Genomic DNA, 56,106 nt, shown 5'->3' on the forward strand with positions numbered 1-56,106 from the left:
GAGCGCCCAGCCGGGCCCTACCCGACGGTCGCCCGTCGTGGGCGCCTCCAACGGGGCCGACTCCCGGGCCTCGGCCGGGGTCGACACCGAGCACGACCTGGCCGCCCGGGCCGCCGGGAACGCGCCTCAGCCCTTCTTGAGGGTGACGTCCTGCTGCTGGACGGCGTGGAACGAGGGCAGCGGCAGGCCGCCCTGGGGGCGCAGTTCCATGATCGTGGCCTCGACATGGGCCGCACCGGTCTTCAGCTTCTCCGAGGTCACCTTGCCGGTGTTCTCCCAGTGGTGCTTGGCGCCGTCGCACACGGCCATGGTGCCGCCGATGCCGTGGCGGTAGTTCGGCGAGTCCTGGCTGACCGACGAGCTGACGAACACCGGGCCCGTGGCGTCGGTGCAGGTGTAGGTACCGGAGAGGGTGACCGTGCCGTCGTCGGCAAGACGGCCGGTGGGATCGACGGTCACGGACTCTGATGGGGCGGCGGGGGCGGCGGTCGCGGGGGCGGCGGCAGCGCAGAGCAGGGCTGCGGAGCCGAGGGCCGCGGAGAGGGCGGGGCGTAGGGACATGACATCCTTCCCAGGTCGTGGGGTGGGGCATGCCCTGGATACCGGGCGCCCGGCCCGGGAAGCGTGACCGTCACTCCTTCGGTGGCGCGTCCCGCCACGCCGAAGACGCCGGTCGCGTCGCGGACGTGCGGCGGTCGTCGTGGGAGCGTCCGGGAGTTGTCCGTGTGTTGTCACAGGTCGCGGCAGGAGGTTCCGCGGCGTTCACGACGGGAGCATGGTCTGGTCATGCCGGTCGGCGACCGTGCCGGAGGCAGACCCGTGGAGGTGCGCCATGTGTTCCCACCAGTTCCCGAGCGCGACGGCCGACCGCGGCCTCCCGCACATCGTCGCCGCCCACCCCGAGCAGGGCTGGACCCTGTTGTGCGACGGGGCGATCGTCTTCGACGACACGGGCGAGCTGCACCCCGACGGCAGCGTGACCGAGCCGCACCGCGGCCCGGCCGGCCGGCTCGCCGTCGCCGCCTGAACCCGGCGCGGACGGGGCCCGCATCGCTCATCGGCGGCGCCGCGGAGGCCCCGCAGGCCCCCTCCCCCGGCCCCTTCGACACGCCTCCCGGAATCCTGACTCACATTCAGGCGCGTACCTGAGGTGACCAGCAGCGATGCCGGGGACCTAAAATGATCAACGTGTCCGAGCAACACGCCCCGAGGTCCCTCATCGTCACGCTCTACGGCGCGTACGGTCGCTTCCTGCCCGGCCCGGTGCCCGTCGCCGAGCTGATCCGGCTGCTGGCCGCCGTCGGCGTGGACGCGCCCTCCGTACGGTCGTCGGTGTCCCGGCTGAAACGCCGCGGTCTGCTGGCCCCGGCCCGCACCGCACAGGGCGCCGCCGGCTATGAACTCTCCGCCGAGGCCCGCCAGTTGCTGGACGACGGCGACCGCCGGGTGTACGCGGCGGCGCCGCCGGAGGACGCGGGCTGGGTGCTCGCGGTGTTCTCGGTGCCCGAGTCGGAACGGCAGAAGCGGCACGTGCTGCGGTCCCGGCTCGCCGGACTCGGCTTCGGCACGGCCGCCCCCGGGGTGTGGATCGCCCCGGCCCGGCTGTTCGAGGAGACCCGGCACACCCTGCACCGGCTCGGCCTCGATCCGTACGTGGACTTCTTCCGCGGCGACCATCTCGGGTTCGCGCCCACCACCGAGGCGGTCGCCCGTTGGTGGGATCTGACAGCGATCGCCAAGGCCCACGAGCAGTTCCTCGACGACCACGAGCCGGTGCTGCGCGACTGGGAGCACCGGACGGACACCCCGCCCGAGGACGCCTACCACGACTATCTCCTCGCCCTGGACTCCTGGCGCCATCTGCCGTACACCGACCCCGGACTGCCGACGAGCCTGCTGCCCGCCGACTGGCCGGGCACCCGTTCGGCCGCCGTCTTCCGGGCGTTGCACCAGCGGCTGCGGGACCCGGGCGGCGCCTTCGCCGGCCTGTGAACGGACCGGTGAGCAGATCGCCGATTGTGAAATGTTCATTGCACGGCCCCGTGACCTCTTGCGTACCAAGAGTCACTCAGCTAAACCTCAGCTTCCTTAACCACTCCTCTCAGACTTCTTACCTACTCTTCGACGGGTCGTACGCGAGTTTGAGTAGGTAGGGAAGAGGTCTGTTGCGCATGACCACCACGCCAAGGGCTCAGGGGGCCACGGTCTGGCTGACGGGGTTGCCGAGCGCGGGCAAGACGACGATCGCCCGGCTCCTGGGCGATCGGCTCAAAGCCCAGGGACACCGCGTGGAGGTCCTCGACGGCGACGAGATACGCCGCTTCCTCTCGGCCGGCCTCGGCTTCTCCCGGGCGGACCGCAACACCAACGTGCAGCGCATCGGGCTGGTCTCCGAGGTACTGGCCCGCAACGGCGTGCTCTCCGTCGTCCCGGTCATCGCCCCCTACGCCGACAGCCGCGAGGCGGTCCGCAACCGGCACGAGAAGAGCGGCACGCCGTACCTGGAGGTGCATGTCGCGACCCCGGTCGAGGTGTGCAGCGAGCGGGACGTGAAGGGCCTGTACGCCAGGCAGGCCGCGGGCGAGATGACCGGGCTGACCGGTGTCGACGACCCGTACGAGCCGCCCGCCGACCCGGCGCTGGTGCTGCTCACCCAGAACCAGACCCCGCAGGAGTCGGCGGACGCGGTGCACGCGCTGCTGGTGGAGCGGGGGCTGGCATGAGCACCTTCACCCTGTCCCACCTGGACGCGCTGGAGTCCGAGGCGGTCCACATCTTCCGCGAGGTGGCGGGCGAGTTCGAACGGCCGGTGATCCTGTTCTCCGGCGGCAAGGACTCCATCGTCATGCTGCATCTGGCGCTCAAGGCGTTCGCGCCCGCGCCGGTCCCCTTCTCCCTGCTGCACGTGGACACCGGACACAACTTCTCCGAGGTCCTTGAGTACCGGGACCGTGTGGTGGCCGCACATGGGCTGCGCCTCCATGTGGCCTCCGTACAGGACTACATCGACCGGGGTGTGCTCAAGGAGCGCCTGGACGGCACCCGTAACCCGCTGCAGACGCTACCGCTGACGGAGAAGATCCAGAGCGAGAAGTTCGACGCGGTGTTCGGCGGCGGCCGCCGGGACGAGGAGAAGGCCCGCGCCAAGGAGCGGGTGTTCTCGCTGCGGGACGAGTTCTCGCAGTGGGACCCACGCCGCCAGCGCCCCGAGCTGTGGAACCTCTACAACGGGCGGCACGCCCCCGGCGAGCACGTCCGGGTCTTCCCGCTCTCCAACTGGACCGAGCTGGACGTCTGGCAGTACATCGCCCGCGAGGGCATCGAGCTGCCGCAGATCTACTTCGCGCACGAGCGCGAGGTGTTCCGGCGGGGCGGGATGTGGCTGACGGCGGGTGAGTGGGGCGGCCCCCGCGAGAACGAGACCGTCGAGAAGCGCCGGGTGCGCTACCGGACCGTCGGCGACATGTCCTGCACGGGCGCGGTGGACTCCGACGCCGACGGCATCGAGAAGGTGATCGCCGAGATCGCCGCCTCGCGGCTCACCGAGCGCGGCGCCACCCGGGCCGACGACAAGCTCTCCGAGGCCGCGATGGAAGACCGCAAGCGCGAGGGGTACTTCTAGGCATGACCAGCACGAGCACCGGCATGGCCGGCCCGACCATCGACACCCTGCGTTTCGCGACCGCCGGCTCGGTCGACGACGGCAAGTCCACCCTCGTCGGACGGCTGCTGCACGACTCCAAGTCGGTCCTCACCGACCAGCTGGAAGCCGTGGAGCAGGCCTCGCTCAGCCGCGGCAAGGACGCCCCCGACCTGGCCCTCCTCACCGACGGGCTGCGCGCCGAGCGCGAGCAGGGCATCACCATCGACGTGGCCTACCGCTACTTCGCCACCCCGAAGCGCCGGTTCATCCTGGCCGACACCCCGGGGCATGTGCAGTACACCCGGAACATGGTCACCGGCGCCTCCACCGCCGAGCTGGCGATCATCCTGGTCGACGCCCGCAACGGGGTCCTCGAGCAGACCCGCCGGCACGCGGCCGTGGCCGCCCTGCTCCGGGTCCCGCATGTCGTCCTCGCGGTCAACAAGATGGACCTGGTCGGCTACGAGCGGGCCGAGTTCGAGCGGATCGTCGCCGACTTCACCGCGCAGACCGCCGAGCTGGGCCTTCCGGAGGTCACCGCGATCCCGGTCTCCGCGCTGGTCGGCGACAACGTCGTCGACCGGTCCGCGGTCATGGACTGGTACGGCGGCCCGGCCCTGCTGGAGTTCCTGGAGAGCGTCCCGGTCGCCGCGGACGCGGCCGACGCCCCGGCCCGGTTCCCGGTCCAGTATGTGATCCGGCACGGTGACATCCGTCACTACGCGGGCCAGCTGGTCTCCGGTTCGCTGCGGGTCGGCGACCGGGTCACCGTCCACCCGTCCGGGGAGACCTCCGAGATCGCCGCGATCGACGTGCTCGGCACCGCGGTCGGGGCCGCGCACGCCCCGCAGTCGGTCGGGGTGCGCCTGGCCGACCAGCGCGATGTGTCCCGCGGCGACATGATCACCGCCGGCCCTGAGGTGCCCGTGCTCACCCAGGACGTCACGGCGGCCGTGTGCCATCTGGCCGACCGGCCGCTCAGGGTCGGCGACCGGGTGCTGCTCAAGCACACCACCCGGACCGTCAAGGCGATCGTCCGGGAGCTGGCGGGCGCGGCCGAGCTCACCGCCAACGACCTGGGCCGGATCACCCTGCGCAGCGCCGAGCCGCTGCCGCTGGACGCGTACGCGGTCTCCCGGCGCACCGGCGCGTTCATCCTGATCGATCCGGCGGACGGCGCGACGCTGACCGCGGGAATGGTCGACTTCGTCTGATCCCCTCTTCGGTCGCAGAGCCCCCGGCGGGTGCCGGGGGCTCTGCGCGTTCGGGACGGTCACAAGGTCACGGCGTGTCAATAAGGCGGTAACAGAGCGGGCGGCCGTGAAAGACGGCCCGCCGGCCGGGGTAAGCAGCCTGTTGTCGGGACGAAGGTCCCGCCCGGGGCCCGCCGAAGGGCGTCGGGACGGGACCCGTACCATTCCTACAGTTGAAAGCAGGACAAGCAGTGATCGCCTGCTCCATGAACGGAATCGCCGTGTACGAACCACCTTCCGCCGCCGCCTCCTGGCGCATCGCGCTGCCGCACACCGTCGCGGCCGTGCCGGTCGCCCGTGCCCTGGTGCGTTCGGCGATGGAGAAGGCGGGCCACGCGGCCGACCCCGACACCGCCGAGCTGCTCACCGCGGAACTGGTCGCCAACGCCGTCGAGCACACCGCCGGCAAGGGGCCGATAGAGCTGGTCGTCGAGCTGATGCCGGGCGGCTGCAAGGTCGAGGTGCACGACCCGGACCCGGCGCCGCCCGGCCATCTCACCCGTCCGGTGATCGAGGAGCCCGATCCCATGGAGGAGGGCGGGCGGGGTCTGCTGCTGATCCGCGCCCTCAGCGCGTCCTGCGGGCACCGCCCCACCGAGTCCGGCAAGGCGGTGTGGTTCAGGCTTCCTGCAGTACCGCGTCAGTGGCGTCCGGCGTGATCACCTCGGCGCGCGCCAGCGTGGAGCGCCGGCGCCCGTAGCCGACGTAGACCAGCAGGCCCACCACCAGGAAGACGGCGAACTGGATCCAGGTCGTCCACCCGGTCTCGTAGATCAGATACAGGCAGAACCCGACGCCCAGCAGCGGCACGACCGGGTAGAGCGGCACCCGGAAGGTGCGGGCGAGGGCCGGTTCGCGGCGGCGCAGGGCGATCACCGCGATGTTCACCACGGCCATGATCGCGAGGGTGCCGATGGTGCACAGGTTCATCACCGCGTCCAGCGACGCGAAGGCCGCCGGCAGCGCGAAGACGACCGCGACGATGAGGGTGCCCGCGACCGGGGTGGCGGTCTTCGGGGAGACCTTCTCGAAGACGCGCGGGATCAGCCCGTCCCGGGACATGGACATGAGGATGCGGGTCTGGCCGTACATCACCGCGAGGACGACGGAGGCGATGGCGACGACCGCGCCGAAGGCGATCACACCGCCGCCGATCGTGGACCCGGTGACCTGGTTGACGACGTAGGAGAGGGCCGCGGGACGCCCCGCCACCTGGTCGCCGCCGATGGCACCGGTCGCGGCCAGCGCGACCGCGCAGTAGAGCAGCGTGACCACGCCCATGCAGACCAGGATCGCGACCGGGATGTCCCGGCGCGGGTTCTTGGCCTCCTCGCCGGCCGTGGTGATCGCGTCGAAGCCGATGTACGAGAAGAACGCGGCGGTGGTGCCCGCGCCGATGCCGCCGAGCCCGGCCGGGGAGAACGGCACCAGGTTGCCGTCCTTGAACGCGCTGAAGCCGATCACGCAGAAGGCGAGCAGGATGACGAGCTTCACGGCCGCCATCGCGGCGGTCGCCCGGGCGCTCTCCCGGACCCCGCGGACCAGCAGCACGGCGGCCATCGCGATGACGATCACGGCGGGCAGGTTCACGATCCCGCCGTCGCCGGGGCCCGCGGACAGGGCGTGCGGGAGCTGGAGGCCGGTGAGGCTGTGCAGCAGTTCGTTGACGTACTGGCTCCAGCCGACGGCGACGGCCGAGATGGAGATGCCGTACTCCAGGAGCAGGCACCAGCCGACCAGGAAGGCCGTGGACTCGCCGAGACCGGCGTAGGCGAAGGAGTACGACGACCCGGAGACCGGGATCGCGCCGCCCAGCTCGGCGAAGGAGAGGGCGGTGAAGACGCAGGTGACCGCGGCGAGGACGAACGAGATCACGACGGCCGGGCCGGCCTGGGCCACCGAGTCGGAGAGCCCGACGAAGATGCCGGTGCCGACGATCGCGCCGATGCCGAAGCAGATCAGCTGGAAGAGGCCCATGGTGCGGCGGAGGCCGTGGCCCGCGCGGTCGGCGCCGGATTCGGCGACCAGCAGGTGCGGGGACTTGATGCGGGGCATGCGGGTGGTGCTCGTTTCTGGTGGTGCGGGTGCGATCCGGGTCGGTCGCCGTGGCGGCCGCGGCAGGGGTGGCGCCGGGCCGCCGGACAGAATAAGGCCTGGTGAGAGCGGAGTGATACGGCGGCGGTCAGCCGAGCGTGGCCACCAGTACCGCCTTGATGGTGTGCATCCGGTTCTCGGCCTCGTCGAAGACGACCGAGTGCTCGGACTCGAACACCTCGTCGGTGACCTCCAGCTCGGTCAGTCCATGGCGCTCGTAGATCTCCCGGCCGACGTCGGTGCCCAGGTCGTGGAAGGCCGGGAGGCAGTGCAGGAACTTGACGTCGGCGTTGCCGCTGGCTCGCAGCACGTCCATGGTCACGGCGTAGGGGCCGAGCAGCGCGATCCGCTCGTCCCAGACCTCCTTGGGCTCGCCCATCGACACCCAGACGTCGGTGGCGATGAAGTCGGCGCCCCGCACGCCCTCCTTCACGTCCTCGGTGAGTGTGATCCGGGCGCCGGACGCGTCGGCGAGCCGCTGGGCCAGCTCGACGATCGTGTCGTCCGGCCACAGCAGCCGGGGCGCCACGATCCGCACGTCCATGCCGAGCAGGGCGCCGGTGACGAGGTAGGAGTTGCCCATGTTGTAGCGGGCGTCGCCGAGGTAGGCGAAGGCCATGCCGGTGAGCGGCTTGTCGCTGTGCTCGGTCATGGTGAGCACGTCGGCGAGCATCTGGGTGGGGTGCCACTCGTCGGTGAGCCCGTTGTAGACGGGCACCCCGGCGAACGCGGCCAGCTCCTCGACCACGCCCTGACTGTGCCCGCGGTACTCGATCGCGTCGAACATCCGGCCGAGGACCCGGGCGGTGTCCTTCACCGACTCCTTGTGCCCGATCTGCGAGCCCGCCGGGTCCAGGTACGTGGTGTGCGCGCCCTGGTCGGCGGCGGCGACCTCGAAGGCGCAGCGGGTGCGGGTGGAGGTCTTCTCGAAGACCAGCGCGATGTTCCTGCCGCGCAGGTACTGCGTCTCGGCCCCGGCCTTCTTGGCCGCCTTCAGCTCGGCGGCCAGCTCGACCAGCCCGCGGAACTCCTCCTGGGTGAAGTCCAGCTCCTTGAGGAAGTGGCGGCCGGTGAGGGCGGTCGGGACTGTCGCCATGGGGGCGCTCCAGCAGTAGAGATCGACGCGAGACTTTTGGAAGTCTATACGATGTTCCACATTTCTATACAGGCAGCTCCGGCTTCGGTCCTCCACGGCTCCGGTCTCACACGGCGTCCCGCTCCACCGGGCAGCTCATACAGCGCGGACCGCCCCGCCCCCGGCCCAGCTCGCTGCCCGGGATCTCGATCACCTCGATGCCCTGTTTGCGCAGATGGGTGTTGGTGGTGGAGTTGCGCTCGTAGGCGACGACCACACCGGGTTCGACGGCGAGGACGTTGCAGCCGTCGTCCCACTGCTCGCGCTCGGCCGCGTGCACGTCCTGGGTGGCGGTGAGGACCCGGATCTCGCTGAGGCCGAGGGCGGCGGCGATCGCGCGATGCATGTGCTCCGGCGGATGGTCGGTGACCTTGAGCTCCTTCTCGCCGGTGCCCGGTTCGATGGTGTACGAGCGGAGCATGCCGAGCCCGGCGTACTGGGTGAAGGTGTCGCCGTCGACCATCGTCATCACGGTGTCGAGGTGCATGAAGGCGCGCCGCTTCGGCATGTCCAGGGCCACGATCGTCTGCGCCGAGCCCGCCTCGAACAGCTTGTGCGCGAGCATCTCCACGGCCTGCGGGGTGGTGCGCTCGCTCATCCCGATCAGGACCGCGCCGCTGCCGATCACCAGGACGTCGCCGCCCTCGATGGTGGAGGGGTAGGCGGCCTGCCCCTCCGACCAGACGTGGAACGTTTCGCCACGGAAGAGCGGGTGGTGCCGGTAGATCGCCTCGAAGTGCACGGTCTCGCGCTGCCGGGCCGGCCAGCGCATGGCGTTGATGGAGACGCCGTCGTAGACCCAGGCGGAGGTGTCCCGGGTGAAGAGGTGGTTGGGGAGCGGCTCCAGGAGGAAGTCGTCGAGGTCCATGACGTGGAAGCGGACCGAGGTGGGCTCCGCGTGCCCGTCCAGGAACTCCCGCTTGGTCATGCCGCCGACCAGCGCCTCGGCCAGCTGGGACGCGGGCAGGTCCTCGAAGGCCGCGCGCAGGTGGCCGGTGGCGAGCGGGCCGTACTCCTTCTCGTCGAAGACCCGGTCCAGGACGAGGGTGCGAGCCGCCGGGATGGCCAGCGTCTCGGTGAGCAGGTCGCCGAAGAGATGGACGGCGACCCCGCGGTCCCGGAGCACGTCCGCGAAACCGTCGTGCTCGGCCCTGGCCCGGCGCACCCAGAGGAGGTCGTCGAAGAGAAGGGCGTCCTTGTTGCTGGGGGTGAGCCTTTTGAGCTCCAGATCCGGCCGGTGCAGGATGACGCGGCGCAGCCGCCCGGCTTCGGAGTCGACATGGAATCCCATGACTCCATCCTGACCATCGCGGACCGGGTTCACCCCCAGGTCGACCGTTTCTTGTTCTCGTCCCCTTGACGACAAGCGGAACGGGCGCGATTATTGTCATGCTGACTCTAAATCACGTGGGGGACTTCATGGCCGACATCACCCGGCGGCTGGGCCGGCGCCATCTGCGCGGAGCCCCGACGGCGCACATCAGACACCACCGGGGCGGCAGGCTGCTGCACGACGGGCCGGGCATCAGCTTCTGGTTCCGCGCGCTCACCGCGGCGATCTCCGAGATACCGGTCGACGACCGCGAACTGGCGATGACCTTCCACGCCCGTACGGCCGACTTCCAGGACGTGTCGGTGCAGGCGACGGTCACCTACCGCGTCGGCGACCCGGCGCTGGCGGCCGCCCGCCTCGACTTCTCGATCGACCCCGACACCGGAGTCTGGCGCGGCACCCCGCTGGAACAGCTGGGCACCCTGCTCACGGAGACGGCCCAGCAGCACGCGCTGGCCGTGCTGGCCCGCACCCCGCTGGCGGCGGCGCTGGTCGACGGGGTGACGGCGGTCCGGGAGCGGATCGCCGAGGGGCTGGGCACGGAGCCCCGACTTCCGGCCACCGGGATCGAGGTGGTGGCCGTGCGGGTGATGGCGCTGCGGCCGGAGCCGGAGGTGGAGCGGGCGCTGCGCACCCCGGCCCGCGAGCAGATCCAGCAGGAGGCCGACCGGGCCACCTACGAGCGGCGGGCGGTGGCCGTCGAGCGGGAGCGGGCGATCGCCGAGAACGAGCTGGCCAGCCAGATCGAACTGGCCCGCCGCGAGGAGCAGTTGGTCGAGCAGCGGGGCACCAACACGCGGCGCGAGGCGGAGGAGCACGCGGCGGCCGACGCGGTGCGCGCGGAGGCGGAGGCCGCGAGGTCGGTGAAGCTGGCGGAGGCGGAAGCCGCCAGGTCCGTGAAGCTGGCGGAGGCCGAGGCGGCCCGGGCGGTCACGCTCGCGCGGGCCGAGGCCGAGGGGGCCCGGGAGGTCGGCGAGGCCCGGGCCGCGGCGCAGGCGGCCTGGCTGCGGGTGCACGGCGAGGTGGACGTGGCCACGCTGCACGCCCTCACGGGCACGCGGCTCGCCGAGAACCTGCCGCGCATCGACAGCGTGACCGTGTCGCCGGACGTGCTGACGGGGTTGCTGGCGAAGCTGGGCTCGGCGGAGGGGGCGTGACCGCGGCCCGCAGGTCCCCGGCGGGGGACGGCACGGGGGGCGCGGCCGCCCGGAGGGCCGCTGACTCGGCGGCGCCCCGGCCCACCGTCCCGCTCGGGCGGCCCCCGGAGGCGGCGTCATGAGCCTCGCGCCCCGGGTGGTCCTCGTGCACCGCACCAGCGAGTACGACGAGTTGGTGGCCCACCACGGAACCCACGGGCAGGCGGCCTTCTTCCTCTCCTCCCGGGGGCGGGACATCGAGGAGGTCGCCGAGCGGCACCGCCGGACCGGGCGGGCCCTGGCCGAGGTGGCCGCGGCGATTCCGCTGGCCTGGCGCCAGGCCCGGGTCGAACGGGCCGACCTGGACCGCTTCCTGTTCGCGCCCGAGGACGTGGTCCTGGTGGTCGGCCAGGACGGGCTGGTGGCGAACGTCGCCAAGTACCTGGACGGCCAGCCGGTGATCGGCATCGACACCGACCCCGGCCGCAACCCCGGTGTGCTGGTACGGCACCGGCCGGAGCACACGGCCCTGCTGCTGGCCTCGTTCGAGGCCACCCGCGCCGACGAGCTGACGATGGTCGAGGCGGTGGCCGACGACACCCAGCGGCTCGTGGCGCTCAACGAGATCTATCTGGGAACCGCCGGTCATCAGACCGCCCGATACCGCCTGGGCCTCGAGGACGACGGGGGTGTCGTCGAGGCCCAGGCCTCCTCCGGGGTGCTGGTGGGCACCGGCACGGGGGCCACCGGCTGGCTGCGCTCGCTGTGGCAGGAGCGCGGCGCCCGGCTGGCGCTGCCCTCCCCGACCGAGGACCGCCTGCTGTGGTTCGTCCGGGAGGCCTGGCCCTCGCCGGCGACCGGGACCTCCCTGGTCGCCGGCGAGCTGACCGCGTCGGCGGCCCTGACCCTCACGGTCGAGTCGGACCGTCTGATCGTCTTCGGCGACGGCATCGAGACCGACGCCCTGGAGCTCACCTGGGGGCAGACGGTCCGGGTCGGAGCCTGCGCCCACCGGCTCCGGCTGGTCGGCTGACCCCGGCGCCGGCCCGCCTCACAGCCGGGGGTCGACCGGCTCCGACTCCAGGGCCAGGACGCCGAACACCGCCTCGTGGATCCGCCACAGCGGCTCGCCGTCCGCGAGGCGGTCCAGGGCCTCCAGACCCAGGGCGTACTCGCGGATCGCCAGGGACCGCTTGTGGTTGAGGAACCGGTTGCGCAGGCGGGCCAGGTTGTCGGGACGGGTGTACTCGGGGCCGTAGATGATCCGCAGGTACTCGCGGCCCCGGCACTTGATGCCGGGCTGGACCAGCCGGCCCTTCGGGTCGCGCACCACCGCGCCGAGCGGCTTGACGACCATGCCCTCGCCGCCCCGGCCGGTCATCTCCAGCCACCAGTCGACACCGGTCCGCACCGACTCCGGGTCCCCGGTGTCGACGTACCGGCGCCGGGTGGTCCGGAGCAGGCCGGTCGGGTCGTTCTCCACCAGCCGGTCCAGGAGGGCGAGCTGCTCGTCGTGCGGGAGCGCGGCGAGGCTGCGGCCCTGCACCGCGAGGATCTGGAAGGGGGCGAGGTGCACCCCGTCCAGGCCCTCGGTGGTCCAGCAGTACTGGCGGTAGGCGTCGGTGAACGCGGCGGCGTCGGCGGCGCGTTCACGCTGCCGGGTGAGCAGCCCGGCGACGTCCACGCCGCGCGCCGACGCGCCCGCCAGGGCGGCCAGCGCACCCGGGAACACCGCGCCGGAGGCGGCGCCCACCGCCGCGTACTGGGTGCGCAGCAGGCCGCCGGCCTTGAGCGACCAGGGCAGCAGCTCGGCGTCCAACAGGAGCCAGTCGGTGGCGAGTTCGTCCCAGAGTCCGGCCGCGTCGACCGCGGCGCGGATCCGGCCGAGGATCTCCTCGGTCACCGACTCGTCGTCGAGGAACGGGCGTCCGGTGCGGGTGTAGAGGGAGCCGGTGGGGCCGGACGCGACGCCGAAGCGCTTGTGGGCCACCTCCGCGTCCCGGCAGACCAGGGCCACCGCCCGCGAGCCCATGTGCTTCTCCTCGCACACGACCCGGGCGACCCCGTCCTCCGCGTACTGCGCGAAAGCCTCGGCCGGGTGCTCCAGATAGCCGTCCATGTGACTCGTGGCCGTGGGAGCCATCGTCGGCGGCAGGTACGGCAGCAGGCGCGGGTCGATCGCGAAGCGGCTCATCACCTCCAGGGCGGCCGCCGCGTTCTCCTCACGGACCGCGATCCGGCCCTGGTGCCGGGTCTCCACGACCCGCCGGCCGTGCACGTCCGCCAGGTCGAGCGGGCGTCCGTCCTGGCCGCCGGGCGCCTCGGAGCGCAGCGGCCGGGCCGGCTCGTACCAGACCCGCTCGGCCGGTACGTCGACCAGCTCCCGCTCCGGCCAGCGCAGCGCGGTCAGCTTGCCGCCGAAGACGGCGCCGGTGTCCAGGCAGATGGTGTTGTTCAGCCAGCTCGCCTCCGGGACGGGCGTGTGGCCGTAGACGACGGCGGCGCGGCCCCGGTAGTCCTCGGCCCACGGGTAGCGCACCGGCAGGCCGAACTCGTCGGTCTCGCCGGTGGTGTCGCCGTACAGCGCGTGCGAGCGGACCCGGCCGGAGGTGCGGCCGTGGTACTTCTCGGGCAGGCCCGCGTGGCAGACGACCAGCTTCCCGCCGTCGAGGACGTAGTGGCTGACCAGCCCGTCGATGAACTCCCGTACCTGCCGGGTGAACTCCTCGCTCTCGCCCTCCATCTGCTCGATGGTCTCGGCGAGTCCGTGGGTGTGCTGGACCTTGCGGCCCTTGAGATACCGCCCGTACTTGTTCTCGTGGTTGCCGGGCACGCACAGGGCGTTGCCCGACCTCACCATCGACATCACCCGGCGCAGCACGCCCGGGCTGTCCGGGCCGCGGTCGACGAGGTCGCCGACGAACACGGCGGTACGGCCGTCGGGGTGCACGCCGTCGGCGTAACCCAGCTTGCCGAGCAGCGACTCCAGTTCCGAGGCGCAGCCGTGGATGTCGCCGACGATGTCGAAGGGGCCGGTGAGGTGGGTCAGGTCGTTGAAGCGCTTCTCGGTGACGACGGTCGCCGACTCGGCCTCCTCGACACCGCGCAGGACGTGCACCTTGCGGAAGCCCTCGCGCTCCAAATGCCTGAGAGAGCGCCGGAGTTCGCGGATGTGGCGCTGGATGACCCGACGCGGCATGTCGGCGCGGTCGGCGCGGGCCGCGTTGCGCTCGGCGCACACCTCCTCGGGCATGTCCAGGACGATGGCGATGGGCAGCACGTCGTACTTCCCGGCCAGGTCGATCAGCCGGCGCCGGGACTCCTGCTGCACGCTGGTCGCGTCGACGACCGTACGGCGGCCGGCCGCCAGCCGCTTGCCCGCGATGTAGTGCAGCACGTCGAAGGCGTCCTCGGTGGCGCCCTGGTCGTTCTCGTCGTCGCAGACCAGTCCCCGGCAGAAGTCGGAGGAGATCACCTCGGTCGGCTTGAAGTGGCGGCGCGCGAAGGTGGACTTGCCGGAGCCTGAGGCGCCGACGAGGACGACCAGGGAGAGGTCGGTGACGGGAAGGACCCGTCCAGTTGTCTGCTCGGTCATGCTGCCTTCGCCTCCTTCGCGGCGGGAGTGGTGGCGCCCACGTCGGCTGTGCTCGTGTCGGCTGTGCTCATCTCGAAGACAGCCATCTGGGTGGGCGGGCCGACCTCGGGGTCGTCCGGGCCCACGGGGATGAACTCGACGTGGTAGCCGTGGAGTTCGGCGACCCGGGCGGCCCAGGCCCGGAACTCCTCGCGGGTCCACTCGAAGCGGTGGTCGCCGTGCCGGACGTGTCCGGCGGGGAGGGTCTCCCAGCGGACGTTGTACTCGACGTTCGGCGTGGTCACCAGGACCGTGCGCGGGCGGGCGGCGCCGAACACGGCGTACTCCAGGGCGGGCAGCCGGGGCAGGTCGAGGTGCTCGATGACCTCGCTGAGCACGGCGGCGTCGTATCCCTTGAGCCGCTGGTCGGTGTAGGCCAGCGAGCCCTGGAAGAGCTTGACGCGGGACGCCTGCCGCTCGCCCATGCGGTCCAGCTTGAGCCGGCGCGCGGCGATGGTGAGCGCCCGCACCGACACGTCGACGCCGACGATCTCGGTGTACGACGGGTCCTTCAGCAGTGCCTGCACCAACTGGCCCTGTCCGCAGCCGAGGTCGAGGACCCGGGCGGCACCGGCCCGGCGCAGCGCCTCGATGATCGCCTCCCGGCGCTGCACCGCGAGCGGCGCCGGCCTCTCCTCCGCCTCCGTCTCCTCCTCGACCGCGTTGTCGATCTCCTCGACCTCGCTGTCGTCGGTCTCGGCGAGCCGCACCAGCTCCAGCCGCTCCATCGCCTGCCGGGTCAGCGACCAGCGGCGGGAGAGGTAGCGGGTGGTGATGAGCTTCTGCTCGGGGTGGCCGGGCAGCCAGCCCTCGCCCGCGCGCAGCAGCTTGTCGACCTCCTCGGCGGACACCCAGTAGTGCTTGGCGTCGTCGAGGACGGGGAGCAGGACGTAGAGGTGACGCAGCGCCTCGGCGAGGGTCAGCGCCTCTGACTCCAGGACGAGACCGACGTACCGCGAGTCCCCCCACTCCGGGAACGCGGTGTCCAGGGCGACCGGTTCGGCGGTCACCGTCCAGCCGAGCGGCTCGAAGAGGTGTCGTACCAGGTCGGGGCCGCCCCGTGCGGGCAGCGCGGGCACCTCGATGCGCAACGGCCTCGGCTGCTCCGGGGCTTCAGGACGGGCCCGGCACACTCCGCGCATCGCGCTGGAGAAGACGTTGCCGATCGCCACGGCGAGCAGCGAGGAGGCCGCGTACGGGCGGTCGTTGACGTACTGCGCGAGCGCCGCGTCGGGTGCGCCGCCGCGTCCCTTGCCCTTGCCGCGCCGGACCAGCGCCACCGCGTCGACCTCCAGGAGCAGCGCCGCCGTGCAGCGCCCGGCATCCGCCTCGGGGTAGAAGACGTGCGCGATGCCGTAGGAGGTCGAGAAGGTCTGCGCGTTGTCGGGGTGCTTGTGCAGCAGGAACCCGAGGTCGGTCGCGGGACGTTCCGGGGTGCCGGTGGTGGTGATCGTCAGGAACACGGTGGGTCGCCTCGAAAAGGGTCCGGAAACAGTGCGAAAGCGCTGGTCGTGCGCTTGTGCGCGGTTCCAACGTACAGAGGGTCGCCGTACGGGGCCGCCGAATTTCTCCCGCGTTACCGGTCGGCCCGCTGCCACGCGCCGACGCCGAGCTTCCCCGTGGTCCCGAGATCCAGGCCCGGGGTGACCGTGACGGGCGCGGCGCCCGGCTTCGCCAGGACCCGGACGTAGGGCACGTTCACCGCCGTGCCCGCCAGTGTCGTGTTGCGCCAGATCAGGCCGGAGAGGGCGGTCTCACCGGGTTTCAGGACGAGGGGGACGGGCGGCTCGTCGAAGCCGGTTCCGGATGCGATGGCGGCGCCGCCGTGCAGGATGCGAATGCCGTCGACGGGCTCGCGGTTGTCGTCCAGGAGGCTCAGCCGCGGATAGCCGTCGAGCGAGTAGTCCCGCTTTCCGCAGTTCTCCAGGTGGAGCCCGACGACGCGCAGGCCCATCGCGGCGTCCCCGTCGTCGGCCCACAGCCGCACTCCCGAGGCGGGGCAGGCACCCGTCTCGGCGGGTGCCTCGTCGGCGGGCACCTTGGTGACCTTGGCGACCTTCACCCTGGTCACCGGTGAGGCGCCGGGGACGAGCACGCCCAGGTCGACGGTTCCGCTGGTGCTGCGGCCGGGCTGGACCCCGGCCACGGTCACCTCCTTGTTGTCCATGACCGCGCCGGTGTCCGTCGTGAAGTCGAAGAGCACGGTGTAGGTCATGGCTTCGTCGCCGTCGTTGCTGACCTGGTAGGCGGCGGAGATGCCGGAGTCACCGGGCACGGTCAGCGGGTCCGCGTGCACCCGGCCCAGGGTGGCGGACGGGGTCGGGCTCGGGGAGGCCGCGGGGATGGTGACCGAGGTGATCCGGACGCCGTCCACCGGCGGGTCGGTGACGGTGGCGCGGGGTGCCGGGACGTCCGCGCCGGCACCGCGGCCGGTGTCCGCGTGCTCCGCGCCGCACGCCGTGGCCAGGAGAAGGGCGGCGGCGGGGGCGAGGAGACGGGAGGAGTGGGGTCTGCGCATCCGGCCACCTCATCAGGGCGAACCCCGAACGCCTGTGGTGGAAGCCATAGTTCCGGTCACAGCACCGTCACAGCCGGCCGGACGCGCGGACACGGCTCCTCGGAGGGCGCTAATGACCAGATGTACATTAGGGCCCGTGACCACCACGACGTCCGGCGGCAGGCCGCCCGCCCGGAAGCGGGTGCGGGCGCCCGAGGCGCATCGCGAGGCGATCCTCGAAGCGGCGCGCGCCGCGTTCGCCGAGCGGGGATACGCGCGCGCCACCATCCGGGAGATCGCGGGCCGGGCCGGGGTCACCCACGGCCTGGTGATGCGGCACTTCGGCTCGAAGGAGCGGCTGTTCCTGGCCGCCGTGCCCGGCACCCGGGACCTGCCGGAGCTGGTGCCCGGGCCGCCCGGGACCCTGCCGGACCGGATCGCGCGGGCGTTCGTCGAGCGCATGGAGCGCGCCGACGGCGGCGATCCGTTCCTCGCGCTGATCCGCAGCGCCGCCTCCGACGAGAGCGCGGCGACCGCCCTGTACACGGCGATGCGGCAGAGCAGTACGGAGGCCTACCGGACAGTGCTGACCGGGCCCGATGCCGACGAGCGCATCGACCTGCTCGGCGCGCATCTCATCGGGGTCGCCTTCAGCCGGTACGTGCTGCGCAGCGGGCCGGTGGCCGAGATGGCGCCGGAGCGGCTGGTGCGCTACCTGGCGCGGACCCTGCGCCGCGCACTGGAGCCGCTCGACGAAGCCGAATCCGAAACCATAGCCGAAGCCGTAGCCGTAGCCGTAGCCGTAGCCGAGGAAGGGAACTCCCCGTCATGACGTCCACGCTGCCGCCGGTCCCGCCGTCCCTGGCCGGGCGGATCGTCGTACCGGACGACGCGCGGTACGAGGGGTTGCGGCACGGCTATGTGCACCGCGGCTCCCCCGCCGCCGTGCTGCTGCCCGAGGACGCCGGACAGACCGCCGAGGCGCTGGGGTACGCGCGCTCGCTGGGCTCGGTGGTCTCGGTGCGCAGCGGCGGGCACGGCATCAGCGGCCGCTCCACCAACGACGGCGGTGTCGTCGTCGACGTGTCCCGCCTCGACGAGGTGCGCGTCCTGGACCGGGCCCGGCGGCGGATCCGGGTCGGGGCGGGCGCCCGCTGGGGGCGGGTGGCGCAGGTCCTGGCGCCGCACGGGCTCGCCGTCAGTTCCGGGGACACCGGTGACGTGGGCGTGGGCGGGCTGGCCACAGCCGGCGGCATGGGCTGGTTCGCGCGACTGCACGGGCTGACCGTCGACCATGTGACGGCGGTCGAACTCGTCCTGGCCGACGGCTGGTCGGTGCGGACGGACGCGGAGCTGGAGCCCGACCTGTTCTGGGCGGTGCGCGGGGCGGGCGGGAACTTCGGCGTCGTCACCGCCGTGGAGCTGGAGGCGTACGAGACGGGTGACGTGGTCTTCGCCGAGCTCGTCTTCGACGCGGCGGACGCGGCGGCGCTGATCGAGGCGTGGGGTGCGGTGCTGGAGGCGGCGCCGCGCGAGCTGACCAGCTTTCTGACGTTCATGCCCGGCGGCCCGGGCCGCCCGCATCTGGCCAATGTCACGGCGGTGTACGCGGGAAGCGCCGAACACGGCGCCGCCGAACGGGCGTTGACGCCGCTGCTCGGCATCGGACCGCCGCTCCGGCAGCGGGCGGTGCTCGCGCCGTACCCGGCGCTGGTGCCGGTGAGCGGCGCCGCGCACCACGGGCAGCAGCAGCTCAGCGCCACCCGCTCCGGCCTGCTCGACCACCTCACCGCGGACGCGGCGCGGGCGGTCGCGGAGGCCCTGCGGTCGGGGCAGGTGCTGATGGAGCAGTTCCGTTCGGTGGGCGGGGCGGTCAACGACGTGGATCCGGCGGCCACCGCCTACGCCCACCGCACCCAGAACTTCTCACTGCTCGCCGCGACCGTCCCCGAACTGGAGCGGGAGCTCGACGTGCACTGGGCGCGGCTGGCCCCGCACCTGAACGGCATGTACCTCAGCTTCGACACCCGACGCACCCCGGACGTGCTGGCGGAGGCGTTCCCCGAGCCGGCCCTGACCCGGCTGCGCGCCCTGAAGGACCGGTACGACCCGGAGAACGTCTTCGACCGCAACTTCCCGCTGAGGTAGCGGGGTTCAGGACGCGCCGTGGGTGCGCGCGCCCTCCATCGCCTTCTGGTACGACGTCGCGGCCAGCTCCTGGAACTGGGCGAGCCGGGGCACGTGCGCCGACTTGGTCAGCTCGGCGTGCAGGAAGGTGAGGTCGGCAGCGAGGCCGATCATGCCGAGGGCGGCCTTCAGGTACGGCTCCTGGTGGTCGGAGTCCTGGCGGGGCGTGCCGGGGCCGTAGGCGCCGCCGCGTGCCGAGGCCACCACGACCTTCTTGCCGGACAGCGGGCCCTCGCCGGTGGCCGGGTCGGCGATCAGCGGGGCGATCAGCACCCGGTCGAACCACGCCTTGAAGGTCGACGGCACCGAGAAGTTGTACATCGGCACGCCGAGCAGGATGGTGTCGGCGGCGAGGAGCTCCTCGATCAGCGGCCAGGTGATCGCCCAACTGGCCTGCTCCTCGGGCGTGGTGGCCGCCTCCCGGGCCGCGGCCAGGTCGCGGACGCCCTCCTTCTCCAGGCGGTGCATCACCTCGATCTGCGCGTGGTCGACGTGCGGCACCGGGCCGGCGGCCAGGTCGCGGTAGATGTAGCTGCCCTCGGGGTTGGCCTTGCGCCAGGCTTCGGCGAACTCGCCCGAGATCTGGCGGGAGACCGAGCCCACGCGCGGGCTGGAGTCGAGGTGGAGCAGTGTGGCCATGGCGGAAAACCCCTGTCTGATCAGGTCGTTCATGTCGGTCCGTGATTCATTGAAAGGCCGGGCGGGGCCGCTGTCCCGTAATCTGGCGTGGCAGTTCGTAACCGGAAGCGTTAGCGAGGATGACGGTGCTGGACGTACGGAAACTGGTGCTGCTCCGTGAGGTCGGCGCCCGGGGCTCCATCGCCGCGGCCGCACAGGCCCTCAACTACACGCGTTCCGCGGTCTCCCAGCAGCTGTCCGCGCTGGAGTCGGAGACCGGTACCGCGTTGCTGGACCGGGGCAGCAAGCGGGCCGAGCTCACCCCGGCCGGCCGGCTGCTGGTGGCGCACACGGACAGGATCGTGAGCCAGCTGGAGGCGGCCGAGGTCCAGTTGCTGGCCCGGGACGGGGAGATCGGCGGCGAGCTGCGGGTGGGCGTCCCGCTGCACGAGGGGCCCGCGCTGCTGGTCCCGGCGCTGAACCGGCTGCGCGAGGAGCATCCGCAGCTGCGCATCACGCTGCACGGGGTGGCTCCGGACGAGGGTCGGCAGACCGTGCGGCTCGGCCGCCTCGACGCCGTGCTGGCCGCCGGCTACCCGCAGGTGCCCGAGCCCCGGGTGCCCGGGCTGTACGAGGAGGAGGTGCTCAGCGACCGCATCCGGTTGATCGTCGCCCCCGGTCATCCGCTGGCCCAGGGTGAACTCCCCCGCCGCCTGGCGGAGTTCGCCGAGGTGCCTTGGCTGCTCGACCGGACCTCGCGGCTCGGCCGGCTGGCCCTGCACGCCTGCGCCGGGGCCGGCTTCGTGCCCGACATCGTCTCCGACATCGGGGACATGCAGGCCGTGTTCGGGCTGGTCTCGCTGGGCTGGGGCGTGGCGCTGGTGCCCGATCTGGTGCCGACCCGGCCGGGGCTTCCGGTCGCCCGGGTGACCCCGGACGGGCCCGAACTGACCCGCCGTATCACCCTCGTGGTGCGCGAGGGCGCCGTGCGGAGCCCGCAGGTGGCGGCGCTGCTGCCGGCCGTGCGGGAGGCCGCGGCGGAGCTGACACGACATCAGGACGCGGCCGGCCAACGGGGATAGCTGCCCAGGAAGCGCACCTCCACATCCAGCGCCTCGACGTCCGCCATCGCCAGGCGCAGCCGTCTGCTGTCGATGTGCGCGTCGACGTCGAGGAACACGTGGTAGCGGCCGAGGCCCTCGCCGGTGGGCCAGGACTGGATCCAGGACAGGTCGACCGCGCGGGCGCGGAAGGCCTGCAGGACGTCGGGGAGCAGCACCGGACCGCCTTCGCCCAGAGCCAGCAGCAGCGAGGTGCGTTCGCGCGCGGTGCGGGCCGGGTGGTGCCAGCGGGGTGCCACCGACACGAAGCGGGTGACCGCGCCCGCCTCCCGGCCGAGGCCGGCGGCGAGGATCCGCAGCCCGTACAGCTCGGCGGCGGCCGGCGCCGCGACGGCCGCCCGGCCGGGGGTGCCGGTCCGGGCGACCTCCTGGGCGGCGGCCGCCGTGGACGCGGCCGTCCGGGTGCGGGCCTCGGGCAGGTGGGCGCGCAGCCAGTCCTCGCACTGGCCGAGAGCGTGCGGATGGCTGAGCACCTCGGTGACGTCCGCGGGGCCGGTGCCCTCGGGGGCCATCAGCGCGAACCGGACGGGCACCTCGACCTCGGCGTTGATGTGCATGTCCGCCGCGGCCAGCTGGTCCATGGTGGCGGGTACGACCCCGCGCACCGAGTTCTCCAGGGGCACCACGGCCGCCTCGACCTCCCCCCGCCGGGCCGCCTCCAGGGCGGCCGGGACGGTGGGGAACGGGCGGTGCGGGCCCCGCCGGCCCGGGGGGACCACCGACAGCAGTCGGCGTACGGCGGTCTGGGTGAAGGTCCCCTCGGGGCCGAGATAGGCGTAGGTCATCGCGGGCCGTCGGCTCTCTCAGCTCTCGATGACGCGGTGGAAGGCGACCGTGTCGAAGATGTCCTCCATCCGCACCGCACGCCCGTCGCGCAGCACCCAGGAGTGCGTGAACGGCAGCGTCTCGGTGTGGCCGGACAGGGAGACGACGTCCCGGTGGCCGAAGACGACCACCCGGTTCCCCTCCCGGACGAACTCCTCGGGGTGCAGCCGCATCCCGCCCAGCACGGTCGGTACGTGCGCCAGGAACTCCTTGACGCCGGCGTGCCCGTGCTTGGTGCCGCCGAGTCCGTACTTCGCCATGCCGTCGGGGTGCACCCACTCGATGTCCGGGTCGAAGGCGTCGAGCAGCGCGCCCACGTCGCGGGCGGCGAAGGCCGCGTAGGCGGCGTGGACCGGGGCCAGTGGATCGGTGGTGTTCTCGGTCATGTCCGTCTCAGTCCTTGAGGTACTCGGGATACAGCGCGGCCACGGTCCGTCGGATGCCCTCGCGCCAGGGCACCCGGCACGGGCCGGTGATCGAGCGGCGCAGGGTCGGGTCGAACTGGTAGGTCTCCCGGGTGACCTCGCTCGGCACGAGGTTCGCCTCGACGCCGGTCAGCTCCTCCAGGTACCGGACGCAGTCGGTGATGCCCACCGACTCGTCGCCGCCCCAGTTGGTCAGGGTCACCGGCACGCTGGCCGCGTTCCACAGGTGCGGGACCTGCTCGACGAGGTCGTCGGTGTACAGCAGGGAGCACCAGTTCTGGCCCTCGACGGGGACCGGGATGGGCTCGCCGGCGAGCATCCGCTTGAAGTAGAGCATCGGGACACCGCCGTAACCGCCGGGCCCGTAGGCGATGTTGAGGCGGGCGACGACGGTGGGCAGGCCGAGGGTGCGGGCGAAGGCGCGGACCGTGCCCTCGGCGGCGATCTTGACCACGGGGTAGGCGGGCAGCCAGTCGGCCCTGCCGTCCAGCGGGTCGGTCTCGGTGTACCTGTGGTCGAGGGTCTGGCGGGCGTAGAGGGCGCCCGTCGACACGTACAGGAACGCCTCGGCGGTACGGCAGTGGGTCATCAGACGTCCCGCGGCGACCGAGTTGACCTCGACGGCCGCGTTGAAGTCACCGTCCTCGCCGCGCCGCACCGCCGAGTGGAAGACATGGGTGAAGTCCTCCGGCAGGCCCTTGAGCGAACCGTCACCGGTGTCGTCCATGTCCCAGCGGAAGGTGCGGATGCCGTGCCGGGTGAGGTCGTCCTCGGCGCCGGGGGTGCCGAAGCGGCCTAGCGCCCACACCTCGTTGTCCTGGGCCAGGGCTTTGGCCACCGGCCCGGCGACCTGCCCGGTGGCGCCGGTGACCAGGATCTTCTTGCCGTTCACTGATTGTCTCCCTGTGATCAGGCGTCGCCGAGGGCGCGGTCGAGTTCCTTGCGGAGGATGGACTGGAAGGTGGCCACGTGCTGCGGGCCCATCAGGGTGTAGTGCTCGCCGGGTACGTCGATGTAGCGGTTCTCCTCCGTGGTGTGCTCGTCCCAGCGGCGCAGCTCGTTGTTCAGCCAGTCGTCCTTGGTGCCACGCAGCGGGATGGCGTAGAAGACGCTCATCGAGCGGACCTTGCCGCCGGGGGCGTAGCTGCGGCCCAGGTTGGTGAGGCCGTCGGCGAGTTCCGCCCAGGCCCGGAACTTCTCGAAGGTCAGGTCGAGTTCGGCGAGCCGACCCTCGGGCGCGTGGTCGATGAAGTACGCCAGCTGCTCGTCCCTCGCCAAGTGGCGCAGTGTCGCAGGGAGTTCGAGGGACTGCTTCTTGTCGATCAGCTCCAGGAAGAAGGCGAGGTTGGCGGCGGTCTCGACGAAGTCGAGTTCCTCCATGCGGTACTTGATGTGCGGGGGCAGGTTGAAGCTGCCGACGAAGTCGACGCGCTCGCCCTGGTCCTGGAGCACCTTGGCGATCTCGAAGGCGACGGCGCCGCCGTAGGAGTACCCGGCCACGGCGTACGGGCCGTGCGGCTGCCGTGCGCGGATCGCCCGTACGTACGTGTCGACCATCTCGGCGAAGCTCTCGAAGGGGGTCTCGCCGGGGTTGAAGCCGCGGGCGCGCAGGGCGTAGAAGGGCCGGTCGCCGACGAAGTACTTGGCGAGGTTGACGAAGACGAGGACCTCGCCGACGCCGGGGTGGACGCAGAACAGCGGGGTCTTGTCGCCGCCCACCTGCATGGGGACGATCGGGTCGTACTCCTGCTCGCCGCTCGCGGTGCCGTCGAGGTGGGCGGCGAGGGCGCGGACGGTCGGGGCCCGCAGCACGGTGATGATCTGCAGATCGGCGGCGCCCAGGCGCTGGGCGACCAGGGAGCGCAGCCGCAGGATGTCCAGCGAGGTGCCGCCGAGGTCGAAGAAGTTGGCGGTGGCGCTCAGCTTCCGCGGGTCGGTGTCGAACATCTCCGCGTAGATGCCGGCGAGGACCGTCTCGGTGTCGCCCTCGGGCGCGTTGTAGCCGCCGAGCCGGCGCAGCACCAGGTCGTCGACGGCGACGCGGACCTCGTCGTACGCGCCCGCCTCCAGGCGCTTGCGCATGAGCGAGCGCTGGATCTTGCCGAGGCTGGTCTTGGGGAAGGCGTCCGCGGGCAGCGGCAGGATGAGGGCGGGCCGGAAGCCCCAGTGCATCACGACGCTGCTGCGGACGGCGGTCAGCACCCGGTACAGGGCGAGTTCGTCACCGTCGGCGCACTCCGCGTGGAAGGCGATGACCAGCTGCTCGGTGTCGCTGCCGGGGGCGCGGGTCGGGAAGGCGGCGACATAGGAGCGGGCCACGTCGTCGAGGCCTTCGAGCACCGACTCGATGTCGTGGCTGAAGTAGTTGACGCCGTTGACGATGATGCTGTCCTTGCTGCGCCCGACGAGGGTGAGCCGGCCCTCGTCGAGGCGGCCCAGGTCGCCGCTGCGGAACCAGCCGTCGGGGGTGAAGGCGTCCCGGGTGGCCTGCTCGTTGTTGTGGTAACCGGCCGTGATCATCGGGCCGTTGAGCTGGAGCTCCCCCACCTCCCCCGCGGCCAGCTCGTGATGGTCCTCCTCGTCGGCGATCCGGATGCGCAGCCCCTCCACGGGCCGTCCCAGGTTGGCGAACTCCTGGCCCTGGTCGGCGGCCGGGAACTCGGTGGAGTAGATGCTGCCGGCGCAGGTCTCGGACATGCCGAAGGCGGGCCAGAGGGCGTCGGGGCGCAGGCCGTAGGGGGCGAAGCGGCTGAGGAAGGTCTCGCCGGTGGTGCGGACGACGGCCTCGCCGCCGCTGATGATGTGCCGCAGCCGGGACAGGTCGAGGTCCCGGCCGCCCTCCTCGTCGAGCCGGTCGGCCTGCGGATTGATCAGCCCCAGCAGGAAGTTGGGGGTGAAGGTCATGGTGACGCCGAAGCCCGATATGAGCCGCAGGAAGTTGAGCGGCTCCTGGAGGACGACGGGTGCCTCGACGTGCAGCTGGGTGCTGCCCGCGGACAGCGGCAGCATGTGGCACTCCAGCAGGGCGGCGACGTGGTCGAAGGAGACCCAGTTGAGGGTGGTGTCCGCGGCGGTCAGCCGGTGGTAGCCGTTCTTGCCGGCCATGGAGGCGAGCAGGTTGCCGTGCGAGAGCATCACGGCCTTGGAGTTGCCGGTGGAGCCGGAGGTCAGCACCAGGACGGCGGTGTCCTTCGGATCGGCCTCGTGGAAGGCGTCGGCGGGCTCGGCGTACAGCTCCTCCAGTGCGACGACCGACAGGCCCTCGGTGCGCGGGAGTTCGGCGGCGAGCGTCTCGCTGGTGACGACCAGCGGGTGGTCGAGGAGGGTGTCGACGTGGGCGAGCTGGGCGGCCCAGCGCTCCGGGTCGCCACCGAGCGCGGCCATCGGGCAGGGCACGAAACCGCCCAGCTGGCAGGCCCAGAACGCGGCGAGGAACTCCTTCGGCCGCTCCAGGAGGAGTACGGCCTTGTCCCCGGCGGTGAGCCCGCGCTCACGCAGCCCGCCGAGCACGGAGCGGGCCGCGTCGAGGAGTTCGGGATAGGTCTGGAAGGACGCGTCGGGGTCGGTCGCGGTCCGGGGGTAGCGCAGCCCGGATGTGGCGTGGTTCCGGGCGGCGTCGCGCAGCAGGTCCACGATGGTCCGTGTGGTCGATACGGCTGTGGTCATGGCGATGCCTTCTCTTCCTGTCGCGTCGATGGCCGGGGTGTGGTGGCCGTGGACGGGTGGCGGCCAGGGCGGGCGGCGGCCGCGGGTAGTGGCCGGGTATGCCGTGGCGGTACGGCGGATCGAATGGCATACGGCGTGCCGGGCAGGGCCGTACGGCACACCGTTCAACTGAGGAAACCGGGCAGGTCAGCCGGGGAAACCGGGCAGGAAAAAACTCCGGGAAACCACACCGGAAGCGCGCCCGGGCTCAGAGATTTCTGCAGGGCAGCACGGCGGAACCTCGGAAACAGAAATCGAGCGTTCCGGAACACCGACAGAGCAAGTACCTGTACATCGTCCCCCACCGACCAGGTCAGTACCGAGAGCCACGGCGCCGGAGCTCTGAATACCCGCCGAGAATAGAAACTGGCACACCGGGTTGTCAAAGGCCCCAGGAAACGAGAATGTAAAAACCGGTTGGAGCAGGAAAGTACGGTACCTGCGATTCGCTCCCGCAATTCCACCGCTTACCCCCCGACATTACGGCCCGGAAGGCCCGGAATTGGGCGGGTGCAATTTTTTCTTACGGTCGGTGTCGGAAATACCGACGGCTCCGGAAAGCAACCGCCCCCGACCCGGGAAGGGTCGGGGGCGGGAGGCCGGGATTCAGGGAGTTACGACAGCTGCGGCTGGACCTGGGCGGAGATCAGCTCCAGGTGGTCCAGGTCGGACAGGTCGAGGATCTGGAGGTAGAAGCGCTGCGAGCCGATCTCCGCATAGCGGCCGATCTTGTCGACGACCTCGGCCGGGGTGCCGGCCAGACCGTTGGTCTTCAGCTCGTCGACCTCGCGGCCGATCGCGGCGGCACGGCGGGCGATCTCCTGGTCGTCCTTGCCGACGCAGACCACGAGGGCGTTGGAGTACGTCAGGTCGTCGCCCTTGCGGCCGGCCGCCTCGGCGGCGGCACGCACCCGGCCGAACTGGGCCTCGCTGTCCTCGATCGAGGCGAACGGCATGTTGAACTCGTCGGCGTACCGGGCGGTCAGCTTCGGGGTGCGGGTGGCGCCGTGGCCGCCGATCAGCACCGGGATCCGCGCCTGGGCGGGCTTGGGCAGCGCGGGCGAGTCGGTGAGGTCGTAGTAGGTGCCGTGGAAGTCGAAGGTCGCACCGGGCTTGGTCTCCCACAGTCCGGTGACAATCGCCAGCTGCTCCTCCAGGCGGCCGAACTTCTCCTTCGGGAAGGGGATGCCGTACGCCTTGTGCTCCTCCTCGAACCAGCCCGCGCCGAGGCCGAGTTCGACCCGGCCGCCGGACATCTGGTCGACCTGCGCGACCTGGATGGCGAGCACGCCGGGCAGCCGGAAGGTGCCCGCGGTCATGAGGGTGCCGAGGCGGATCCGCTTGGTCTCGCGGGCGAGGCCGGCCAGGGTGATCCAGGCGTCGGTGGGGCCGGGCAGGCCGTCCACGTCGCCCATCTTCAGATAGTGGTCCGAGCGGAAGAAGGCGTCGAAGCCGAGGTCCTCGGTGGCCTTGGCGACGGTGAGGAGGGTGTCGTAGCTCGCGCCCTGCTGGGGCTCGGTGAAGATGCGAAGGTCCATGCGTCCATCCTGCACGGCCGTGGTCCCGTCAACCGCATCGGCACCGGCCGTCGCGCGCGTCCCCGCCAGGGTGAATATCGTCAACGGCGGGGCGTGGGGCGCGGCGGGCCAGTGACCGGCCTCTGCGGTGATCGTTTGCTGGGGGGAGCCGGGCCGTCCGGCACCCGCGCCGGACGGTCCTCGCCGTCGCGCGTCGTTGTGTGGCCCGCCTGCGGTGGGCCGGGGGGCCGAGGAGGCCGTCTTGTCCGAAGAGTCCGTTCCACAGCAGGGTGGCCCCACCGGCCGGCCGAAGGGGCTGCTCCAGCAGATGGAGGAGCTCATGGCGGCGTTGAACGCGGATCTGTCCGCGTTGGACGCGGATCTGCAGCGGACCCCGAAGGAAGAGGCCGACCTGAGCCAGGGTCGCCTAAGCGGGTCCGGCGAAGTCCGCTGCGATTCGGCAGCGCCCTGAAGGGACGCGGGGCTGTATCAATATGCGGCTCCGCCGCGTGGGCGCGACCAGCCACGACGGCGCCGCAGTCGGCAGACGGCGTAGTGCGCCACTTCCAGCGGAGCGCTCAGCCGTCGCGGACTTCCTCTCGTGCCGCCAGTTTGCGCAGCATCTCCAGGACCCGGTCCCGGGACTCGTCGGCCGCGTCGATGGCCTCCATGCACTGCCAGTACGTCGCCTCGTCGGCGGCGGCGCTGGCCATGCCGACCAGGGTGATGCCGACCTCGGCCAGGAGGCCGCCGAGCGAGAGAAGCGTGGCACGGGCGTCGTCCAGTTCGGTGAGCTGGGCGGCACGCAGGGTGCCGGGGTCCAGGTCAGGGGCGCCCAGGATCCCGCAGCCCCGGCCCGCCAGCTCGGTCAGGCCGAGGGCCTCGCCGCGCAGTTCGGGCGGGCCGGACACCGCCAGCCGGCTGCCGATCGCCTGGGCCAGGGCCTGTGCCTGCCACACCTCGGTCATCATCTCCGGTACGCCCGCACCGCTCGCCAGCGCCCGTCTGCTCGCCATGATGAGCCGCATCGCGTCCATCCGTCGCCCCGTCCCCGTCGGTCCGAACTGCCTTGCAGTACTCAGTAGTTCACTACCCAGAGTGAGGGCATATGAGACGTAGGGCCAGGGGAAGAGGGAAATCTGTGGACAACAATTCGGATTCGGGCGGGGCTTTGGCTACCGAGCGTTACATCGGAGCACCCAATCGACCCCATGGCCCTGCGTCAGGCGGGCGGGAACCGCTTCTCGTTGCGTTCGATCTTCGCGTCCAGCGCGGCCAGCGGGTCGATGTCCAGGACCCCGCAGAGCTGGAGCAGATAGGACAGGACGTCGGCGACCTCGTCCGTGACCTTGTGGGCGGTGTCGGCGTCGTCCATCACGCGGGCGGACTCCTCCGGGGTCAACCACTGGAAGATCTCGACCAGTTCGGAGGCCTCCACGCTGAGGGCGGCCACCAGGTTCTTGGGCGTGTGGTACTGCTGCCAGTCACGGGCGGCGGCGAACTCGGCCAGCCGGTGCTGGAGCTTCGCCACGTCGAGGGGTTCTTCGTCGGTCACGCGTTCAGGTGTACCACTGTGATCGCCCCGGATCCGGCGGCCCAGGCCGCGTCGCTCACCGCGCCGACGAAGCGGATGTGGCCGCGCTCGCCCATCACGACGGCGGTGCGCAGGAGTTCGGCGCGCTGGCGGGGGTCGAGGCAGCGGTCGAAGCCGTCGGCGAGGACGGTGAGGCCGCGCATCGCGTCGGGGACCTCGCCGGGTGCGTCGACCTCCAGGACGCCGGGGCCGGTGAAGAGGACCAGGGCGAGGGCGAGGTAGCGCAGCTCGCCGTCGCCCAGCCGCGCCAGCTCCGAGCGGTGGCCGTCGCCGCGGTCGAGCAGCGCCCGTACCGTGCCGTCGCCGAGCGGCTCGGCGAGCAGGTCGGTCACGGGGCCGGCGCAGCCGGTGCGTACCGCGTCGACGAGCAGTCCGTGCCGGCGGCCGCATTCGGAACGGGTGCGCCACAGGACGTCGGCGAGGTTGTCGCAGCCGCGCAGCAGCCGCCCCGAGCCGGTGAGGACGGGGGTGCGCATGTCCTCGGGGCGCGGGTCGCAGGCGAACACGGACCGCAGGGCGACGACCATCTGCTCGGCGGCGGCGAGGACCTGGCGCTGGCCGTCGGTCTTCCCGGCGACGCGCAGCGGCAGCAGGGCGGTACCGAGCCGGTCGTCGGGCAGCGGGGCCCGGGTCACCGGGGAGCTGCCCGCGGTGTGCCAGGCGGCCTGCACGGTCCGGCGCCCTGGGTCGCGCAGGGCGGTCTCCAGCAGCACGAGGCCGCCGGCGGTCAACCGCTCGCCCACGATCCGGAGTTCGGGCTCGGCCTGCACGGCGACATCGAGCCGCACGGGGCCTTCGGCGCCGTCGGCCGTGCACCCGATGCGAAACCCCCGCCGCCGCTGCGCGTCGGGCCGCGCCCGCTCCGGGACCACCGCGACGGGGTCGGGAAACACCTCCGCGACCGAGGCCCCACCCCCCAGCCGCGCCAGCGCCTCGTAGGCCGCGAGCACAGCGGACTTCCCACTGCCGCTGGGCCCGGCGAGAAGAGTGACCCGCCCGAACGGAAAACTCGCCCCACGATGCCGCGCAAAGGCAGAGAGCCGAAGCTCGGTCACCCGGGGACGGGGGTCCCGCCGGGGCGTGGCCACGGGGGCCGTAGGGACGGGAGGGACGGAGGGGGCGCCGACCGGGCGGGCGGCCGATGTCGCCCTGCGCGGACCGGCGGTCCCCGCGGTCGGCGGTGTCGCGCGGGGGGCCGACCGGGCGCGGGGGACCGCCTCCCGCGGTTCGGCGGGCGTCGCGGAGCGGGGCCCGCCGGGGTGTTTCAGTGGAGGGCCGTCGGGGTGTTTCAGTGGAGGGCCCTCCAGGCGTTCGGGTGGAGGGCCGTCAGGGGGCGTCGGGGCGATCGGTGGTGCCGGTGGTAGCGCGGCTTCACGTGGCGTCGGCGAGTCGCCTGGGGCGGAACCGGCGGACGGAGCGGGGCGGGACGCGGGCGAGGCGGAGGGCACGGCCATATGCGGACCGTAGGGCTCCGGGTGACCGGTGAACCGTTCCGCCGTCGGGACCTTCCTACGATCGGGGGACGAGGGCGCACTTAGCCATGACCGACACACCGACCACCGACCCGCAGACCCCCACCGCACCCTCCGCCAAGAAGGCCGCAGCAACCGCCACACCCTCCACCGAGAAGACCCCGCCGGCTGCAACCCCCTCCACCAAAAAAGCGGCGCCGCCCGCCAACCCCTCCGCCAAAGAGACCCGTCGGCCGCCACCCACTCCGCCGAACGTCGGCCGTACCGTCCCTCCGGCAAGAAGGCGGGTTCGGGCGGGTATGTCTCGCCCGTCGGCCGGGACCTCAGCCGCCCGAGACCCCCGCGCCCTCCATCAGCCCGCTGACCTCCGTGCCGGGCGGGGTGAGGAGGAAGACGTTGCGGTCCACCCGGTGCATCCCGCTGGCCAGGCCGAAGACCACGCCCGTACTGAAGTCGAGGACGCGCTTGGCGGTCTCCGTCTCCGCACCGGTCAGGTCGAGAAGTACCGGTATCCCTGCCATCAGCGTCTCGGCCACCTCACGCGCGTCGGCGAAGACGTTCACCCGCAGCACGACGAAACGGCGCCGCGTCTCGGTCTCCGCGTCCGGCAGCGACCGGTGGCCCACCGCCGACGGCCACGCGTCACGGCCCCGCAGCGGCACGACCTGGGCGAGCCCCTCCCACTGTTCATCGGTGACGTCGTAACGGCTCACCGGCTCCCCCCGACCTGACTCGCACTCGATGCCTGCACCAGCCAATTCTTACGCCAAGTCACCCGTTCGGCCCAACAGCGACACGAAGCGCGCACGACTGTGGGCACTCATGCGTGGAACAAGCGTTCTTGTCACTATTAGGGCGATTGCCGCGCATTGGGGGCTTCTTACCGCCCTCACACCGGACTCTTCTCCTCCTGCGGCGCCCCGCTCACCGCCCGGGATTACGGTCCGGTGCGTGCACTTGGCAGAATCAGAGCAGGTGGCACCCGACCGGCGGACACAGTCGGCGGTGTCCGCCGCCCCGGGGGATCCCCGGGATCCCGAAGGTCCCGCAGTCCCCGCCCCCTGGCATCGCGTCCTGACCCTCCTCGCCGACATCGGTCTGTTCATCGGCACCCGGTCGGTGTGGACGCAGGCGGCCACGCACCACCTGGTCCTGGCGGCCCTGATCTCCGTCTGCTACGCCTCGATCCTGGTGACCGGCGTACTGACGCTGACGGTCCGCAGGACCCGGTCGCTGGCCCGCCTGGACCTGCTGGTCCTGGTCACGGCGGTGGCCCTCGCCCTGTGCGCCTGGGCCCTGAACCACAACGGCGGCGACGAGGGTGTCCTCACCACCCAGGCCGCCAGGGAACTCGTCGCCGGCCACGCCGTCTACGGACAGCCCTGGCCCTGGCTGTTCCACGGCACCGGCATCGCCGTCACGCCGACGATAGACGGCGGCTACGACTACACGTACGGCTATCCCCCGCTGGCCCCGCTGCTCACCGTCCCGCTGCTGTGGCTGGGCCACTCCGGCGCCCCGGCGACAGCGGTGTGCACGGGTGCGCTGATCGCCGGCACGGTCACCCTGTGGCGGATGCTCCCGGTGCCCTGGCGGTCCGCGGCGACGCTGGCCTGCCTGGGGTTCGGCTTCCTGTCGACGTACGCCCGGCTCGGCTACCCGGCGGTCATCGGGCTGGCCCTGCTGATCCCGGTGGTGGTGCGCTGGCCGCGGATCGGCGCGGGCGGCCGGCTGGGCGCGGCCGGGATCGCCCGGGCCGCGTGCCTGGGTGCCGCGTGCGCGGCGCAGCAACTGCCGTGGTTCGTCACGCCGTTCCTGCTGGCCGGGATCTACGCGGTGCGGCGCGGGGAGCTGGGCGGCCGGGCCGCCGCTCTGCTGCTCCTGCGGATCGTCGGCGTCGCCGTGACGGTCTGGCTGCTGATCAACACGTACTTCATGGTGTCCGAGCCCGGCCGCTGGCTGGGCGGGATCGCGCTGCCGCTGACCCAGGGCGCCGTGGTGCACGGCCAGGGCCTGGTGGACGTCACGCTGTACTTCACGAACGGCAGCGACCGCATCGCCTGGTACTCGCACGCCAGCATGCTGCTCGCGGCGGCCCTGCTCGCCCTGTTCGTGCTGTTCGTACGGCGCCTCGGCCCGGTCGCGACCGTGCTGCCCTGGCTCGCCTTCTTCCTGGCGACCCGCTCCCAGGACGGCTACTACCTGCTGATGACCCCGCTGTGGCTGGCGGCCGCCGTCACCGCGCCCCTGTCGGAGTTCGAGCGTGCCTGGCAGCCGCGCCCGGCCTTCCTGACCGGGCCCCGCCGCCGGCCCGTCCTGGTCGCGACGGTCGTCCTGCTGTTCGTTCCGGCGCTGGTGAGCGCGGCCCTCGCGGTGTCCGGCAGGCCGCCGCTGCGGATGGAGATCACCGCCCTGCGCCGGGCCGAGCGGTCGGCCGCGGTGGTCCGGGCGATGACGCTGAAGGTCGTGAACACGGGGAGCGCCCCGCTCACCCCGCACTACACGCTCACCACCGGCCAGGGCATGAGCAGGTACTGGCTGCTGGTGCGGGGTCCGGCGACGATTCCCGGGCACGGCACGGCGAGCGTCGAACTCCGGCCGCCGAACGGCCGGTTCGGTATCCCCGCCAAGCCGAGCACCCGGATCCGGCTGCGCGCCTTCACGGCGGATCCGCAGACGTTGTCCAGCCAGGACGTCAAGATGCGCAGGACGGCCGGCTAGCAGCCGCTCACGCGCGACCCCGCAGGGCGTGGAAGGACCGGTCAGGCCGCCGTGCGCGTGAAGCGGAGGGTGGCGGTCACCGTGGTCGGTCCGCCCATCATGCGCATCTGGTTGAAGGTGACCCCGAACTCCTCGCGCACCACCGTGAACTCCGCCTCCAGCGTCAGCCCGTCGGCGTCGGCCGAGACCAGCTTCGCGGTGACCTGCTGCGGCCTGCTGATGCCACGGACGGTCAGCTGACCGTCGACGTGCACCACGTCACCCGCCTGCCGCTCGGCGCCGCGCACCGCGAAGGTGATCTCCGGGTGGTTGGCGGCGTCGAGGAAGTCGGCCGAGCGCAGGTGGTCGTCCCGCTTCTTGTTCTTGGTGTCCAGGGAGGCCGCGTCGATCGCCAGCGTGCCGGTGGCGGTGCCGTCGGCGGCCACCTCGCCCCGGCCGGTGACGCCCGTGAAGGTGCCCTTGACGGTGACCAGGCCCCACACCGACTTGTGCCGGACGGCGACGGTGGAGGCGGTCGGGTCGAGCTGCCAGAGGCCGGTTGCCACGGTGACGGTCATGGCCGTGCTCCGATCGATTGATGGTTCAAATTTGGATGACTGCGGTACGGCTGCACGCTAGCCCAATATCCAAATTTGGACAACAGGTAGACTCGGTGCCATGGCCGCCGCCCAGGAACACCCCGCAGAGCTGCCCGAATGCCCGTCCCACGCGGGCGGCGGGCTGCTCCCGGACGAGCTGCGCGCCTGGATGCTGCTGCTGGCCGCGACGGGTGCGGTGGAGCAGCGGCTGCGGTCGGTCGTGAAGGGGACGCTGGACGTCTCGCACGACGAGTTCCTGATCCTGTGCCTGCTGGCCGAGCAGCCGCGCGAGGGCCTGCGGATGACCCGGATCGCCGCGCTGCTGGGCCGCCCCAAGACCCGCCTCACCTACCAGATCGCCTGCCTCCAGCACGCCGGCCTGGTGACCCGCAAGGCCGTCTGCGACGACAAGCGGGGCATCGAGGTCGCCCTCACCGACAAGGCCCGGAGCCTCCTCAAGGACGCCTCCGCCACCCTCGCCGAGACGGTCGGGCAGGCGTTCGCCCACGTCATCGGACCGGAGCAGCGCGAGGCCCTGTGCGCGCTGATGCCGGACCTCGCGGACGACACGCACTGACCGCACACATCCGGTCGCTCCACCCGCGGGAGGCCCAGGTCACAACCACGGAGAGGGCAAGGTCACAGCCCCGTCACCCGTGCACTTCTGACGGTCTGCCCTAGCATCCGAGCATGACGGTCCTGCCTGACGACGGGCTCTCACTGGCCGCCGAGTTCCCTGACGCGACACACGAGCAGTGGCAACACCTCGTGGCGGGTGTACTGCGCAAGTCGGGCAGGGAAGTCTCGGGCGAGGCCGCTGAGGACGCTCTGTCCACGACGCTGGAGGACGGGCTGCGCACCCGTCCCCTCTACACCGCGCGCGACACCGCGCCCGACCCCGGCCTGCCCGGCTTCGCGCCGTATGTGCGCAGCGGCCGGCCCGAGGGCGGTACCGGGGGCGGCTGGGACATAAGGCAGCGACACGCGGCCGCCCCCGACGGCGCGGTCCTGACCGACCTGGAGAACGGCGTCACCTCGCTCTGGCTGCTGGTCGGCCAGGGCGGCATCCCGGTGTCCGGCCTCGCCCGCGCCCTCGACGGCGTCTACCTCGACCTGGCCCCGGTCGTCCTCGACGCCGGCCGTGAGGTGCCGGAGGCGGCCGCCGAGCTGTTCCGGCTGTACGACGAGAAGGGCGTCGATCCCAAAGCCGTACGCGGCAACCTGGGCGCCGACCCGCTGGGGTTCGAGGCACGCACGGGTGAGTCCCTGGACTTCGCCCCGGTCGCCGGGCTGGCGCGGCGGTGCGCCGAGGAGTTCCCGGGGCTGCGCGCACTGACCGTGGACGCGCTGCCGTACCACGAGGCGGGCGGCTCGGCCGGGCAGGAGCTGGGCGCCTCGCTGGCCACCGGGGTGGCCTGTCTCCGGGAGCTGACCGAGGCCGGGATGGGCGTCGAACAGGCCCTCGGGCAGCTGGAGTTCCGGTACGCGGCGACCGCCGACCAGTTCCTGACGATCGCCAAGCTGCGCGCCGCGCGCCGGCTGTGGGCGCGGGTCGCCGAGGTCAGCGGGGCGCCCGACGCGGGCGCCCAGGTGCAGCACGCGGTCACTTCGCCCGTGATGATGAGCCGCCGCGACCCGTGGGTGAACATGCTGCGCACCACGGTCGCCACGCTCGCCGCCGGGGTGGGCGGCGCCGACGCGGTCACCGTGCTGCCGTTCGACCACGCGCTCGGCCTGCCGGACGCGTTCGCCCGGCGCATCGCCCGCAACACCTCGACGATCCTGGTCGAGGAGTCGCACCTGGCCCGGGTCATCGACCCGGCGGGCGGCTCCTGGTACGTGGAGCGGCTCACCGACGAACTCGCCCACGCGGGCTGGGAGTTCTTCCGGTCCATCGAGCGGGACGGCGGCCAGGCGGCCGTGCTGCGCTCCGGCCGGCTGCGCACGGACCTCGCGACGACCTGGGCGGAGCGCTCCAGGAAGCTCGCCAGTCGCCGCGAACCCATCACCGGCGTCAGCGAGTTCCCATTCCTGGCCGAGAAGCCGCCGGTGCGCGAACCCGCCCCCGAGCCGCCGTCCGGCGGGCTCCCCCGGGTGCGCCGGGACGAGGCCTACGAGGAGCTGCGGGCCCGCTCGGACGCGCACCTCGCGGCGACCGGCGCCCGCCCCCGGATCTACCTGGCGACGATCGGCCCGGCCGCCGCCTACACCGCCCGCGCCGGTTTCGCCGCCAACCTCTTCCAGGCCGGCGGCATCGAAACCGTCACCGAGGGCAGCTTCGAGGAGAGCGGCGCCACCGAGGCGGTGCTCTGCTCCAGCGACGCGCTCTACGCCGAACAGGCCCCGGGGACCGCCGAGTCGCTGAAGGCGGCGGGTGCCCGGCACGTGTTCCTCGCGGGCCGGGGCGAGTTCGCCGGTGTCGACGGTCACGTCTTCGCGGGCTGCGACGCCGTGGCCGTGCTGTCCGAGACCCTTGACCGCATGGGAGTGTCCTGATGGGAATCCCCGACTTCTCCGGCATCGAGCTGGGGACCCCCGTCGCCGAGGGCGGTGACGCGGAGTGGCGTACGGCCGTCAAGCACGCCACCGGCGGCGAGGCCCCGGTGTGGGAGACCCCGGAGGGCATCGGGGTCAAGCCGCTCTACACCGGCCGTGACCTGGAGGGCCTGGACTTCCTCGGGACCTACCCGGGCATCGCGCCGTATCTGCGCGGCCCGTACCCGACGATGTACGTCAACCAGCCCTGGACCATCCGCCAGTACGCGGGCTTCTCCACCGCCGAGGAGTCCAACGCGTTCTACCGGCGCAACCTCGCGGCCGGCCAGAAGGGCCTGTCGGTCGCCTTCGACCTGCCCACCCACCGGGGGTACGACAGCGACCACCCGCGGGTGACCGGTGACGTCGGCATGGCGGGCGTGGCCATCGACTCGATCTACGACATGCGCCAGCTGTTCGACGGGATCCCGCTGGACCGGATGACCGTGTCGATGACGATGAACGGCGCCGTGCTGCCGGTGCTCGCGCTCTACATCGTGGCGGCGGAGGAACAGGGCGTACCGCCCGAGAAGCTGGCCGGGACCATCCAGAACGACATCCTCAAGGAGTTCATGGTCCGCAACACCTACATCTATCCGCCGAAGCCGTCGATGCGGATCATCTCCGACATCTTCGCCTTCACCTCGCAGCGGATGCCCCGGTACAACTCGATCTCCATCTCCGGCTACCACATCCAGGAGGCCGGTGCCACGGCCGACCTGGAGCTGGCCTACACCCTCGCGGACGGGGTCGAGTACATCCGGGCGGGACGCGAAGCCGGCCTGGACGTGGACGCGTTCGCGCCCCGGCTCTCCTTCTTCTGGGCGATCGGCATGAACTTCTTCATGGAGATCGCCAAGTTGCGGGCGGCCCGGCTGCTGTGGGCCAAACTGGTCTCGCAGTTCGAGCCGCAGAACACCAAGTCCCTTTCTCTGCGCACCCATTCGCAGACCTCTGGCTGGTCGCTGACCGCGCAGGACGTCTTCAACAACGTCACCCGTACGGCCGTGGAGGCGATGGCCGCGACCCAGGGCCACACCCAGTCGCTGCACACCAACGCCCTCGACGAGGCCCTCGCGCTCCCGACCGACTTCTCGGCGCGGATCGCCCGCAACACCCAGCTGCTGATCCAGCAGGAGTCGGGGACGACGCGGGTCATCGACCCCTGGGGCGGCAGCGCCTACGTGGAGCGGCTGACGTACGACCTCGCCCGCAAGGCCTGGGCGCACATCCAGGAGGTCGAGCAGGCCGGCGGGATGGCGCAGGCCATCGACGCCGGTATCCCGAAGCTGCGCGTGGAGGAGGCGGCCGCGCGGACGCAGGCCCGTATCGACTCCGGGCGGCAGCCGGTGATCGGCGTCAACAAGTACCGGGTGGACAGCGACGAGCAGATCGAGGTGCTCAAGGTCGACAACTCCTCGGTGCGCGCCCAGCAGATCGAGAAGCTGCGGCGACTGCGGGCGGAGCGGGACGACGTCGAGTGCCGGGCCGCCCTCGACGCGCTGACCCGGGCGGCCGACGGCGACGGCAACCTGCTGGAGCTGGCGGTGAACGCGGCGCGCGCCAAGGCGACCGTCGGCGAGATCTCCGACGCCCTGGAGAAGGTGTACGGCCGGCACGCGAGCCAGATCCGTACGATCTCCGGTGTGTACCGCAACGAAGCCGGTGAGTCCCCGAACGTGGACCGCACCCGGGCTCTGGTCGACGCCTTCGACGAGGCCGAGGGGCGCCGCCCGCGCATCCTGGTCGCCAAGATGGGCCAGGACGGCCACGACCGCGGCCAGAAGGTGATCGCCACCGCCTTCGCCGACCTCGGCTTCGACGTCGACGTCGGCCCGCTGTTCCAGACCCCGGAGGAGGTCGCCCGCCAGGCGGTGGAGGCGGACGTCCACGTGGTCGGCGTCTCCTCGCTGGCGGCCGGCCACCTCACCCTCGTACCGGCGCTGCGCGAGCAGCTCGCCGAGGAGGGCCGGGCGGACATCATGATCGTGGTCGGCGGGGTGATCCCGCCGCAGGACGTGCCGACCCTCCTGGAGATGGGCGCCACGGCCGTGTTCCCGCCCGGGACGGTGATCCCGGACGCGGCCTACGACCTGGTGAAGCGGCTGTCGGCGGAACTCGGGCACGACCTGTGATCGATGTCGACGCCTATGTGAAGGGTGTGCTCGACCAGAAGCGCGCGGTCATCGCCCGCGCGATCACCCTGGTCGAGTCCACCCGGCCACAGCACCGGGTGCTGGCGCAGGAGTTGCTCACCGAGCTGCTTCCGCACAGCGGCCGGGCGCGGCGGATCGGCATCAGTGGGGTGCCGGGCGTGGGCAAGTCGACGTTCATCGACGCGTTCGGGACCATACTGACCGGGCTCGGCCACCGGGTCGCCGTGCTCGCCGTGGACCCGTCGTCCACCCGGACCGGAGGTTCGATCCTCGGCGACAAGACGCGGATGGAGCGGCTGTCGGTCGACCCGGACGCCTTCGTCCGCCCCTCCCCCAGCGCGGGCACCCTCGGCGGGGTCACGAAGGCGACCCGGGAGTCGATGGTGGTCATGGAGGCCGCCGGGTACGACGTGATCCTGGTGGAGACCGTCGGCGTCGGGCAGTCCGAGACCGCGGTCGCCGGCATGGTCGACTCCTTCCTGCTGCTCAGCCTGGCCCGCACCGGCGATCAGCTCCAGGGCATCAAGAAGGGCGTCCTGGAACTGGCCGACGTCATCGCCGTCAACAAGGCGGACGGCCCGCACGAGCGCGACGCACGGTCCGCGGCACGGGAGCTGGCGGGCGCGCTGCGGCTGATGCACGGCAGGGACGCGTTCTGGACGCCGCCGGTGCTGAGTTGCAGCGCCCGGGAGTCGACGGGGTTGGATGTCGTCTGGGAGCGCCTTGAGCAGCACCGGGCGCTGCTCGACTCCACCGGGCGGCTCGCCGAGAAGCGCCGCGAGCAGCAGGTCGGCTGGACCTGGTCGATGGTGCGGGACGAGCTGCTCGGTCGGCTGTCCGCCCATCCGGCGGTGCGCGCGGCCGCCCCCGACCTCGAACGGCAGGTCAGGGACGGCACGTTGACGGCGACGCTGGCCGCCGAGCGGATCCTCAAGGCGTTCGGGGAATCCCCCGACGCGCCTCAGGCCAGCTGATCCTGGAGCGCCTCGCGGGCCCGGGCCACCCGGGACCGGACCGTGCCCACGGGGCAGTCGCTGACCTCGGCGGCCTCCGCGTACGGCAGCCCGACGAGCTGGGTGAGAACGAACGCCTCCCGCCGCTCCTCGGGCAGCGCCGCCAGCAGATCGAGCAGCGCGACCCCGTCGTCGAAGCCGGGCAGCCCGGACGGCTGGGCCCGCTCGACGGCGAGCTGCCAGTCGGGGACGTCCGCGGGGCGCGGCCGGGCGGCGGCGCGCCGATGACTGTCCACGACCGCCCGGCGGGCGATCGACAGCAGCCAGGACCGGGCCGAGCAGCGGCCCTCGAAGCGGTGCAGACTGCCCAGCGCGCGCAGGAACGTGTCCTGGGCGAGGTCGTCGACCGCCTGCGGGTCGGCGCACAGATGGGCGACGTAGCGCAGTACGTCGCGGTGGAGGGCCCGGACGAACGCGTCCACGGCGACCGTGTCTCCGGAGCGGGCCGCGAGCGCCCAGGCCGTGATCGACTCGTCGCGTTTCTCGTGCGGCGCGGGGCATGCGGGCAGGACGGAAGTGATCACTCGGTGTCCTTGTGAGAAAGGTGAGGGGGAGACGGCCGGCCCTGCGTGCGTGCGCGGGCGTACGGCCGCCGTGTTCGTCCGGGGCGCGCACGGGCGGCCCCGGAACACCAGCTGTCGTCAGGCGACAGCCGTCCGCACGGGCGGACCCCGGGAAGTGATCGCGTGGACGAGGAGCAGCAGCCGCGGCGCCCGGTCCGAGCGGCGGCGGAGCGGGCGGGGGCGCGGCCGCTCGGGTGCGGCGGGCAGTGCGAGGAGCAGGCGCAGCGGAGTGGTGAGGCGGCCGGCGACGGCCCGCAGGATGCGGAAGGCGGCGCGTTCGCCGTGGCCGAGCCAGAGTCCGCACAGCAGCGCGGCGAGGAGGTGGGCGGCGAGCATGCCGGTGGAGGCGGTGCCGCCGGTGCCGAAACCCAGGTAGGCGACGGGGGCCAGGTGGGTGGGACCCATGTGCATGACGGCCATGTCGCCGGCCATGTCCATATGCGTGGCGGCCATGGGGACCCGCTGGGACGTGAACGCCTGGGCCGTGGAGAAACCGCTGTGCAGGGCCGTCTGGACGCCGACCGCTGCGGACACGACCAGCGGCAGCCCGCGTTCACGTGTGGCCAGGGACCAGCCCAGGGCGCCGGTGGCCAGGAGGCCGGCCGCCAGTGCCCAGCCGGGCACCGGGCCGCCGGACATCATGACGTGGCCCAGGGCGGCGAGCAGCACGCAGACGGCCGCGAACACCGCGGCCCGTACCGTGCGCGCACACCAACCTGCCGTCATGGCGCATCATCCTGGCAGCCGGCGCCGGTCCAGCAGGGAGGCGCACGGCAATCCACAGGTGGCGTGTCCAACTCACAGGTGAGGGGGGCCGGCTCACAGCCGACGACGGCGTTCCCCGCGCCGCCCGCGGGGCCCTGCCCGCATATTGGGTTGCCGCCGGTCGGTCCGCTCGGATAGGAAACTCGCATGCTTAAGGGCGGCAAGGTCGGGCTCAGGGCCCGGCACGAGGAGGACATCCCGGTCCTGCAGGCCGAGCTCCACGACGACGTGGTCAACCACGCGCGGGCGCAGAGCCGGCCGTGGCGGCCGATCACGCCCGGCTCGAAGGCCTCGGCGTTCGTGGTGGACGACGAGGAGCAGGGGCACGTCCCGTTCTCCGTGGTGGAGCTGGACGGCGGCAAGCTGGTCGGCAGCGCGGTGCTGTGGGGCATCGACACCCACAACCGGTCCGCGCACGTCGGGCTGGGGCTGCTGGCCTCCGCCCGCGGCAAGGGCTACGGCACCGACGTGGTCGCCGTGCTGTGCCACTACGGCTTCGTGGTGCGCGGCCTGCACCGGCTGCAGATCGAGACACTGGCGGACAACACCGCGATGCTGCGCTCCGCCGAACGCAACGGCTTCGTCCGCGAGGGCGCACTGCGCTCCGCGGCCTGGGTGATGGGCGAGTTCCTGGACGAGGTACTCCTGGGCCTCCTCGCCGAGGACTGGAAACCGGCCTCGGGGAGCTAGGCCGCAGGACGGCAGTGGTGCGCCGACGGTCATCTGGGGCCGAGATGACTGACATCCCGGTCCATCGCCGCGTGAAGGGAAGCATGGCGGGCGGTAAAGCGCTGTGCCGGATGAGAGTCACATCTCCTCCGAGGAAGGTCCTCGTGTCCCAGTCGTCGTCCGAAATACGCTCCCCGCTCCGGAAGCCCGCCGCAGAGCCCGCCCACGGGGTGCCGGGCTGGCTGATCGCGCTGTTCGCCGTCGCCTCCGGTATGACGGTCGCCAATCTGTACTACGCCCAGCCGCTGCTGTCCGAGCTGCGCGGTGTCTTCCACATCGGCGAGGCCACCGCGGGTCTGCTGATCACGCTCACCCAGGTCGGCTACGTGATCGGCATGGTCTTCCTGGTCCCGCTCGGTGACCGGCTGGAGAAGCGGAGCCTGATCACCGCCCTGCTGACGGTCACCACGCTCGCCCTGGTGGCGGCCGGTCTCGCGACCGGGTTCCCCATGCTGCTGATCGCGTCCCTGATCAGCGGTGCCACCTCGGTGGTGGCCCAGATCCTGGTCCCGTTCGCCGCGAGCCTGGCGCCCGACCACGCGCGGGGCCGGATCGTCGGCCGGGTGATGAGCGGCCTGCTCACCGGCATCCTGCTGTCCCGGACCCTCAGCAGCCTGGTCTCCAGCGTGGCCGGCTGGCGGGTCGTCTACCTCGGCTCGGCCGTCCTGATGGCGCTGCTCGGCGTGGCCCTGCGGCTGGCCCTGCCCCGGCACGCGCCGACCACGTCCGTGCCGTACCACCATGTGCTGCGCTCCACGGCGGCGCTGGTGCGCACGCACCCCGCGCTGCTGCGCCGCGGCCTCTACCAGGCGGCGATGTTCGGTGCCTTCAGCGCGTTCTGGACCACCGTCTCGTACGTCCTGACCGGGCCGTACTTCCACTACTCCGCCGTCGGTGTCGGGGTGTTCGCGCTGGTCGGAGCCGCCGGTGCGGCCGTGGCGCCGCTCGCCGGACGCTGGGCGGACCACGGGCTGACCCGGAAGATGACCGGTGCCGCGTTCGCGCTCGCCGCGCTGGCCTTCGTCATCGCCGGCTTCGGTCAGCACAGCGTGCTCCTGATCGCCCTCGGGGCCGTCGCGCTGGACGCGGCCGTCCAGACCAGCCTCATCCTCGGCCAGCACACCGTGTACCAGCTCGACCCCCTCGCCCGGGCCCGCCTCAACAGCGCCTTCATCGCGATCTTCTTCATCGGCGGCGCCCTCGGCTCGCAGTTCGGCTCGATCGCCTACCGGGCCGGCGGCTGGAGCGCGGTCAGTCTCTTCGGGGCGGCCCTGCCGGTGCTGGCGCTGCTGTACTGGCTGACCGAGCGCCGGCAGAGCGCGAAGCGCCCGGCGTAGCGCCGTGCGGCCCGTCCCGGGGAACCACGGGACCGGTTCCCCGCCGGGCGTCCGGCCGACACTCCCCCGGTCCACGCCGCGGGGAGCCGGCGCCTGCCTAGGATGCAGCGAAGATCGCCGCCCTGCCGAAGCGGGGCGCTGCCCCGGCGGGAGCGGATGATGGACCTACGGCAGATGGAAGTCGTCGTCACGGTGGCGGACGCGGGCGGGTTCACGGCGGCGGCGCGGCGGCTGCACGTGGTCCAGTCCGCGGTCTCCGGCACCGTCCGCGCGCTGGAACGCGAGCTGGGCACCCCCTTGTTCACCCGGACCACCCACCGGGTCGGGCTCACCCCGGCCGGGGAGGCGTTCGTCCCGGCGGCACGGCAGGCGCTGCGCGCCGCCGAGCTGGCCCGCGAGGCGGTCGACGCGGCGAGGGGGGAGCTGCGCGGCCGGGTGACGGTCGGCACGATGCAGGGGGTCTGGGCGAACCTGCACCATGCGCTGGCCGCGCTGCGGGCGGAGCACCCGCGGGTGGTGGTGCGGTTGCGGCAGGCCGCGGTCATCGACCTGCGTCAGGCGCTGCGGGAGGGCACCGTGGACCTGGCGGTGGTGGCGCTGGACCGCCAGCAGCAGCGCGGGCTGGTGACCAGACTGCTGTCCCGCGAGGAGATGGTCCTGGTGGCCTCGCCCCGCCGGAGCCTCACCACGAGCGGCCCCGAGGGCAGGGTCGACCTGGCCGACATCGCCGAGCTGCCGCAGGTGGAGTTCACCCCGGGCTGGGCGATCCGCGACGCGGCCGACCGCGCGTTCCGGGCGGCCGGCGTCGAACGCGCCACGACCTTCGAGGTCAACGACATCGTGGCCGCGTCCGAACTGGTCCGCAACGACCTCGGCGTCTGCATCATGCCGCCGACCGTCGCCCACCGCTTCCCGGACCTGACCACCTACCGCTTCACCCGCCACGCACCGAGCTGGAAGGTCATGGTGGTACGCCCGCCCGGCGAGCCCCCGGCCGCGGTCGCGGCCCTGCTGCGGCACATGACCTGACCCGGCACTCCGGCCGACGCACACAGGCCGGCTCCGCCGATCCCGGACGCCCCGGCGTCGCCACGCGCACGGGCCCACGGCACGGCGCACACGAGAGACCGGCACCCGGCGCACGAAAGACCGGCACCACGCGCACCCGGCACCTCGGTGCTGCCCGCGGGGCACCGGCACCACCTCGCGGCAGGTTAGGTGCCGCGAGGTGCCCTGACGTGCGGGAGCCGTCAGAAGGTGTCGGCGTCGGGGATCACGTGCATCGCGGCCTCCTCCGCCGACGCCCCGGCGCCGTCCAGGCCGCGGTCGGAGGCGAACAGGTCGGTCTCGGTGTTCTCGTGGGCGCCCTCGTCCGGTGCGACGAGCCGTCCGGCGCGGCCGTCGCCGACCTCGTCGTCGAGGAGTTCGCCGTCCGTGTCCCAGGCGTCGCCGATGTCGTCGCCCTCCAGGACGGCGATGTCCGGTACCTCCTCGGCGAGCCGCTCGTCGAGGGTCTCCCCGCGCTGTCCCTCCGCCGCCGTGACGCCCGTGTGCTCCACGGCCCAGGGCCGCTCCGGCGGCGAGTAGCCCTCGTCCAGGGCCTCCTCGCCGGCCCGGTAGTCCAGGGTGTCCGACGCGTCCAGCAGACCCGCGTCGTCCTGCACCTCCGAACCGTCCGGCTGGTAGACGTCGTCACCCATCGCCTCGTCGGTCATACGTGCTCCATCGTCGCTCGGGCCATCGGTTCGATCCGGCCGTCATCGCAAAGGTTAGGAGGTCCGGGCCGCGGCCCGGGGGCGTTCTCGGCGACCGCCCTCCGCCACCGCGCCGGTGAACCTGCCGTACGTCTCCCGGAAGCCCTGCTGAGGGTGTTCGCGCCGTGCTCGTCCCGCGTGAAACGGGGGCGGCAACGCGTGCGGTTGTCGTCCGTCGTGCGGCACGGGATGCTGAGGGAGCACGAAGGGAAGCGGTGCCATGGATCGTTTTCCGAATGCTGCCGATGTCGAATTCCACAGTCCTCTGGACCTCACCAAGGCCGCCGTCGCGGTGCTGGACGCGGAAGGCCGTATCTCGGGGTGGAGCACCTCGGCCCAGCGTCTCCTCGGACATCCGCCGGAGGAGGTGCTCGGCCGGTCGGCCGACCGGCTGCTGGCGACGGCCCCGGGGCCGCGGCTGCCCGCTCTCTGCAAGACACACCGGCCCCGCAGCACGGTCCTGGACCTCCGCTGCCGGGACGGACACACCCTGCGCGCCGCTGTGACGTTCGCTCCGCTCACCCACCAGGGTGTCGCCGCGACCGCCGTGGTCGCGGCCGACCTGGTGGCCCTGCGCGGCTGGGAGGCACAGCTGGCGTTGTTGCAGGGACTGGCGACCGAGTCCTCCGTGGGCCTGACCATCTACGACACGGACATGCGCGTCGTCTGGGGAAACGTCTCCACCGACCAGGAGCTGGCGGGCGTCGCCCAGTACGTCGGCCGGCCCGCCGCGGATCTCTTTCCCGAGGGCGAGTTCATCTCCCGCCATCACCCCCCGGACGAGGAGCAGGTGATGGAGCAGGTGCTCAAGACGGGCGAACCGGTCCTCGGCATGCACTATCGCGGGCGCGCTCCCGTCGACCCGGTGCGCGAGCACGTCTGGTCCTGCTCGTACCACCGGCTGGTGGACGCCAGGGGCGAACCGCTGGGGCTCTTCGAGGAGTCCCTGGACATCACCGACCGCTACCGCGCCCAGGAGCGGCTGTCGCTGCTCGTACGGGCGGGAAAGCGCATCGGCGCCTCGCTGGACGTGCGGCGTACGGCCGCGGAGCTGGCCGACGTGGCGGTACCCCAGCTGGCCGACGAGGTGCTGGTGGATCTCCCGCCGGCGGTCATCGAGGGGCGGCAGCCGCCGACCGGTTCCGCGCCGGGGCACAGTCTGCTGCGGATGCACGGCCGTACCCCGGAGGAGTTCCGGACCAGTCCGGTCTCCTATCCGCCGTCGTCACCGCAGGCCCTGAGCCTGGCCACCAACCGCCCCGTCGTCATCGACACCTCCCCGTCGCCGGGAGAGGGGTTCCCGGCCGGCCGGGGCTCCGACCTCTTCGTCCCGCTGCTCGCCCGCGACGCGGTCCTGGGCCTCGCCACCTTCCGGCGCGGCAACAACCCCGACCCCTTCGGGCCCGAGGAGCAGACCCTTGCGGTGGAGCTGGCCGAGCGGGCCGCCGTCGGCATCGACAACGCCCGCCGTTACACCAGCCAGCACGCGGCGGCCCTGGTGCTGCAGCGGAGTCTGCTGCCCCAGCATCTGCCCGAGCAGAGCGCGGTCGAGGTGGCGTACCGCTACCTGCCCGCCGACAGCCGGGTGGGGGTGGGCGGGGACTGGTTCGACCTGATCCCGCTGTCCGGTGCCAGGGTGGGGCTGACCGTCGGCGACGTGGTCGGCCACGGTGTGCACGCGGCCGCGACCATGGGCCGGCTGCGCGCCACCGTACGGACCCTGGCGCTGCTGGACCTGGACCCGGCCGAGTTGCTCACCCGGCTGGACGGCCTGGTCGCGCAGGAAGCGGAGCCCGACGCTGCCGACGGGCTGAGCGACAAGGCGCTCGGGGTGACCTGCCTCTACGCGATCTACGACCCGGTCGGCGGCCGCTGCGTCTGGGCGAGCGCGGGCCATCCCCCGCCGATCGTGGCCGACGCCGGCGGCACGGTGGCCCTGTCCTCACTGGCGCCGGGCCCGCCCCTGGGGGTGGACAGCCTGCCGTACGAGAACGTCGAGCTGAGCCTGTCCGACGGCAGCGTGATGGCGCTCTTCACCGACGGGGTCGTGGAGGACCGGCGCACCGACATCGACAGCGGGATCGACCGCCTCGCCCACGTGCTCACCTGGCAGCGCTGCCCGCTGGAGGAACTGTGCGACCGGGCGATGTCGACCCTGCCGCCCGGGCCCCAGGCCGACGACGCCACGCTGCTGCTCGTACGCACCCGGCGGCTCGGCACCGACCGCGTGGCGGACCTGCGACTGCCACCGGAGCCGGCCATGGTGGCGAACGCCCGCACGGACACCGAGCGCCAGCTGGAGACCTGGGGCCTGTCCGAACTGTCCTTCACCGCCGCGCTGGTGGTGAGCGAGCTGGTCACCAACAGCATCCGGTACGCCACCGGTCCCGTGATGCTACGGCTGATCAAGGACCGCAGCCTGCTCTGCGAGGTCTCCGACAACGCGCACACGGCACCTCACCTGCGACGCGCCCGCCGGGACGACGAAGGAGGCCGCGGCCTGTTCCTGGTCGCCCAGATGTCCCAGCGCTGGGGCACCCGCTACACCGCGTCCGGAAAGACCATCTGGGCGGAACTGGCCATCCCCTAGCGCGCGGTCCGGGGACGGGTACGAGCGACCGATGACTTCAATGCTCAAGTGAGTTACGGGACACCTGAGCAGCCAGCGCACCAGACCAGGCATCAAATGGTTGAATATTCATGCGATGCCGGAGTACCGTGAAGGTTGAATGTTGAACATTGCGGGATCTCTGCGTGAAAGGAAGCGCCCCATGAGCGCACTGCTGACTCCCACGGTGGACGCGCGACGCGCCGGCCGGCGCCTGGCCAGCCGGTTGTCGTGGCTCGACTCCAGGCACTCCTTCTCCCTCGGCACCCACCGGCCGGACCCGGCCAACACCCACCACGGCGTGCTGCTGGTCAACAACGAGGACCTGGTGCAACCGGGCACAGGATTCGACACGCACCCGCACCAGGACATGGAGATCGTCACCTGGGTTCTCGAGGGCTCCCTGGTACACCAGGACTCCAGCGGCCACTCCGGCGTGATCTACCCCGGCCTGGCCCAGCGCATGAGCGCCGGCACCGGCATCCTGCATTCGGAGAAGAACGACTCCTACCGGTCCACCGGCGAACGGCCCACCGACCCGGTGCACTTCGTCCAGATGTGGGTCGTACCCGACGAGGCCGGCGTCACCCCGGGCTACGAACAGCTGGAAATCGACGCCGAACTGCTGACCGGCGGACTGGTCACCGTGGCCTCCGGCATGGACAAACACCAGGACGCCAGCGCCATCCGGATCCGGAACCGGCACGCCGCACTGCACGCGGCACGGCTGCGCCCGGGACAGCGGGTGACGCTTCCCGAGGCCCCGTACCTGCACCTGTTCGTCGCACGCGGTTCCGTCGACCTGGAAGGCACCGGCCCCCTCGGCGAGGGCGACTCGGTACGCTTCACCGCCGTCGGCGGCCACCGGGTCAGCGCCACCACCCCCGCCGAGATCCTCGCCTGGGAGATGCACGCCACGCTCACCCTGTGACGTCACCACCGCCCCTGGGGGTTCAGGCCCTGCGGGCCGCCAGGATGTGGTTCATCCGGGCCTCCAGTTCGGCGCGCTCCTCGGCCGCGTACTCCGCCTGGGCCCGCTGGTAGCGGCGCTGCACCCGCCGCATCCGGTCCTGGGTGTCCTGTTCCACCTGGTACCGCTGCGCCTCGTGCTCCATCCGTGCGCAGGCGTGCTGCACCTGGAGTTCGTCCGCGTACAGCCGTTGGCTCGTCTCGAAGCGCCTGCCGAGCATCTTGTCGTACGCCGTCGCGTCGCTCATGAGCTTGGCCAGGACGGGCATCGCGTCGAAGCACACGAGCAGCAGATGCAGGACGACGGTGAGGAAGAGCGCGAACCCGTCCGACTCGGCGACCTCCTTGAGACCGTGGGCGCGGGTGAGGATGCCGTCGGTGTCCAGGTCGGCGGCGCGCTGCGCGGTCTTGGCGTCGATGGCCCGCTGGAGCTTCGGCTGGTAGGCGTTGGCGGCGCTGTCCTGCTCGGCGGTCAGGGTCTGCCCCTTGGCCGTCATCTCCTTCAACTGCTTCTGGTACGGGGCGAGTTCGGTGGCCGCGGCGGCGGTGGCCGCGCGGGCCCGCTTGCAGGTGATGGTGACGTCCCGGCCGTTGGCCGTCCAGATCCAGTACTTCGGTCCGCACAGGCGCTGCTCGGTGGCCAGCTTGTCGTCGTGCTCCTGGGACAACTCCTGGACCTGGGCTTTCAGGGTGGCGGTGCGGGCGGTGCCGGCCTTGATCTGGCGGGCGAGTTCGGCGGGCGATCCCACCACCTTCAGCTGGTAGCGGCCGCACTCCGCGCGGCCGCTGGTGGAGGCGCCGTCGGTGGGGTTGCAGGAGACGAGCATGCCCCGGTAGTCCGCGACCGACTGCTCGTTGCCGACGGCGACCTCCTGGCGGATCTCCTTGTCGAAGATCTGGAAGAGGATCGGTTCGGCGATGAACAGGCCGAGGAGGATCGACAGAAAGAGGCGGAGCATCAGAGTCCACTTCTTGACCGAGGTGCCGTGGGTGCTGGACACCAGCCAGCTGTCCAGCGTGAGGACCACCCAGAACCAGATCAGGGCCGCCAGGACCACGGCTATGCCCGGCAGGTCGGAGCGGAAGCTGGTGAGGGCCAGGGCCATCGAGACCGACCCCACCAGAGCGGTGTTGAACACCAGCGCCCCGTACCGGGTGTAGCGGGGGCGGTCCTCCGGAACCCAGGCCAGCAGCCCCTCGTCGACGCCGATCAGCTTGCGCAGCCGGGCCGCCGGACCACCGGCGGGCGCCACCGGGCGGCGCTCGGATCCGCCGTCACCGTGGCCGCCGACGGAGGCCGGGTCGGCGGGGCGGAGCGGGGTGTCAGTCGACAAGGCTGGCCTCCTGGTCGGTACCGCCGAAGTCCATCACGGCGTCCTCGGCGTCGTCGGTGTCCCGCCCGGCCGCGGCCGTACCCTCGTCCGCGGCCCGGGAGCCGTCGTTCAGCTCGCCCTGGACCTCGGCCTCCACCTCGCCCTCGCGCGAGGGCCGGCCCGGGCTGTTGACGTTCCCGACGCTGTTGATGAGCGTGCCGGGGTCGTACCCGGTGCTGTCGAACAGCCCTCGGGCGATGCCCTGTTTGTACAGGTCGGCGCGGACCGCCAGCTGCTGCTTGGCCCACTCGCGCTCGTCGCGCTCCCAGCGCTGGGCGTCCACGCGGCCCTCCTCGTGCTTGAGCTGCCGGTCCTTGTGCTCCAGGTTCCAGCGCCGGGCGTCCTCGGCCCGCTGGGCGGCGCCGTCCTCGCGCTGGTCCACACGGTCGAGCTGCCGCTGTGTGTCGTCGCGTTCGATGCGCCAGCGCTCCTCCTCCCGCCGCAGGGCCTGCCGCCGCATGTCGTACTCGCGGTCCTCGCGGGTCCATTCCTCCGAGCGCCCGAGCCGGTCCCGCTCGGCCTCGTGCAGGCGCCTGGAGAGTTCGTCGGCGCTGATCTCACCACTGCGGAAGGCCAGGTAGGCCGCGCCGAGCGGGTCGGTGCCGAGCAGGCTGATGTCCTCCTGGATCTCCGCGCGGGTCGAACGGTTGCGCTGGCCACGCAGCGTGAGGTCGTGCTCCTGCTCCTCGGACTCCGAGGACCGCCTGAACCGGCTGATCAGCGAGTCCCGCCGCTGCCGGTTCTCCTCCTCCATCATCGCCAGCGCGTGCGCGTTGCGCGCCTCCCGCTCGGCCTTCAGGGAGCGCAGCTCCTCCTGCTTCAGCGCCAGCTCCGCGCCCAGGATCTCGCGCCGCAGGGCGGCCTCCTGGACCAGGTCGGCGTGCTCCATCTCGGTGAGGTGCGCGGCCTGTTCCTGCGGTGTACGGACCTCCACCTGCCCGCAGCGCACCTTGAGGCCGGACACCTCGGCCGGCCGCATCTCGTGGTACGCGGTCAGCCGGGCGTCGATGCGGCTGCGCACCACCGCGGACTCCACGATCGGCAGGTCGCTGCCGTCCTCGGTGAGCCCGGGCACCGCCAGCAGCTGCGCGAGCAGCAGCGCCTCCACCTCCGTGACGCCGTCCCGCACGACCGCGCACGGGTCGACGACGTTGCTGAAGTACGTCACCCGTACGGTGAACTCGCCCGCCTGCGCGGAGGGGATCCGGGTCTCCACGACCACGGGCACCTCGGCCCGCTGGTCGACGACCGTGACCGAGCTGGCCGAGACCACCAGCGGGTCGTCCGCCCGCAGCTGTCCGTGGTCCTCCACGTACTCCTCGCCGACCCTGAACACCCGCACCTGGTGGGCGGCGATCCTGGGCAGGTCGCCCTCCTCGCGCCGGGCACGCTTCTTCAGGATGCCGCCGCGCTTCTCCGGCCGTCCGTACTCCCGCTGCTCGACGAGCGGATATTTCTCAGCCATGAGTGTCCTCCGTGCTCAGTACAGCGGTAAGGAAGAGGTCGATCAGTTCTTCGTCCGGCTCCACGGACGGCACGGCCGCCTGCCGCAGCGCCGTGGGCAGTCCGGGCCGCTCGCCGGGCGCCAGTGCCGCGCCGACGGCCCGGCCGAAACGCTCGGCCACCGTCTTCGGCTCCTGCGACACGGCGGGGAGCTGGCACAGGGTGGCGTACAGGCCGCGCAACGCCAGTCTCCGGCGGGGCAGGTTCTCCAGGACGCCCGCCCACAGCTGGCCGAGCCGGTCCGTCTGGCGCGGATCGTTCTGCAGCAGCGTGGCGCACACCAGCCGGCGGGTGCGGGCGTCCCGCGCCCGCAGGACGGTGAGCACGGTGTCGAGGGTGTGGTCGTTGAGCCGCCCGGTGCGGGTCTCGCGCTCGACACGCAGCCGGTAGGCGAGCGGCCGGAACACCGCACCGGTGTCCTCGCCGCACTCGGCGAGCACCGCGACCAGCCCGGCCAGCGCGTAGGCCGCCTCCTCGGGCCGGCCGTCACGCCGAGCCATCAGCTGGAGCAGGCCGTGCACGGCGTCCGTGGGGAAGAGCACGCCGAGCGCCCCGCTGAAGGCCGCCGTGGCCGTCGACCGCAGCGCGGGACTGATCGAGCGGGCCCAGCCACGGGCGATGCCCAGGGCGGTGGCGGCGAGGTTCTCCTCCAGGCACATGCACTGGAGCACCAGGTTCGCCGTGGACTGTCCGGAGCGGCCGGCCGTTCCGGCCGCCCACGAGTGGAGGTAGTTGTCGGCCACCTCGTCGAAGGCGGGCCGGGCGAGCAGGGCGAGACCCTGTGCCACGGACAGCTGGAGGGCGAGACTCGGCCGGCCGGACACGAGTTCCGTCAGCCAGTCCCGGACGCCGTCCCAGAACAGCGTCGAGCGCCTGCTCCACAGCTCCTCCAGCACCCACTGCCGGTACTGGGGCTGCGGAAAGACCAGCGCGGTGCGGGTGAGCGCGCCGTCCTTGCGCTCCTCCGCGGTGATCAGGGCGTTGCGGGCCAACGACTGCCGCCGGTCCACGGCGCGGCGCGCCGCCTCGGCCCTGTCCTCCTCGGTGAACAGCGGCGGAAAGGCCGGCTCCAGCCAGTGCTCCAGCCGCTCCTGGCAGGTCTCGACCTCGCGGTAGCCCGCGCCGGTGACAAAGGCCAGCGTGGTCAGCTCGGCCCACTCCTGCGGCGTACGGTCCAACTCGAACCAGCCGCGCACCGGCTGGGCGGCGCTGCTGCCGTACTCCTGCCAGACCTCGGCCGGCCGGGCACCGCCCGCGATCCGCTCGGCGGCCGCGGTGACCTCGGTGATCCGGCACCCGCCGGGCATCAGATCGACGGCCCGCCGCAGGGTGTCCCCGTCGCACCCCGCGTTCGCCAGCCTGGCCCGCAGCACGGCCGCGAGGTCGGGCAGCGCCCAGGGCACGTACCGTACGGACTCGACCCGGGCGGCCGGGTGGACGGTGGTGACGACCAGGTGCGCACCCTGCTCCCGCACGGTGTCCCTGACCCGCCGCCAGTCGAAGTCGGCCGTCGCGGACGTCTCCTCGCCCATCCAGTCGAGCAGGACATAGCCGACGCCCCGCTCGAAGGCGACCCGGCCGCCGGCCAGGTCGTCCAGACTGCGCCCCGGAGAGAGCACCACGTGGTCCGACCCTTCGGCCACGGCTTCCACGAGCGCCACCGCCCCGGAGCGTTTGCCCGTGCCGGGCGAGCCGACGAGGACCACGACCCCGGCCTCCTCCAGGGCCTGGAGGGCCTCCCCGAAGCAGTCGGGCTTCACATACGACCCGATGAGCGCTTCCGCTTCGCCCGCGTCGAGGCGGCCGACGGCACGGCGGCGAGCGTTGCCGGAGTCGGCGGCGCCGACGCCGAAGAGGGCGCCGGAGGCGTCGAGGGCTCCGTAGAAGTACTGGTTGACGTTGTTCTGGTGAACCTGGCCGGGGCGGCTCTTGGACGTGGTCTTGTGACCGGCCTCGGCCTCGGGGGCCGTCTCCTGCTGCACCGGCCCCGATTCCGGTTCCGCCTCCGGCTCGGAGGGCGGTTCCGGGTCCGGGTCCGGTTCCGGGTCGCCCGAAGGCGCGGACTCAGGGGCGTCCTGGGACATCTGCTCGCTCGGCTCGCTCGGCGAGCCCTCTTCGCACGGTTCCTCGTTCAGTTCCTCGTTCATCCTCAGCCGTCACTCAAGGTCACTTGGAGATCCCAAAGACGGCCCCCTGAGCATGGATGGTTCCGGTGTAGACCTGAACCACCGTGTCTCCGGGAGCAGTTGGCGCATCCAGGGGGCGCGCGTCGACAGCTTCACCACCCCCCGCGCTCACCGCCTCCGCGGCACGGGCCTTCCCTGCCGCTTCCTCACCGGCAGCCGCCTCCGCCGCTCCCGAAACGGCAGCCGCCCCGAGGTCGAGGGCGCCCGTGTCGTACCCGGGCACCCAGATCCACGCCCGCCCGCTGTGCTCCTTCTCCACGACCCGCACCTCGCGGAACTCCTCCGTCCGGATGGTCGTGAACGCCTGCGCGATCACCTCGTTGAAGACGGTCGGTGACACCGCGACGGCGAGGCAGGCATCCGGCGCGGCCGCGAGGGCCGCCTTCAGCACCGCGCTGTCCAGCATGCGTCCGACCTCCACGGGCGCGCGGCCGACGAAGCCGATCGGGCCGGGCGAGGCCGTACCGAAGTGCACGGCAGCCCGCAGCCGCAGCCACGACTCCCGCTTGCGTCCGTGGTTGAAGGCGCGCAGCCCGGCGTCGAGCCGGCGCATGAACGGGTCGACGAGGTCGGGCTCGGACGCCCCCTCCGGGAGCACCGCGAACACCGAGTCGCCGCCCTCCTGGAGCTTCCAGCGCTCCCAGTCCAGGCCGACCGCCGCGGCCGACTCGCCCAGCAGCCGCTCGATGGCCTCCTGAAGCTGCCGCTGGGTCACCGCGTCGACGCCGCCGTACCCTTTCGCGTCGACCGCCAGCAGCGGTCGGCGCCAGAACGTTTGCATGATCAGAATCCCCGCTCGCTCAGTGACAGCGCACCCATGCGTCGACGGACCATGAGCAGTGAGGGGCGCGCTACGGTACAGGCCGACGTCCGCTCCCCCACAGGCGGACGCCGGTAGGCCAGTGGTACACGTCCCGCGCGCCGCGAACCCCGTCGAAATACGGGATGCGGCAAGTTACGGAAACTTACAACGGAAGCCCCAAGTTGTGGCTGGGGCCGGAAGGCTGGAGCAGCATGGGGTCCTGGGCCCGGCTCCGCCCGGAACACCGTCCGCTCATCCCTCGGGCGCCAGGTCCCCCAGGTCCCTGAGCCTCGGCAGGTCACGTATGACGGTCGAGGCGTAGCCGGTGGTCAGCAGGCTCTCCGCGCGCAGTTCGCGCAGCGCCTTCTGGACGGTCGTCTCGGCGGCGCCGGTGAGCGCGGCCAGTTCGGGCTGGGTCAGCCGGCAGCCGAGGACCGTACCGCCCTCGCCGGCACGTCCGTACCGGGTGGCCAGCTCCACCAGGAGCCGGGCGAGGCGCACCTTGACCGGGTAGCCCCGGAAGTCCAGGCGCCTGCGGTTGGCCCAGCGCAGCCGGTCGGCGACGATCCCGGTCAGCACCAGGTGCACGTCCGGGCGCCGGGCCAGCAGGGCGTGCAGCGCGTCCGGCGGCATCACCCGCGCGGTCACCGCACCGCAGGCGGTCACCGTGGCCGAGCGCGGCGCGCCGTCCATGGCCGCCATCTCCCCGACGCTGTCACCGCCGACCCGGACGGCCAGCAGGGTCTCCTCGCCGTTCTCCACCCGCGCGGTCACCTTGGCGAACCCGGAGAGCAGGAGCAGCACATGGCGGTTGCCGTCGCCCTCGCGCAGCATCGTCTCCCCCACCTCGAACCGCGTGGCCGCACCCATGTCGAGCAGTTCCGCGCGGGCGTCCGGGGACACCGCCCCGAGCAGACTTCGCACAGGCCATTCTCCCGAGCCGAGTGCCATACAAGGCTCACCCCCGAGGTCTTCCGCACGGTCGACGAACAAGCGTCACAGTCAGGTTCACCCGCCGACCCGGAGGTGTGACGGGATGTGCCTCCAGGATGCCTGGACTACTCGGAGTCAGGGTGCATCTGTACCCACCGGCCGCCGATGAACTTCATCTCCACACCGGAGTACGGCTGGGGCGGCGGGACCGGCCGCTTGCCCGGGTGCGGCGGCTTCGGCGGCTTCGGACGGCCGACGGACTGTGCCTTCACGGCGACCGGCTTCTTTTTGGCGTCGCGCTTTCGCAACGCCTCGATCCTTCTGAGGAGTTCGGCGCGGCTGATGTCCTTCGGCGCCCGGGAGAGACGGGGCGGAGCCGCCGGGCGGGCCGGCGGGCGGGCCGTGGTCGTCCGGCAGGCGCGGTGCGCCGGCTGTCCGTCCGTGGCGAAGACGAGCTTCTTCGTGGCCACCGGCTGTCGGCACACGACACACCGCTTGAGCGCAGGCTTGGACCTGGAAGCGTCGGACACGATCCCCCCGGACAGTGCTGTTCTGCTGGGACAGCAGAATAAGCACGCCGACGACACCGTGGGAGAGTTCGGGCGAAAACCGTTGTCCCGCCACGAACGCGACGAGGACGCCGGCGACTCCGGCCGCATCCGGCGGGTCTCGGTTACGGCCGGTTCTCCCGCCGGGCGTGCTCGTCGCCCTCGCGGTACAGCACCAGGTGCTCGTGGTGAAGAACGCCGTCGCGGACGTCGCCGGTGGCGGTGAAGCCGGTGTCGTCGACGTAGTCGAGGTGGTTGCCGGTGACGGTGTAGCTGCCGGTGTAGGCGCTCGGGCGGTTGCCACGGGCTTCGTCGTAGCGGCCGTTCGGCAGCAGTTCCTGGCGGATGAATCCGTCGGCGGTCACCCACATCCCGACGTACGGGTGCGGGTCGCGGGGCGTGTCGTCGCTGGTCATGTTCCTACGATCGGCCCGGCGGGCGGTGGCAGCCAGGCCGCCGTCTCCCCAGGTGAGGGCTTCCTGGGTGCCGGACACCTAGGGACAGAGCGGCCTGGTTCCGGCTCCGCCGTGCCACGAACCTGATGGTCAGGCGGCTGCCGTAGCCGCCGGACACTCGCCACGAGGAGCACGCGATGACCATCACCGGCACCGGCACCGTGAACTGGAACCCCGAGGCCCTCGACGAGATCCTCTCGAACGACGAGGGGCGTCCCGTCCTGTTCACGAACGCCCGGATCCTGACGATGGACCCGTTGATCGGGGCCATGGTCGGCGCCGACATCCTGTTCGTCGGCTCGCTGATCGTGGGTGTCGGCCCTGGCAGCGTCACCGCGGCCGGGGACGACAACGCCATAGTCGTCGACGGCACCGGTACGACCATCGTC

General features: G+C 72.1%; 50 protein-coding genes. 22 read left to right on the forward strand and 28 right to left on the reverse strand.

Going from position 1 to position 56,106, the window contains the following annotated elements:
- Positions 1-126: 126 nt before the first annotated feature.
- Positions 127-561: a DUF6299 family protein gene (locus ACGFZQ_RS23335; RefSeq protein ID WP_393841909.1), complete on the reverse strand. Its 435-nt coding sequence runs from the start codon at positions 559-561 to the stop codon at positions 127-129.
- Between the two features lie 271 nt (positions 562-832).
- Here ACGFZQ_RS23335 and ACGFZQ_RS23340 point away from each other — a divergent pair, with 271 nt between their 5' ends.
- The 6 genes from ACGFZQ_RS23340 to ACGFZQ_RS23365 all read left to right on the forward strand — a co-directional run bounded on the left by ACGFZQ_RS23340 (position 833) and on the right by ACGFZQ_RS23365 (position 5,555).
- On the forward strand, positions 833-1,027 hold the full coding sequence (locus ACGFZQ_RS23340) for a DUF5999 family protein (protein WP_351728883.1): 195 nt from the start codon (positions 833-835) through the stop codon (positions 1,025-1,027).
- 152 nt (positions 1,028-1,179) lie between these two features.
- The gene (locus tag ACGFZQ_RS23345; RefSeq protein ID WP_393841910.1) at positions 1,180-1,992 is read left to right on the forward strand and encodes a PaaX family transcriptional regulator C-terminal domain-containing protein; all 813 of its coding nucleotides are present in this window, start codon (positions 1,180-1,182) and stop codon (positions 1,990-1,992) included.
- Positions 1,993-2,171: 179 nt separating this feature from the next.
- The gene (gene cysC / locus ACGFZQ_RS23350) at positions 2,172-2,723 is read left to right on the forward strand and encodes an adenylyl-sulfate kinase (protein WP_351728877.1); all 552 of its coding nucleotides are present in this window, start codon (positions 2,172-2,174) and stop codon (positions 2,721-2,723) included.
- Complete coding sequence (gene cysD, locus ACGFZQ_RS23355; protein ID WP_393841911.1) at positions 2,720-3,622, forward strand: sulfate adenylyltransferase subunit CysD; 903 nt, start codon at positions 2,720-2,722, stop codon at positions 3,620-3,622. Before cysC ends, cysD begins: the two co-directional genes overlap by 4 nt.
- A 2-nt stretch (positions 3,623-3,624) precedes the next feature.
- Complete coding sequence (locus tag ACGFZQ_RS23360; RefSeq protein ID WP_393841912.1) at positions 3,625-4,857, forward strand: sulfate adenylyltransferase subunit 1; 1,233 nt, start codon at positions 3,625-3,627, stop codon at positions 4,855-4,857.
- Positions 4,858-5,102: 245 nt separating this feature from the next.
- A complete protein-coding gene (locus ACGFZQ_RS23365) occupies positions 5,103-5,555 on the forward strand; it encodes an ATP-binding protein (RefSeq protein WP_393841913.1) in 453 nt (150 codons plus the stop codon).
- On the opposite strand, the gene ACGFZQ_RS23370 is transcribed toward ACGFZQ_RS23365, so the two are convergent.
- The 3 genes from ACGFZQ_RS23370 to ACGFZQ_RS23380 form a co-directional block, all read right to left on the reverse strand.
- Positions 5,515-6,951, reverse strand: coding sequence for an amino acid permease (locus tag ACGFZQ_RS23370; protein ID WP_393841914.1), 1,437 nt, complete (start codon positions 6,949-6,951; stop codon positions 5,515-5,517). The two genes, ACGFZQ_RS23365 and ACGFZQ_RS23370, sit on opposite strands and share 41 nt — an antisense overlap.
- Positions 6,952-7,078: 127 nt before the next feature.
- A complete protein-coding gene (gene argF / locus ACGFZQ_RS23375) occupies positions 7,079-8,086 on the reverse strand; it encodes an ornithine carbamoyltransferase (protein WP_393841915.1) in 1,008 nt (335 codons plus the stop codon).
- Between the two features lie 106 nt (positions 8,087-8,192).
- Positions 8,193-9,416 carry an arginine deiminase gene (locus tag ACGFZQ_RS23380; protein WP_351728862.1) on the reverse strand — a complete coding sequence of 408 codons (1,224 nt, stop codon included), beginning with the start codon at positions 9,414-9,416 and terminating at the stop codon, positions 8,193-8,195.
- Positions 9,417-9,544: 128 nt separating this feature from the next.
- Here ACGFZQ_RS23380 and ACGFZQ_RS23385 point away from each other — a divergent pair, with 128 nt between their 5' ends.
- On the forward strand, positions 9,545-10,615 hold the full coding sequence (locus ACGFZQ_RS23385; protein ID WP_393842097.1) for an SPFH domain-containing protein: 1,071 nt from the start codon (positions 9,545-9,547) through the stop codon (positions 10,613-10,615).
- A gap of 118 nt (positions 10,616-10,733) precedes the next feature.
- Positions 10,734-11,627, forward strand: a complete 894-nt coding sequence (locus ACGFZQ_RS23390) for a hypothetical protein (protein WP_393841916.1) — start codon at positions 10,734-10,736, stop codon at positions 11,625-11,627.
- Between the two features lie 18 nt (positions 11,628-11,645).
- On the opposite strand, the gene ACGFZQ_RS23395 is transcribed toward ACGFZQ_RS23390, so the two are convergent.
- The 3 genes from ACGFZQ_RS23395 to ACGFZQ_RS23405 all read right to left on the reverse strand — a co-directional run bounded on the left by ACGFZQ_RS23395 (position 11,646) and on the right by ACGFZQ_RS23405 (position 16,746).
- Positions 11,646-14,189 carry a polynucleotide kinase-phosphatase gene (locus ACGFZQ_RS23395; protein ID WP_393841917.1) on the reverse strand — a complete coding sequence of 848 codons (2,544 nt, stop codon included), beginning with the start codon at positions 14,187-14,189 and terminating at the stop codon, positions 11,646-11,648.
- Positions 14,186-15,691, reverse strand: a complete 1,506-nt coding sequence (locus ACGFZQ_RS23400; RefSeq protein WP_393841918.1) for a 3' terminal RNA ribose 2'-O-methyltransferase Hen1 — start codon at positions 15,689-15,691, stop codon at positions 14,186-14,188. Before ACGFZQ_RS23400 ends, ACGFZQ_RS23395 begins: the two co-directional genes overlap by 4 nt.
- A gap of 113 nt (positions 15,692-15,804) precedes the next feature.
- The gene (locus tag ACGFZQ_RS23405; RefSeq protein WP_393841919.1) at positions 15,805-16,746 is read right to left on the reverse strand and encodes a DUF4232 domain-containing protein; all 942 of its coding nucleotides are present in this window, start codon (positions 16,744-16,746) and stop codon (positions 15,805-15,807) included.
- 136 nt (positions 16,747-16,882) lie between these two features.
- Here ACGFZQ_RS23405 and ACGFZQ_RS23410 point away from each other — a divergent pair, with 136 nt between their 5' ends.
- Positions 16,883-17,557 carry a TetR family transcriptional regulator gene (locus ACGFZQ_RS23410; RefSeq protein ID WP_393841920.1) on the forward strand — a complete coding sequence of 225 codons (675 nt, stop codon included), beginning with the start codon at positions 16,883-16,885 and terminating at the stop codon, positions 17,555-17,557.
- A complete protein-coding gene (locus tag ACGFZQ_RS23415) occupies positions 17,554-18,873 on the forward strand; it encodes an FAD-binding oxidoreductase (protein WP_393841921.1) in 1,320 nt (439 codons plus the stop codon). The genes ACGFZQ_RS23410 and ACGFZQ_RS23415 overlap by 4 nt, the downstream gene beginning before the upstream one ends.
- Before the next feature lie 6 nt (positions 18,874-18,879).
- Here ACGFZQ_RS23415 and ACGFZQ_RS23420 read toward each other — a convergent pair whose 3' ends face one another.
- Complete coding sequence (locus ACGFZQ_RS23420) at positions 18,880-19,551, reverse strand: FMN-dependent NADH-azoreductase (RefSeq protein WP_393841922.1); 672 nt, start codon at positions 19,549-19,551, stop codon at positions 18,880-18,882.
- Positions 19,552-19,670: 119 nt separating this feature from the next.
- Between ACGFZQ_RS23420 and ACGFZQ_RS23425 the strand changes: the two genes are divergently transcribed.
- Positions 19,671-20,612, forward strand: coding sequence for a LysR family transcriptional regulator (locus tag ACGFZQ_RS23425; protein ID WP_393841923.1), 942 nt, complete (start codon positions 19,671-19,673; stop codon positions 20,610-20,612).
- Here ACGFZQ_RS23425 and pheA read toward each other — a convergent pair.
- The 5 genes from pheA to ACGFZQ_RS23450 all read right to left on the reverse strand — a co-directional run bounded on the left by pheA (position 20,585) and on the right by ACGFZQ_RS23450 (position 27,144).
- Positions 20,585-21,436: a prephenate dehydratase gene (gene pheA, locus ACGFZQ_RS23430; protein WP_393841924.1), complete on the reverse strand. Its 852-nt coding sequence runs from the start codon at positions 21,434-21,436 to the stop codon at positions 20,585-20,587. The genes ACGFZQ_RS23425 and pheA overlap by 28 nt on opposite strands.
- Positions 21,437-21,454: 18 nt before the next feature.
- Positions 21,455-21,862, reverse strand: a complete 408-nt coding sequence (locus tag ACGFZQ_RS23435; protein ID WP_351728832.1) for a nuclear transport factor 2 family protein — start codon at positions 21,860-21,862, stop codon at positions 21,455-21,457.
- 7 nt (positions 21,863-21,869) lie between these two features.
- On the reverse strand, positions 21,870-22,793 hold the full coding sequence (locus ACGFZQ_RS23440; RefSeq protein WP_393841925.1) for an NAD-dependent epimerase/dehydratase family protein: 924 nt from the start codon (positions 22,791-22,793) through the stop codon (positions 21,870-21,872).
- A 17-nt stretch (positions 22,794-22,810) separates the two neighbouring features.
- The gene (locus ACGFZQ_RS23445) at positions 22,811-25,567 is read right to left on the reverse strand and encodes an alpha/beta fold hydrolase (protein ID WP_393841926.1); all 2,757 of its coding nucleotides are present in this window, start codon (positions 25,565-25,567) and stop codon (positions 22,811-22,813) included.
- 653 nt (positions 25,568-26,220) lie between these two features.
- The gene (locus ACGFZQ_RS23450) at positions 26,221-27,144 is read right to left on the reverse strand and encodes an LLM class F420-dependent oxidoreductase (RefSeq protein WP_393841927.1); all 924 of its coding nucleotides are present in this window, start codon (positions 27,142-27,144) and stop codon (positions 26,221-26,223) included.
- 241 nt (positions 27,145-27,385) lie between these two features.
- Here ACGFZQ_RS23450 and ACGFZQ_RS23455 point away from each other — a divergent pair, with 241 nt between their 5' ends.
- The gene (locus tag ACGFZQ_RS23455; protein ID WP_393841928.1) at positions 27,386-27,595 is read left to right on the forward strand and encodes a hypothetical protein; all 210 of its coding nucleotides are present in this window, start codon (positions 27,386-27,388) and stop codon (positions 27,593-27,595) included.
- Between the two features lie 106 nt (positions 27,596-27,701).
- Here the strand turns inward: ACGFZQ_RS23455 and ACGFZQ_RS23460 are convergent, their stop codons facing one another.
- From ACGFZQ_RS23460 to ACGFZQ_RS23475, 4 genes are all read right to left on the reverse strand, one after another.
- On the reverse strand, positions 27,702-28,160 hold the full coding sequence (locus tag ACGFZQ_RS23460) for a DUF6099 family protein (protein ID WP_351728820.1): 459 nt from the start codon (positions 28,158-28,160) through the stop codon (positions 27,702-27,704).
- Between the two features lie 185 nt (positions 28,161-28,345).
- The gene (locus ACGFZQ_RS23465) at positions 28,346-28,678 is read right to left on the reverse strand and encodes a nucleotide pyrophosphohydrolase (protein ID WP_393841929.1); all 333 of its coding nucleotides are present in this window, start codon (positions 28,676-28,678) and stop codon (positions 28,346-28,348) included.
- A complete protein-coding gene (locus ACGFZQ_RS23470) occupies positions 28,675-29,805 on the reverse strand; it encodes an ATP-binding protein (RefSeq protein ID WP_393841930.1) in 1,131 nt (376 codons plus the stop codon). Before ACGFZQ_RS23470 ends, ACGFZQ_RS23465 begins: the two co-directional genes overlap by 4 nt.
- Positions 29,806-30,512: 707 nt before the next feature.
- Complete coding sequence (locus ACGFZQ_RS23475; protein ID WP_351713306.1) at positions 30,513-30,902, reverse strand: cell division protein SepF; 390 nt, start codon at positions 30,900-30,902, stop codon at positions 30,513-30,515.
- Positions 30,903-31,140: 238 nt separating this feature from the next.
- On the opposite strand from ACGFZQ_RS23475, the gene ACGFZQ_RS23480 reads away from it, so the two are divergent.
- The gene (locus tag ACGFZQ_RS23480) at positions 31,141-32,910 is read left to right on the forward strand and encodes a hypothetical protein (RefSeq protein WP_393841931.1); all 1,770 of its coding nucleotides are present in this window, start codon (positions 31,141-31,143) and stop codon (positions 32,908-32,910) included.
- A gap of 41 nt (positions 32,911-32,951) precedes the next feature.
- Here ACGFZQ_RS23480 and ACGFZQ_RS23485 read toward each other — a convergent pair whose 3' ends face one another.
- On the reverse strand, positions 32,952-33,467 hold the full coding sequence (locus tag ACGFZQ_RS23485; protein WP_393841932.1) for a YceI family protein: 516 nt from the start codon (positions 33,465-33,467) through the stop codon (positions 32,952-32,954).
- A 100-nt stretch (positions 33,468-33,567) separates the two neighbouring features.
- Here ACGFZQ_RS23485 and ACGFZQ_RS23490 point away from each other — a divergent pair, with 100 nt between their 5' ends.
- From ACGFZQ_RS23490 to meaB, 4 genes are all read left to right on the forward strand, one after another.
- Positions 33,568-34,065 (forward strand): MarR family winged helix-turn-helix transcriptional regulator, encoded by a 498-nt coding sequence (locus tag ACGFZQ_RS23490; protein ID WP_393841933.1) that lies wholly within the window; start codon positions 33,568-33,570, stop codon positions 34,063-34,065.
- 113 nt (positions 34,066-34,178) lie between these two features.
- Positions 34,179-35,984 carry a methylmalonyl-CoA mutase family protein gene (locus tag ACGFZQ_RS23495; RefSeq protein ID WP_393841934.1) on the forward strand — a complete coding sequence of 602 codons (1,806 nt, stop codon included), beginning with the start codon at positions 34,179-34,181 and terminating at the stop codon, positions 35,982-35,984.
- Entirely contained in the window at positions 35,984-38,158 is a 2,175-nt protein-coding gene (gene scpA, locus ACGFZQ_RS23500; protein ID WP_393841935.1) for a methylmalonyl-CoA mutase, read from the forward strand. The genes ACGFZQ_RS23495 and scpA overlap by 1 nt, the downstream gene beginning before the upstream one ends.
- A complete protein-coding gene (gene meaB, locus ACGFZQ_RS23505; protein WP_393841936.1) occupies positions 38,155-39,153 on the forward strand; it encodes a methylmalonyl Co-A mutase-associated GTPase MeaB in 999 nt (332 codons plus the stop codon). Before scpA ends, meaB begins: the two co-directional genes overlap by 4 nt.
- On the opposite strand, the gene ACGFZQ_RS23510 is transcribed toward meaB, so the two are convergent.
- Both ACGFZQ_RS23510 and ACGFZQ_RS23515 read right to left on the reverse strand, forming a co-directional pair.
- Positions 39,141-39,716 carry a sigma-70 family RNA polymerase sigma factor gene (locus ACGFZQ_RS23510; protein ID WP_351728800.1) on the reverse strand — a complete coding sequence of 192 codons (576 nt, stop codon included), beginning with the start codon at positions 39,714-39,716 and terminating at the stop codon, positions 39,141-39,143. The two genes, meaB and ACGFZQ_RS23510, sit on opposite strands and share 13 nt — an antisense overlap.
- A 117-nt stretch (positions 39,717-39,833) precedes the next feature.
- Entirely contained in the window at positions 39,834-40,481 is a 648-nt protein-coding gene (locus ACGFZQ_RS23515; RefSeq protein WP_351728797.1) for a hypothetical protein, read from the reverse strand.
- A 186-nt stretch (positions 40,482-40,667) separates the two neighbouring features.
- On the opposite strand from ACGFZQ_RS23515, the gene ACGFZQ_RS23520 reads away from it, so the two are divergent.
- From ACGFZQ_RS23520 to ACGFZQ_RS23530, 3 genes are all read left to right on the forward strand, one after another.
- Positions 40,668-41,210 (forward strand): GNAT family N-acetyltransferase, encoded by a 543-nt coding sequence (locus ACGFZQ_RS23520; protein WP_393841937.1) that lies wholly within the window; start codon positions 40,668-40,670, stop codon positions 41,208-41,210.
- A gap of 143 nt (positions 41,211-41,353) precedes the next feature.
- Positions 41,354-42,586: an MFS transporter gene (locus tag ACGFZQ_RS23525; RefSeq protein WP_393841938.1), complete on the forward strand. Its 1,233-nt coding sequence runs from the start codon at positions 41,354-41,356 to the stop codon at positions 42,584-42,586.
- A 159-nt stretch (positions 42,587-42,745) separates the two neighbouring features.
- Complete coding sequence (locus ACGFZQ_RS23530) at positions 42,746-43,615, forward strand: LysR family transcriptional regulator (protein ID WP_393841939.1); 870 nt, start codon at positions 42,746-42,748, stop codon at positions 43,613-43,615.
- A gap of 221 nt (positions 43,616-43,836) precedes the next feature.
- Here the strand turns inward: ACGFZQ_RS23530 and ACGFZQ_RS23535 are convergent, their stop codons facing one another.
- Complete coding sequence (locus ACGFZQ_RS23535) at positions 43,837-44,301, reverse strand: DUF5709 domain-containing protein (protein ID WP_351713330.1); 465 nt, start codon at positions 44,299-44,301, stop codon at positions 43,837-43,839.
- Between the two features lie 259 nt (positions 44,302-44,560).
- Between ACGFZQ_RS23535 and ACGFZQ_RS23540 the strand changes: the two genes are divergently transcribed.
- Positions 44,561-46,930 (forward strand): SpoIIE family protein phosphatase, encoded by a 2,370-nt coding sequence (locus ACGFZQ_RS23540; protein WP_393841940.1) that lies wholly within the window; start codon positions 44,561-44,563, stop codon positions 46,928-46,930.
- Positions 46,931-47,111: 181 nt separating this feature from the next.
- A complete protein-coding gene (locus tag ACGFZQ_RS23545; protein WP_393841941.1) occupies positions 47,112-47,879 on the forward strand; it encodes a pirin family protein in 768 nt (255 codons plus the stop codon).
- A 22-nt stretch (positions 47,880-47,901) separates the two neighbouring features.
- On the opposite strand, the gene ACGFZQ_RS23550 is transcribed toward ACGFZQ_RS23545, so the two are convergent.
- The 7 genes from ACGFZQ_RS23550 to ACGFZQ_RS23580 all read right to left on the reverse strand — a co-directional run bounded on the left by ACGFZQ_RS23550 (position 47,902) and on the right by ACGFZQ_RS23580 (position 55,678).
- Entirely contained in the window at positions 47,902-49,251 is a 1,350-nt protein-coding gene (locus ACGFZQ_RS23550) for a DUF4407 domain-containing protein (protein ID WP_393841942.1), read from the reverse strand.
- Entirely contained in the window at positions 49,241-50,755 is a 1,515-nt protein-coding gene (locus ACGFZQ_RS23555) for a hypothetical protein (RefSeq protein WP_393841943.1), read from the reverse strand. The genes ACGFZQ_RS23550 and ACGFZQ_RS23555 overlap by 11 nt, the downstream gene beginning before the upstream one ends.
- Positions 50,748-52,940, reverse strand: coding sequence for a hypothetical protein (locus ACGFZQ_RS23560; RefSeq protein ID WP_393841944.1), 2,193 nt, complete (start codon positions 52,938-52,940; stop codon positions 50,748-50,750). Before ACGFZQ_RS23560 ends, ACGFZQ_RS23555 begins: the two co-directional genes overlap by 8 nt.
- A 19-nt stretch (positions 52,941-52,959) precedes the next feature.
- Positions 52,960-53,760, reverse strand: a complete 801-nt coding sequence (locus tag ACGFZQ_RS23565; protein WP_393841945.1) for a hypothetical protein — start codon at positions 53,758-53,760, stop codon at positions 52,960-52,962.
- Between the two features lie 273 nt (positions 53,761-54,033).
- Complete coding sequence (locus tag ACGFZQ_RS23570; RefSeq protein ID WP_393841946.1) at positions 54,034-54,705, reverse strand: Crp/Fnr family transcriptional regulator; 672 nt, start codon at positions 54,703-54,705, stop codon at positions 54,034-54,036.
- 134 nt (positions 54,706-54,839) lie between these two features.
- Entirely contained in the window at positions 54,840-55,184 is a 345-nt protein-coding gene (locus ACGFZQ_RS23575; protein WP_351728771.1) for a hypothetical protein, read from the reverse strand.
- Between the two features lie 203 nt (positions 55,185-55,387).
- Positions 55,388-55,678, reverse strand: coding sequence for an Atu4866 domain-containing protein (locus ACGFZQ_RS23580; protein WP_351728768.1), 291 nt, complete (start codon positions 55,676-55,678; stop codon positions 55,388-55,390).
- Between the last annotated feature and the right edge of the window lie 428 nt (positions 55,679-56,106).

Origin of the sequence: Streptomyces sp. NPDC048254 (assembly GCF_043201895.1) — a bacterium.
Lineage (GTDB): Bacteria > Actinomycetota > Actinomycetes > Streptomycetales > Streptomycetaceae > Streptomyces.

Excerpts from the sequence above, each read along its gene's own strand:
- ACGFZQ_RS23335 (WP_393841909.1), bottom strand. The coding sequence starts at position 561 with ATGTCCCTACGCCCCGCCCTCTCCGCGGCCCTCGGCTCCGCAGCCCTG.
- ACGFZQ_RS23340 (WP_351728883.1), top strand. The coding sequence starts at position 833 with ATGTGTTCCCACCAGTTCCCGAGCGCGACGGCCGACCGCGGCCTCCCG.
- ACGFZQ_RS23345 (WP_393841910.1), top strand. The coding sequence starts at position 1,180 with ATGATCAACGTGTCCGAGCAACACGCCCCGAGGTCCCTCATCGTCACG.
- cysC (WP_351728877.1), top strand. The coding sequence starts at position 2,172 with ATGACCACCACGCCAAGGGCTCAGGGGGCCACGGTCTGGCTGACGGGG.
- cysD (WP_393841911.1), top strand. The coding sequence starts at position 2,720 with ATGAGCACCTTCACCCTGTCCCACCTGGACGCGCTGGAGTCCGAGGCG.
- ACGFZQ_RS23360 (WP_393841912.1), top strand. The coding sequence starts at position 3,625 with ATGACCAGCACGAGCACCGGCATGGCCGGCCCGACCATCGACACCCTG.
- ACGFZQ_RS23365 (WP_393841913.1), top strand. The coding sequence starts at position 5,103 with ATGAACGGAATCGCCGTGTACGAACCACCTTCCGCCGCCGCCTCCTGG.
- ACGFZQ_RS23370 (WP_393841914.1), bottom strand. The coding sequence starts at position 6,951 with ATGCCCCGCATCAAGTCCCCGCACCTGCTGGTCGCCGAATCCGGCGCC.
- argF (WP_393841915.1), bottom strand. The coding sequence starts at position 8,086 with ATGGCGACAGTCCCGACCGCCCTCACCGGCCGCCACTTCCTCAAGGAG.
- ACGFZQ_RS23380 (WP_351728862.1), bottom strand. The coding sequence starts at position 9,416 with ATGGGATTCCATGTCGACTCCGAAGCCGGGCGGCTGCGCCGCGTCATC.
- ACGFZQ_RS23385 (WP_393842097.1), top strand. The coding sequence starts at position 9,545 with ATGGCCGACATCACCCGGCGGCTGGGCCGGCGCCATCTGCGCGGAGCC.
- ACGFZQ_RS23390 (WP_393841916.1), top strand. The coding sequence starts at position 10,734 with ATGAGCCTCGCGCCCCGGGTGGTCCTCGTGCACCGCACCAGCGAGTAC.
- ACGFZQ_RS23395 (WP_393841917.1), bottom strand. The coding sequence starts at position 14,189 with ATGACCGAGCAGACAACTGGACGGGTCCTTCCCGTCACCGACCTCTCC.
- ACGFZQ_RS23405 (WP_393841919.1), bottom strand. The coding sequence starts at position 16,746 with ATGCGCAGACCCCACTCCTCCCGTCTCCTCGCCCCCGCCGCCGCCCTT.
- ACGFZQ_RS23415 (WP_393841921.1), top strand. The coding sequence starts at position 17,554 with ATGACGTCCACGCTGCCGCCGGTCCCGCCGTCCCTGGCCGGGCGGATC.
- ACGFZQ_RS23420 (WP_393841922.1), bottom strand. The coding sequence starts at position 19,551 with ATGGCCACACTGCTCCACCTCGACTCCAGCCCGCGCGTGGGCTCGGTC.
- ACGFZQ_RS23425 (WP_393841923.1), top strand. The coding sequence starts at position 19,671 with ATGACGGTGCTGGACGTACGGAAACTGGTGCTGCTCCGTGAGGTCGGC.
- pheA (WP_393841924.1), bottom strand. The coding sequence starts at position 21,436 with ATGACCTACGCCTATCTCGGCCCCGAGGGGACCTTCACCCAGACCGCC.
- ACGFZQ_RS23435 (WP_351728832.1), bottom strand. The coding sequence starts at position 21,862 with ATGACCGAGAACACCACCGATCCACTGGCCCCGGTCCACGCCGCCTAC.
- ACGFZQ_RS23445 (WP_393841926.1), bottom strand. The coding sequence starts at position 25,567 with ATGACCACAGCCGTATCGACCACACGGACCATCGTGGACCTGCTGCGC.
- ACGFZQ_RS23450 (WP_393841927.1), bottom strand. The coding sequence starts at position 27,144 with ATGGACCTTCGCATCTTCACCGAGCCCCAGCAGGGCGCGAGCTACGAC.
- ACGFZQ_RS23460 (WP_351728820.1), bottom strand. The coding sequence starts at position 28,160 with ATGGACGCGATGCGGCTCATCATGGCGAGCAGACGGGCGCTGGCGAGC.
- ACGFZQ_RS23485 (WP_393841932.1), bottom strand. The coding sequence starts at position 33,467 with ATGACCGTCACCGTGGCAACCGGCCTCTGGCAGCTCGACCCGACCGCC.
- ACGFZQ_RS23490 (WP_393841933.1), top strand. The coding sequence starts at position 33,568 with ATGGCCGCCGCCCAGGAACACCCCGCAGAGCTGCCCGAATGCCCGTCC.
- ACGFZQ_RS23495 (WP_393841934.1), top strand. The coding sequence starts at position 34,179 with ATGACGGTCCTGCCTGACGACGGGCTCTCACTGGCCGCCGAGTTCCCT.
- scpA (WP_393841935.1), top strand. The coding sequence starts at position 35,984 with ATGGGAATCCCCGACTTCTCCGGCATCGAGCTGGGGACCCCCGTCGCC.
- ACGFZQ_RS23515 (WP_351728797.1), bottom strand. The coding sequence starts at position 40,481 with ATGACGGCAGGTTGGTGTGCGCGCACGGTACGGGCCGCGGTGTTCGCG.
- ACGFZQ_RS23520 (WP_393841937.1), top strand. The coding sequence starts at position 40,668 with ATGCTTAAGGGCGGCAAGGTCGGGCTCAGGGCCCGGCACGAGGAGGAC.
- ACGFZQ_RS23530 (WP_393841939.1), top strand. The coding sequence starts at position 42,746 with ATGGACCTACGGCAGATGGAAGTCGTCGTCACGGTGGCGGACGCGGGC.
- ACGFZQ_RS23535 (WP_351713330.1), bottom strand. The coding sequence starts at position 44,301 with ATGACCGACGAGGCGATGGGTGACGACGTCTACCAGCCGGACGGTTCG.
- ACGFZQ_RS23540 (WP_393841940.1), top strand. The coding sequence starts at position 44,561 with ATGGATCGTTTTCCGAATGCTGCCGATGTCGAATTCCACAGTCCTCTG.
- ACGFZQ_RS23545 (WP_393841941.1), top strand. The coding sequence starts at position 47,112 with ATGAGCGCACTGCTGACTCCCACGGTGGACGCGCGACGCGCCGGCCGG.
- ACGFZQ_RS23555 (WP_393841943.1), bottom strand. The coding sequence starts at position 50,755 with ATGGCTGAGAAATATCCGCTCGTCGAGCAGCGGGAGTACGGACGGCCG.
- ACGFZQ_RS23560 (WP_393841944.1), bottom strand. The coding sequence starts at position 52,940 with ATGAACGAGGAACTGAACGAGGAACCGTGCGAAGAGGGCTCGCCGAGC.
- ACGFZQ_RS23565 (WP_393841945.1), bottom strand. The coding sequence starts at position 53,760 with ATGCAAACGTTCTGGCGCCGACCGCTGCTGGCGGTCGACGCGAAAGGG.
- ACGFZQ_RS23580 (WP_351728768.1), bottom strand. The coding sequence starts at position 55,678 with ATGACCAGCGACGACACGCCCCGCGACCCGCACCCGTACGTCGGGATG.